The organism is Nocardioides segetis (assembly GCF_051390595.1).
Taxonomy (GTDB): Bacteria; Actinomycetota; Actinomycetes; order Propionibacteriales; family Nocardioidaceae; genus Nocardioides.
On the sequence record NZ_JBNINR010000014.1, the window covers coordinates 1 to 53,745 of the forward strand.

Here is a 53,745-nt window from a genome sequence, read left to right on the forward strand (position 1 = left end):
CACTGTCCAACCTCGTGATGCTGTGCCGACACCACCACACGTTGATCCACCAGACCCCCTGGATCGTGAAGATCGACGAGGACACCGGCCAACCCGTCTGGACCCCACCACCCCGCACCACCCGCCACCACCTCACCGGCAGACTGACCTACGCCCCCGCCCGACCCCGAGCCGCCTGAGATCTTGGGGTGTGACCCTGACGCCCGACCCCGGGCGGACTCCTAGCGTGGCCGCATGGTCGCTGCCTGCCCGCGGCACGCTCACCGTGCGGAAGGGGAAGAAGGTGGAGCGAGACCGGGCGGTCCCGCGCCGCTCCGTTCCCGCAGGCCATCTCGGGCACCGTGACCGGCACCACCAAGACGGCCGTCTACAGCGGCGGCGCGGTGCCGGTCACCCCGCGGGCTGACCGGCTCGGCACCTGAGGACAGCGGAGCGGCACCTCAGGCGGAGGTGGGGGAGGGCCGGCCGTTCCTAGCGTGGTCGGCATGACGATCCTCCTGTCCGATCCCCGCGTGCGCGCGGTCCCCGTCGTCGAGTGCGGGGAGCCGCTGGTCCGGCTCCCCATGGACCTGGCGCCGGCAGGCGTCCTGGTGCGCGCCGGTCTGGCGGACCGCCTGGTCGCGGCGGACCGACTGCTGCCGGCGGGCATCCGGCTCCGCGTGGTCGAGGGCTTCCGGCCGTTGGAGGCGCAGCGCGCGATCGTGGCGGCGTACGGCGCCGAGCTGGCCGCGCTGCACCCGGGCATCGGCGAGCAGGCGCTGGAGCGGCTGACCAGCAGGTTCGTGGCACCGGTCGACGTGGCACCGCACGTGGCCGGCGCGGCGGTCGACCTCACCCTGGTGGACGTGTGCGGCGACGAGCTCGACCTGGGCACGCCGATCGACGCGACGCCGGAGCAGAGCGACGGCCGGTGCTGGTTCGCGGCGGCCGGGATCGGTCCCGACGCCCGGGCGCACCGCACCGTGCTCGCGCGCGTGCTCCGGTCGCAGGGCCTGGTCAACTACCCGACGGAGTGGTGGCACTGGAGCCACGGGGACCGGTACTGGGCGCTGACCACCGGCGCCCCGCACGGGCTCTACGGACCGCTCGCCTCGGCAGTGGCGGCATGACCGGGACGAGTGGCCTGGCCGTGCGGCCGCGCGAGCTGGCAGCGAGCACGCCATGGCTGACGGTGGACCTGGCCGCCGTGGCGCGCAACACCCGTACTCTCGCCGACCGTGCGGCGGGCGAGCTGATGGCCGTGGTCAAGGCCGACGGCTTCGGGCACGGCGCGGTCGACGTGGCCCGGACCGCACTCGCCCACGGCGCCACCCGGCTCGGCGTGACCAGCCTCGCGGAGGCGTGGGCGCTGCGGGACGCCGGCCTCGTCGCGCCGGTGCTCAGCTGGCTCAACCCGGTCGACGCCGACTTCCCCGCGGCAGCCGTCCGGGACGTCGACGTCGCGGTCCCGAGTCTCGCCCACCTGGCGGCGGTCGCCGCCGGTCCGGGCCGCAATCGGGTCCACCTGCACATCGACACCGGCATGGCCCGCGACGGCGCCGAGCCCGAGGAGTGGGCGGCGCTGTGCCGGGCCGCGCGTAACGCGGAGGTGCGCGGACAGGTCGAGGTGGTCGGCGTGATGGGGCACCTCGGCTGCGCCGACGATCCTGCCGACGCGTGCAACGCCCGGGGCCGCACCCGCTTCGCCTGGGCCGTCGAGGTCGCCCGCGGCGCCGGCCTCCGGCCGCGCGACCGGCACCTCGCCGCGACCGCGGCGACGCTGACCGACCCGCGCGCCCACCACACCATGAGCCGGGTGGGCGCCGGCCTGGTCGGCATCGACCCCTCCGGCACCACGCCGCTGGCGCCGGCCCTGACCCTGACCGCAGCCCTGGTGCAGGTGCGCCGCGTCCGTGCCGGCACCCCCGTCGGCTACGGCCACGCCCATCGCACGTCCCGCGCCACCCGGCTCGGCCTGCTGCCGCTGGGGTACGCCGACGGGCTGCCCCGCGTCGCGTCCGGCCGCGCCGAGGTGCTCGTGCGCGGCAGCCGCCGCCCGGTGGTCGGCCGGATCTCGATGGACCAGGTCGTGGTCGACCTGGGCGCGACCGGCGCGGAGGTCGGGGAGAGCGTCACCGTCTTCGGACCCGGTGGCGCCGGTGAGCCGACGGTCGCGGAGTGGGCCACCTGGGCGGACACCATCGAGCACGAGATCGTGACCGGCATCGGGGCCCGCGTCCCTCGCGGGGCACCGGTCGAGCCGGCGACCTACCTGCGGAGCCTGGCATGAGGACCCGGGTGGCCGTGATCGGCGGCGGGGCGAACTGCGAGCACGACGTGTCGGTCGCGTCGGCCGCCTCGGTCGCCGGGGCGCTCGACCCGGCGACCTACGACGTCGTCGCGCTGACCATCGGCCGCGACGGCACCTGGCGCGACCGGGGACTGCGGCCGATCGGCCTGAGCGGCGCGGCGCAGGTCCTGCGCGGCTGCGATGTCGTCTTCCCGGTGGTGCACGGCCCGCGCGGCGAGGACGGCGCGCTCGCCGCATTGTGCGAGCTCGCCGGCCTCCCGTACGTCGGCAGCGGCATCCGGCCGGGCGCGCTGGCCATGGACAAGTGGGCGACGAAGCTCGTCGCCGAGGCGGTCGGCGTCGCGACGGCGCCCGGCGTCCTGGTCACGCCCGCCACCGCCGCGCACCTGCGCTGGAGCCACCCGGTCGTGGTGAAGCCGGTCGCCGCCGGTTCGAGCCAGGGCGTCAGCCGGGTCGACGTACCCGCGGCGCTGGCGCCGGCGCTGGAGGCGGCGTTCGCGCTCGACGACCGGGTGCTGGTGGAGGACCTGGTCGTCGGCCGGGAGGTCGACGTGGCGGTCCTGCGCCGGGCGGACGGGAGCCTGTTCGTGCCGCCGGCGCTGGAGATCGTGGCCGACGGGATCTTCGACTACGACGCGAAGTACGGCGGGCACGCCGACTTCCGGATCCCGGCGGCGCTCGCCGAGACCGATGCCAAGGCGCTGCAGGACGCGGCGACGGGGGTGTTCGAGGCACTCGGCTGTGCCGGCGTCGCCCGGGTCGACTTCTTCCTGACCGAGGCGGGACCGGTGCTCAACGAGGTGAACACCATGCCCGGCATGACCGAGCACTCCCAGGCGCCGCGCATGTTCGCCGCCGCCGGCATGACCTACCCGGACCTGCTCGACGAGCTCGTCCGCGGCGCCCACCGGTGAGGTCGCCGGGCTCGGAGCGTGTGGCCGGCCTCGACCTGCTCCGCGGGATCGCGGTCGGGCTGGTGCTGCTGCGCCACGCGGTGCCCGACGTCGCTCCGGGCGCCGGGGTCGTCGGCGTGGTCATGTTCTTCGCGCTGTCGGGCTACCTCATCACCGGCGTGCTGGAGCGACGTCCTCCGCTGCGCGACTTCTACCTGCGCCGCGCCCGGCGACTGGTGCCGCCGCTGCTGGTGCTGGTCGCCGGTGTGGTGCTGGTGACGTTGGTCGCCGATCCGCTCGGAGACCGCGACGAGCTCGGCTGGACCGTGCTGTGGGCGCTGACGTGGACCGGCAACCTGCCGTTCGGCCACGCCAGCGACGCGACCTTCCACCTGTGGACGCTGGCGACCGAGGAGCAGTTCTACCTGCTGTGGCCCGCGGCCCTGCTCCTGCTCGGCCGCGGCTGGGCGCTGCTCGTCGCCGCCGCGGTCACCGCCCTGGCCTGCCTCGCGACGACCTGGTGGCTGGCCGAGGACCCCGATCTCGCCTACTCCCTGCCCACCAGCTGGGCCGGGTGCTTCGTGATCGGCGCCGCCGTCCGGCTGTACGGCGACCGGCTGGCGCCCCGGCTGCCGTCCTGGACCGCGCCGGCCGCCCTCGCCGCGCTGGCGGTGCTGAGTGTGATTCCCTTGCGGGGACACGCGCTCACCTACCTGGCAGGAGGTCCGGCCATCGCCGCGCTGACCGGTGTGCTGATCCTCGCCTGCCGGAGCCGGGTCACCGTGACCGGGCCGCTGCGGGCGCTGGTGGCCCTGGGGACGGTGTCCTACGCGGCGTACCTGTGGAACTACCCGCTCTCCCTCTGGCTGCCGCCGCTCCCGGCCGTGCTGCTGACCCTCGTCGCGGCCGCCCTCTCGTGGCGGTACGTCGAGGCGCCGCTCCAGCGCCGATGGGCCCGCCGGCCCGCACCGGCCGAGGTCGCGGCGTGACCCGCGCGGCGCGCTGGGTGCCGGACGTGCTGGCCGGCGCCGCGGCACTCCTGGTCGGCCTGGTCGAGATCAACCGGTACTACTACGTCGAGCTGTGGCCGCCGCTCGTCGTCATCACCGGCGTCGCGGTCGCGGTCGGGCTGTCGCGGGCGCTGCCGGGCGCGGCGCTCGCGGTCGCCTGGTTCACCGGCCTGCTCCAGGTCCTCACCGGCGTCGACCCGATGGTCACGGAGGTCCTGCTCACCGTCGTCGCGTTCGGGTGCGCCCGCTGGGGCCGGCTCCCGACGGTCTGGCTCAGCGGCCTTTCCATCCCCGTCGGCGCGGTCATCGCGGTCGTGTGGCTCTCCCCGTATTCGTTCTACGAGGGACTCGAGAGCCTGGGCATCGGCGGCCTGGCGGAGGACGCCTACCGGGCAGGCGGCTACGGCGTGCGCGCGACCGCGGGCATCCTCGGCATCGCGCTGCTCGCCACCCCCTGGCTGCTCGGCCTCGCCCTGCGGTTCGCCTCGCGCTCGCAGGACTCGCGGCGCTCCCAGGTCGCCGCGGAGGCGCAGCGCGACCAGGCCGAGGAGATCGCCCGGCTGCGCGAGGAGCAGGCCCAGCTGGCCCGCGACGTGCACGACGTCGTCGGCCACTCCCTGGCGGTGATCCTCGCGCAGGCCGAGTCCGCGCAGTACCTCGAGGACGCGGACACCCAGGGCCTCAAGCTCACCATGGCCAATATCGCGACCTCGGCACGCTCGTCGCTCGACGACGTCCGCCAGGTGCTCGCCTCCACGGCGCAGCAGCCGGGGGCCGCCGCGCCGGCGGGACAGCAGGCCGATCTCGACAGCCTGATCGAGGGCGTCCGGGCCAGCGGGCACGAGGTGATCGCCACCGAGATCGGGACGCCGCAGCCGATGCCGCCCGAGCTCGCCGTCGTCGCGTTCCGCGTGCTGCAGGAGATGCTCACCAACGCGATCAAGCACGGCCCGCGCGACCAGCCGGTCCACGTCGAGCGCCACTGGCACGGCGACCTGCGCATCGAGGTCCGCAACGCCCTGCCCGAGCCGGCCCCCGAGCCGCCGTCCGAGCCGGTGCCCGCGCCGGACGCCGGGCCCGCGCTCGACCCGACCCATCCGATCGCGGTGCCGCTCCCCTCCCCGCCGCCCCCGCCGCCCCCGCCGACCCCGTCGGCGCACCCGTCTGCGGCCAACGGCGGCCAGGGACTGGAGGGCATGCGCCGGCGCCTCGAGGCGGTGGGCGGCCGGCTCGACGTACGCCGCCGTACCGACCCGCCGACGTTCACCGCGACCGCCTGGGTGCCGGTGCGGGCGCGATAATCGCGGGTGTGAGCGAGCCGATCAAGGTCCTTCTCGTCGACGACCAGGAGCTGTTCCGCGAGGGGGTGCGGGTGATCGTCGACGCCCAGGAGGGCATGGGGGTCGTGGGCGCGGCGGCCGACGGGGTCGAGGCCGTGCGGATGGTCGACGAGCTCGCGCCCGACGTGGTGCTGATGGACATCCGGATGCCGGAGATGGACGGCGTCGAGGCGACCCGCCAGATCTTCCTGCCCGACCGCACCGCCCGGCGCGAGCGGCCGGTCCGCGTGATCGTGCTGACCACGTTCAATCTCGACGACCGCGCGGCCACCGCGATCCGGTACGGCGCCAGCGGGTTCCTCCTCAAGGGCACCACGCCGGTGATGCTGCGCGACGCGATCCGCACGGTCCACTCCGGCAACGCCGTGCTCGCCCCGGCCGACCTCTCCACCCTGCTCGACAGCCAGTTCCAGGCCGCCGCGACCCCGCCGCCGGCGTACCTCGGCCTCACCGACAAGGAGCGTGAGGTCTTCGGGGCGGTCGCGAAGGGCCTGTCCAATCAGGAGATCGCCGGGCGGGTGTTCCTCAGCGAGTCGACCGTGAAGACCCACGTCGGCGCCATCTTGCGCAAGCTCGGCCTGCGCGACCGGGTGCAGATCGTGGTCTTCGCGCACGAGCACGGCCTGGTGGCCTGAGCATGCCGACCCGCGAGGAGATCGTCACCTTCCACGACGCCCCCGTCCCGCCGGGCGCCTCGCCGTGGGTCGAGGGGGCCGGCCCGAGCCCCGATGTCGCCGTGGTCCCTGCGGATCCCTCCTGGCCCGCGCGGTTCGAGGAGATCGCCGCCGCGGTGCGTGGCGCGCTCGGCTGGCGGGCGCTCGCCGTCGAGCACGTCGGCTCCACCTCGGTCCCCGGCCTGCCCGCCAAGCCGGTCATCGACGTGGACCTGGTGGTCGCGGACCCGGCCGACGAGGCGGCGTACGTGCCCGCACTGGAGGCCGTCGGGTTCGTGCTGCGGGTGCGGGAGCCGTGGTGGCACGAGCACCGGCTGCTGCGCGGTGCCGCGCCGGTCAGTCACGTGCACGTCTTCGGCCCCGACAGCCCCGAGGTCGTCCGGCACCGGATCTTCCGCGACTGGCTGCGCGGCAATCCCGACGAGCGCGAGCGGTACGCCGCCGCCAAGCTCGCCGCGTCCGCCGCCTCGACCGCGGCGGGGGAGCACGGCATGCAGTACAACGCCCGCAAGGAGCGCGTGGTGCGGGAGATCTACGCGCGTGCGTTCGCCGCGACCGGACTGACCTGATCGTCCGCGTCGTTGCCCGGGTACGACGCGCTCAGCCGACCGGGGAGGTGGTGTCCACGGATCTCGAGCAGCACCGGTCGATGGTCGCACGCGTGGGGTCCCTAGGATGGGTGCCCGTGCATCGGGTGGTCGCGGCTGGGGCGTTCGTCGTCCACATGCTGTTCGTCGGGTTCACGGTGGTGGGCGGCTTCCTCGCCTGGCTGATGCCGTGGGTGTTCGTCCCTCACCTCGCCGCGGCGATCTGGGGCGGACGGATGGCCGCGACCGACGCGGCCTGCCCGCTCTCGCGTCTCGAGGACTGGGCCCGCGAGGGTGCCGGCAAGCCGCGGATGAACGAGCGTGGGTTCATCGCCCACTACTTCGAGAACCGGGTCTATCCCTCGCGCCTCGCCCGCCGGGTCGAGGTCCTCGTGGCCACGGTCATCCTCGGCTCGTGGCTCGGTTTCGCGGTCCGCTGAGGCCGGACCCGTCGCCGCCGTCCGCGCAGTCGAGCGCGGCGAGGTAGCCGAACACCAGGGCCGGCCCGATCGTCGCGCCCGGCCCGGCGTAGGTGTGTCCCATGACGGCGGCGCTGGTGTTGCCGACGGCGTAGAGCCCCTCGATGGCACTGCCGTCGGCGCGCAGCGCGCGGGCTCGCTCGTCGGTGACCACGCCGCCCTTGGTGCCGAGGTCGGCGGGCACCATCCGGGCCGCGTAGAAGGGCGCCTTGGCCAGCGTGCCCAGGCTCGGGTTGGGCCGGTTCGTGGTGTCGCCGTAGTAGTGGTCGTAGGCGGACTCGCCCCGGTGGAAGTCCTCGTCAACGCCGGTACGGGCGAACCCGTTGAAGCGCGTCACCGTCGCCGCCAGCGACCCGGCCGGTACGCCGATCGCCGCCGCCAGCTCGTCGAGGCTCGCGGCGCGGGTGATCGCGCCGTCGGCGAGCCAGGACCTCGGGAGCGGGCGACCGCCCGTGATGCCGGCGAAGAGGTAGCGGTCGCGGTAGGTCTGGTCGAAGACCAGCCAGCAGGGGAGGTTCTCGGCCGGACCGGCCCCGGCGCCGTACCGGCCGCCGAACATGCGGTGCGTGGCCTCGACGTACGGCAGGGACTCGTTCATGAACCGCTCGCCGCGGGCGTTGACGATCAGGCTGCCGGGCAGTGAGCGCTCGGCGAGCGCGAACCACGTCCCGCGGGGGAGCGGGATCGACGGCGCCCACCAGGCGTCGTGCATGAGCGCGGTCGCCGCGCCGACGTCGACGGCGGCGCGGATGCCGTCGCCGGTGTTGGTGACGGCGCCGAGGGAGAGCTGCGGCCCGGCGGGCTGGCGCTGGTGCTCGGCGCGCATCGCGGCGGCGTGGTCGAAGCCGCCGCAGGCGAGGATCACGCCGCGCCGGGCCAGGATCCGGTCGCCGCCGGTGGTCAGTACGCCGGTCACCCGGTCGCCGTCGCGGACCAGCTCTGCCAGCGTGGTGTCGAGGCGCAGCGGGACGCCGAGGTCGCGCAGGCCGACGAGCAGGGAGGACGACAGCGCGCTGCCCAGGCCGACGAGCCGCCGTCCGCGCAGTCGGGCGAGCACGGTACGCAGACCGACGCGCAGCATGTGCAGGGGCCCGCGCCAGTGCCGCAGCCCGGTGCTCAGCCAGCGGTAGTCGGACTGCTTGACCACCACGTTCAGCGGCGCCTTCGTGTAGAAGGGCTGCATCGTGGCGGCATCCGGACCGATCCGGCGGGTGTCGAACGGCCGCGGCTCACAGGAGCGGCCGGCGGCCCGCCCGCCGGGCGCCTCGGGGAAGTAGTCGGAGTAGCCGCGCACCCACTCCAGGTCGAGCGCGGAGTGCTCCGTGAGGAAGCGCAGCGCCTCGGCGCCGCGGTCGAGGTAGGCGTCGATCCGGGCCGGGTCGACCCCCGCCTCGGGGTCGACGATCGCGTGCAGGTAGCGCCGCGCCTCGTCGAGATCGTCGGCGGGCAGGTGCCGACGGAGTACGTCGTTGCCCGGGATCCACACGCCGCCGCCGGACCGCGCCGTGGTGCCGCCCCAGGCGCCGGCCTTCTCCAGCACCACCGTCGACAGCCCGTGCGCGGCCGCGGTGATCGCCGCCGCCATGCCCGCGCCGCCGGAGCCGACCACGACCACGTCGTAGGTCTCGTCGGTCATGGCTCACTCCTTGATAGAGACTCCGAACATGGGAGTTTCTATCAAGATGTGAAGGAAGGTGCAACGGGAGCGGGTGGTCCTGTCCTCGGCCCCGCCGCACGGACCGGCGCGCGCGACGACGCCCGTCCGGGGCATTACTGGTGGGTTCTTGGCATTCTTGAGACAGGTGCTGTCGTGCGGCTCTAGGGTCCGGTGCCACGGGTCGGCGCGGAGGGCGCTTGTGGGGAGCCCGCGACAGAGTGGGCTGCTCAGATGTCTCGTCGCCTTGGTCGTCTTGTTGCTGCACCTAACCAACCTCCACGGCGACATCGTCGCCACGACGCCGGTCGACGGCTCGGCCGCAATTATCACCGACTACTCCGAAAACACCGAATACGGAAGTCCCCGTGACTCAGCATCCGCCAAGTCGCCCTACGGGTGGCTCGGATCTCGCCAGCGCTCGTCGGACGCGCTCGGGGGCCTGGTCCTTATGGGCGTACGCCTTTATAACCCTTCGACCGGACGTTTCCTATCAAACGATCCTGTACGCGGGGGAAACGCCACTGCCTATGGATCTCCGCTCGACCCAGTCAACAATGACGACACCAGTGGCGCCTGTCCGTGTTTGATCCCGGTTATCCCTGTAGTCGGCGCTGGTGTCGGCGCGGCCCTCACCTATATCGCCGGCGCCATCGTCATCGCCGGAATCGCCATCACCCTCACCGAGACGGCCAAGGCGCACGGGTTTACGGTTCCCTTCCCGGGCAATGGTACTTCCAAGAAAGGAAAAGGATACTACACCTATGTGATCAAACATCGAAAGTCGATCAAAGATACGCATTGGTATGTCTGGAAATATGGAATGACTGGAGTCGGACCAAACCGTCCGACCTCACAGATAGGCCAGTGCTCAAGGATGTCGGCCGTGGACCCATGCATATGGAACTGGGTCGTAGAGAACGTTAGCAAATGGGCGGCGAGGGCAGTCGAAGCACAACTGATCTGGGACTACCTTGTCAGATGGGGACACTGCCCTCCGGGGCATAACCCTGGATCAAGGAAGATCTGTACATGACGAATCTTAGATTGGGAAAGTCATTCGATGTCCTGTGGACAGCCATGTCACTGGTCGGATATTCGCCGGTTGGCGACGACATCCTCGATGCCGCTAATTTTGTGGTAACGCTGGGCGAAGACGCCGTAGCCCAGTTCCGCGCCGAGATCGAAACCTTGCGAGACTATGCGGATGCAGCTGGTTTGACATCGGCGATCCGAGAGGACCTCGTACGGAAAGGAAACGGGAAGGAAGTCTCGGATGACTTGGTGCAGCGCAGCATCGAATTACTGGCGTGCGCTGGGCCAAGTTACTTCGAGCGTGCCCTCGCCGTGCCTGTCAACGAGGGATGCAATGAGATCAGCCTGGTATGCGCCCTTGCTGAGGCCGCCGCCGGCCGCAGGGGAACGGTCGATCCAGCGACCTTCTCCGGGACCATGGTCCCAGTTCGAAGCAATGGACGTTCGCCATGGATTCTGGCTTCGGTCGGACTTGGCGTCGGATACAGCACCGAGTCACCTCCGTTCTCCGACGATCATTTCCTGACACGCTTCTACAAGAGTGCGGCAGTGTCTAGTCAGACTACGCTTTGGCAAGACCTGCGTAAGAACCTCGGGATTCGACACCTGGAAATCGTGCTCGAGTTCTGGCCTGGCGGCCGTGGTCCGACGGAGTCTCGCGTCATACGGCGTAGTTCCACGCGTCTTGAGGTCCAGATGAGGAGGGACATTCCGCCGCTGGAACCAGATCTCCGACTTCTAGGGGACAGCCTGGCATGGGACGTGATGAAGACGGCCTACGAGTTGCTGACGTCTCCCAACTTGGGAACCTGACGTCAGTTCGCCGGACGACGGCACTCGCTTAGTTGGTGGGGAGATCTGAGCCAGAACATGGGAGTTTCCATCAACTTGTGAGCAGCTCCGAACGGTGAGAGAGTCGAATGGTGGCCCTGACCTTGCGCGAGCGCAACCGGCTCCGGGTGCGCCGCGACATCCAGGACGCGGCCTGGACGCTGTTCGCGGAGCGGGGCTTCGCCGCGGTGACGACCGACGAGATCGCGGCGGCGGCGGGGGTCTCGACGAGCACCTACTTCCGTCACGTCTCGGCCAAGGAGGACCTGCTGCTCCAGCCGCTGCTCGTGAGCAGCGCCGAGATCGTCGCGACGTACGCCGAGCGACCCGGCGGCGAGCCCGTGGCGCCGGCGCTGGCGGCGGCGATCCGCGAGCGGAGCGCCGAGGTGCCCGACGTGGAGCTTCGGCGCTGGCGGGCGGCGATGCGGACCGCGCCCGAGCTGGCCCCGCGGGTCGTCCTCATCGCCGACGCCGACCGCGCCGCGCTGGTCGCGCTCGCCGCCGGACGGATGGGCGTGCCCGACGACGACGTGCGGGCGGGCATCGCCGTCGAGGTCGTGCTCGCGGCGGCGGAGTACGCCTACCGCCGCTGGCTGGCCGTCGAGGATCAGTCGCTGCTCGAGCTGATCGGCGCGGCGCTGGACGAGGTCGTCTCCGGCGCCTGGCGCTGAGCGGCGGGTTCCCAGACGAAGCCGTCCGGGTCGCTCGCGGGGGCGGCGCCGTCCGACAGGACGATCCGGTGCGAGCCGCTGCCCTCCATCGGCACGCCGGCGTCCTTGGCGAGCGCCTTGCGGCCGAGCAGGCCGAGGGTCACGGTACCGGTGCCGGGCTCGAACTCGACGTACTTCTTGCCGAAGCTCTTCGCGACGGCGAAGCCGCGCTCGACGTAGAAGCGCTTGCTCGCCGCCACGTCGCCCGCGCCGAGGAGCAGCACGATGCTCTCGATCTCCCGACTGACCGGCCGGGTGTTCTTCTTCGAGGAGCTGACCACCTTCCAGATCGCCCCGTCGGGCGCGCGGAGCACGCCGCCGTAGCCCCACAAGGACTTGGTGACCGGCTTGATCGTGGTGGCACCGGCGTCCAGGGCCGTCGCGACCAGGCCGTCGACGTCGGCCGGCTGGGCCATGGTGAGCGAGATGTGGAAGCCCCGGAAGCCGTCGGTCGGCGACTCGCCGGCTCGGAGGTCGAGGGGGAGGTCCGGCCCGAAGGCGCGGGCGTAGAAGTCGCGGGCGGCGGCCGGGTCGGCCACCTCGAGGGTCAGGGTGTCGATGGAGTTCATGTCCCCGACGCTAGGCGCGCCGGCACCGCGTTGCTTCTCGATTCCTGACGACCTCGCGGAAGGGCCGGCCGGCGGGTCAGACCGGCAGGCGATAGGCGGCACGGGCGTTGTCCGCGAAGAACCGCGCGGCCTCCGCGGGACGTGCCAGCTCGCCGACCAGCGGCACGATCGCGGCCAGGAGGTCCGGGTGCCGGACCCGCCGTGAGTCGATCGGCATGTTCGAGCCGAACAGCAGCCGGTCCCAGCCCCAGGCCGCCACCGCGTCCTCCAGCCACGGTCGCAGGGTCGTCCCGGTCACGGTCGGCAGCACCATGCCGAGGCCGGAGAACTTGCACCTCCAGTCGGTCTCCGCGGCCGCGCGCCGCATCGCGGCCCGCCAGGCGGCGTACCCGTCCGGGCTGAGGTCGTGCGGGGACCCGAGGTGCTCCAGCACGACCCGCAGCCCCGGCCGTCCGGCCAGCAGCGTCGCCCAGGCGGGCAGCGAGCCGGGCGTCGCGACCAGGTCGAAGACCAGCCCGCGCTCGGCCAGCCAGTCCAGGAGCGGCGCGGTGCCGGGGGCGTCGGGCTCGATCCCGGGGAAGACCCGGATCCCGCGGAGGTGGCCGTACGTCGCCTGCTCGTCCAGGTGGGCGACGAGCTCGGCGACGGGGAGCTGCGGGTCGACCGTGCCGATCGAGACGATCGGCACGGGCGCGCCGGCGCGTTCCGCGTCGAGCCAGCGGGCCTCGTCGAGATAGGCGTGCGGGGCCGAGCTCGCTGCCACGTGCACCACGCCGGCCAGGGTGAGCCCCGGATGGTGCGCCGCGAGGTCGACGTACCGGTGCCGGTCGAGCAGCCACGGGCTGGCGGTCGCCTCGGCGAAGGAGTGCAGGCGGGGGTACCAGGGGTTGGCGGCCGGATCCCAGAGGTGGGCGTGGGCGTCGACGATCGTCGGCAGGGTCATCGGGTCTCCGAGGGTTCTGGGCGGGTGCGGGTGTACGACGAGGGTCCCGGCCGCCGTGGGGCGACCGGGACCGCGACCGGGTGGGTCAGGACGCCGAGGCGCGGAACCGCCGCAGCCGCAGGCTGTTCGAGACCACGAACACCGACGAGAACGCCATCGCGGCGCCGGCCAGCATCGGGTTGAGCAGGCCGGCCGCGGCCAGCGGGAGGGCGGCCACGTTGTAGGCGAAGGCCCAGAACAGGTTGCCCTTGATGGTGCCCAGCGTCCGGCGCGAGAGCCGGATCGCGTCGACCGCGACCTGCAGGTCGCCGCGCACCAGGGTGAGGTCGCTGGCCTCGATCGCCACGTCGGTGCCGGTGCCCATGGCCAGGCCGAGATCGGCCTGGGCGAGGGCGGCGGCGTCGTTGACGCCGTCGCCGACCATGGCCACGACCTTGCCCTCGCCCTGGAGCCGCTTGACGACGTCGACCTTGTCGGCGGGCAGTACGTCGGCGATGACGTCGGCCTCGTCGATGCCGACCTCGGCGGCGACGGTCCGGGCCACGACGGCGTTGTCGCCGGTCAGCAGGACCGGGCGCAGACCGAGCTCGCGCAGCTGGGCGATGGCGGTGGCCGAGGTCGGCTTGATCGCGTCCGCGACCACGACCACGCCCCGGGCCTGCCCGTCCCAGCCGACCGCCACGGCGGTGCCGCCCGTCGCCTGGGCCTGCTCGAGCGCCTCCTGCAGCGCGGGGGTGAGGTGCTGCGACCACTCCGCGAGGAGCTGCGGCCGGCCGACCAGGACGGCGTGGCTGGTGCCGCTGTCGGCACCGTCCGTGCTGTCCACCAGCACGCCCTGGACGCCGAGGCCCTCGATGTTGGCGAAGTCCTCGACCGTCGGCAGCGTGCCGTGCTGCTCGCGCGCCGCGTCGGCGATCGCCCGGGCGATCGGGTGCTCGGAGGCGTCCTCGAGCGCGCCGGCGTACCGCAGGATCTCGGCGGCGTCCTCGCCCTCGGCGGCGATCACGTCGCGCAGGGTCATCGTGCCGGTGGTGACCGTGCCGGTCTTGTCGAGGACGACGGTGTCGACCGCGCGGGTCGACTCCAGCACCTCGGGACCCTTGATCAGGATGCCGAGCTGCGCTCCGCGGCCGGTGCCGACCATGAGGGCGGTCGGCGTGGCCAGGCCGAGGGCGCAGGGGCAGGCGATGATGAGGACGGCGACCGCGGCGGTGAAGGCCGCCGCGAGCCCGTTGCCGGTGCCGAGCCAGAAGCCGAGGGTGCCGGCCGCGAGCACGATCACGATCGGGACGAAGATGCCGGAGATCCGGTCGGCCAGGCGCTGGACCTGGGCCTTGCCGTTCTGGGCGTCCTCGACCAGCCGCGCCATCTGGGCGAGCTGGGTGTCGCCGCCGACCCGGGTGGCCCGGACGACCAGCCGGCCGCCCACGTTGACGCATGAGCCCACGACCGCGTCGCCCGTAGCGACCTCGACCGGCACGGACTCCCCGGTGAGCATCGAGGCGTCGACCGCGGAGCTGCCGCGCTCGACGACGCCGTCGGTCGCGATCTTCTCGCCCGGTCGGACGACGAAGAGGTCGCCCACCGCCAGCTGCTCGACGGGCACCGTGGTCTCGGTGACGCCGTCGGGTCCGAGGACCGCGACCTCCTTGGCGCCGAGCTCGAGCAGCGCCTTGAGCGCCGCGCCCGCCCGCCGCTTCGAGCGCTGCTCGAAGTAGCGTCCGGCGAGGATGAACGTCGTGACGCCCGCCGCGGCCTCGAGGTAGATGTTGCCGCTGCCGTCGCTGCGCTCGATGGTGAGCTCGAACGGGTGCGTCATCCCGGTGACACCGGCCGTGCCCCAGAACAGCGCGTAGAGCGACCAGCCCAGCGCGGCGAGCGTGCCGAGCGAGATCAGCGTGTCCATGGTGGACGTGCCGTGGCGCAGGTTGGTCCAGGCCGCCTTGTGGAACGGGTAGGCCCCCCACAGCACCACCGGCGCGGCGAGCGTCAGCGAGAGCCACTGCCAGTAGTCGAACTGGAGCGCCGGCACCATCGCCATCGCGATCACCGGCACCGAGAGCAGGGCCGAGATGACCAGCCGCTGCCGGAGCGGGCGGATCGGGTCGTCGGCCGCGGTGTCGCCGTCCCCGCCCGCGCCGCCCGCCGAGGCGGGCGGCCTGGGCAGCGAGGCGCCGTACCCGGCCGCCTCGACGGCGGCGACGAGATCGGCGGTCGAGACGCTGTCGGCGAAGGTGACCTTCGCCTTCTCCGTCGCGTAGTTGACCGTCGCCGTGACCCCGTCGAGCTTGTTGAGCTTGCGCTCGATGCGGTTGGCGCAGGAGGCGCAGGTCATCCCCGTGAGAGCCAGCTCGACCTGCTGCTCGGGAGCGTCGGGCGCGGCGCGGTCAGTGTGCGTGGCCACTGCTCTCTCCTTGTCCTGTGCTCGGCTCCCCGGCCGGCTTCGGGCTCGCCTCGCCGCCGGCGGTCACCGCGAACGCCGCGGTGCGGACGACGCCGTCGTGCTGGAAGTCGAGGTAGAGGTAGTAGGTCCCGGCGCTGGGGACGGACGTGTGGAACACGATGTCCGGCCCGGGCTGCGTCGTACCGTCGCCGGGCTCGCCGTCGGGGTGGACGTGCAGGTAGGCGAGGTCACCGGAGCGCAGGGCGACCAGGTGGCCGTAGGCCCCGAGGTAGGGCTGCAGGTCGGTGACCGGCTCGCCGTCCTTGCTGACGCTCAGCGTGAGCTTCGCGTGGGCCCCGGCCTCCACGTCGCCGTCGAGGGTGACCTCGTAGCCGTCGACGGTGACCGTGCGGGTCTCCTGCGCGGGCGGGGCGGCCTCGAAGGCGCCGTCCACCGCGAGGTCGGCGCCCAGCGTGAGCGCCTCACCGCCGGTGGCCTTGAAGTCCGCGAACAGCCGCCACGTCCCCGGCGTGAGGGCCAGGTCGACCGACCAGGTGCTGCCGTCCAGCGTCGGGTGGACGTGCTGGAAGCCGGTCAGGTCGCGGCGTACGGCGATCAGGTGGAGCTGCTTCTCGTGCTGCACGTCGTACGACGTCACGGGGGCCCCGTCGGGACCGCTGACGGTGAAGCTCACCGGGACCGCGGAGCCGGGCTCGGCCCGGTCCTGGGCGAGGGTGAGGGTGTATCCGTCCTGCGATGTCATGAGTCCTCCTGGGATCTCGGTCTCCGGCTCGGCGGAGTCCTGGGCGGCGTCGCCCGCGGCAGCGTCGTCAGCGGTGCCTTCGGCCGTGTCGCCGGCATGGGTGTCGTGGCTGGGGGTCTCCGCGGCGACCGGGCCGACGGCCCGGCCGACGAGGAGGGCGATGCCGAACACCACGGCGGCGACGACTCCGAAGCCGGCGAGCCGCGTCGGGGTGTTCATGCGAGCTGGTAGCCGGCCTCCTCGACGGCCGCCTTCACGGCGGACTCGTCGAGGGGGGCGGCGCTGGTGATGGTGACCGCACCGGTGGGCAGGTCGACCGCGACGTCCTCGACGCCGGTGATCTCCTGCACCTCCTCGGTGACGGAGGCGACGCAGTGGCCGCAGGTCATGCCGGTGACGGTGAAGGTCTGCGTGGTGCTCATGGCGAGCTCCTCTCTGTTGGATGGGCTGGCGCGTCTTCGGCGCCGCGGGGCAGCACGCTGCCGGGCGGTCGCCTCCCGCCGCGCTGCCAGCCTGTTCTCTTCTGGATGAAGGACGGGACGCGTCAGGAACGGACCAGTCGGGCGATGGCGTCGGAGGCCTCCTTGAGCTTGATCGCGGCCTCCTCGCCCCCTTCCTGGGCGGCATTCACGACGCAGTGCGCCATGTGCTCGTCGAGCAGTCCGAGGGCGACGGACTGGAGGGCCTTCGTCATGGCGGAGACCTGGGTGAGGATGTCGATGCAGTACTGCTCCTCCTCGACCATCCGCTGCAGCCCTCGTGCCTGGCCCTCGATGCGGCGCAGTCGCTTGAGGTAGTCGTCCTTGGTGCGGTTGGCGATGTAGCTGTGCTGGTGCGCCGCGCCGGTTCCGGTGTCTGCCATGGCCCTGTGTCCTTCGTCTGCTCGGGGTTCGACCTGATGAACAGGATACCCCCCTGCGGTATTCCGTGGTAGCGTCCCGCCTTGTCGTAAACCATACCCCCCTAGGGTATGAAGGCAAGCGAAGAGAATGGAGAGACTCAGATGTCCGTCACCACCGCGCCAGCGACCAACCGGCGCTGGCTCGGGCTCGCGGTGATCGCCGCGGCCCAGTTCATGGTCATCATGGACACCTCGATCATCGGTGTCGCGCTGCCCGAGATGCAGCGCGAGCTGGGCTTCACGCCCGAGAACCTGTCCTGGGTGTTCAACGCCTACGTCGTCGCGTTCGGCGGCCTGCTCCTGCTCGGGGGCAAGGTGTCCGACGTCTTCGGCGCACGCAACGTCTTCGTCGCGGGCTGGCTGGTGCTGGCCGCCGGATCGCTGCTCGCGGCCCTCGCCGGGAACGTCGAGGCCGAGCTCGCAGGCCGCGCGATCCAGGGAGCCGGCGCGGCACTGATCGCACCGGCTGCGCTGACGCTGCTGATGATGCTGTTCGGCAGCGAGCCGCGCGAGCTGACGAAGGCGCTCGCCCTGTACGGCGCCGCCGCGCCCGCCGGCGGAACGGCCGGCGTGTTCCTCGGCGGCGTGATCACCGAGTACCTCAGCTGGCCGTGGGTCTTCGCGATCAACGTCCCGATCGCCGTGCTGATCCTCGTGCTCGTGCCCGCCTCGATGCCGGGCGGCCGCGCCGGTGGCTCGCGCGGTGTCGACGTCGTCGGTGCCGTCCTGGTGACCGCGGGTCTCGCCGCCGTCGTCTATGCCGTGGTCCAGGCGCCCGAGGTCGGCTGGGGTGCCGCTCGCACCTGGTGGGTGCTCGCCGCGGGCGTCGTCCTGCTCGCCGTCTTCGTCGTCCAGCAGGCCCGCGGCCGCGACCCCCTGCTCCGGCTCGGCATCTTCCGCGCGCCCGACCTCGCGGCGGCCAACCTGGCCCAGCTCCTCCTCGGCGCCGCGTGGATCCCGATGTGGTTCTTCTTGAACCTCTACCTCCAGCAGGTGCTCGGCTTCACCGCGTTCCCGAGCGGCGCCGCGCTGCTGCCGATGACGCTGCTCATCATGGTCGGCATGATCGTGCTGGCGCCGAAGGTGCTGGCCCTCGTCGGCGTCCGCACCGCCACCGTCAGCGGCCTCGTCCTGCTCGCCGTCGGCATGGCCTGGCTGGCGATGATCGACCCCGACGGCAGCTACGCCGTCGACGTGCTCCCGGCCTCGCTCGTCGCGGCGCTCGGCATGTCGCTCGCGTTCATCCCGACGCTCGGCACCGCGATCTCCGCGGCGCCGCCGGAGGAGGGCGGCCTCGCCTCGGGCATCGTCAACACGAGCTACCAGATCGGCTCCGCGCTCGGTCTCGCCGTGATGACGGCGATCGCCGCGGCCGCCGGCGCCGACCGCCTCGGCGACCCGATCGCCCTGACCGAGGGCTACTCGACGGCCTTCATCGGCGCGGCCGTCGTGGCCGGTGTCGGAGCCGTGTCCGCACTCGCCCTGCGGGGGAGCCGGTCGTGACCGGACGGGACATGGTCAAGGTCGCCGCCGCCTGCGCCCTGCGCTGCGCGGCGGCGGCCCTGGCCGGGACCCTCGTGCGAGGATCGGCGCGTGGCAGCGCTCCGGGTCCGTCCGCGTCGTGCTGCTGACCTCGCCGGACTCGCCGAGCTCGACGGCCGCCCGGTCGGGAGGACCGGCCCGGCCAGCCCTCCCTAGCCCGCCAGTCCCACGAGGAACACCCCGACGCCCAGTGCCGCGCACAGTCCGAGCGTCCGTAGCGGACTCCAGCCGAGCCGGAACATGACGACGAGAGCGACGGCAGTGATCCCGAAGGCCACCGGGTCCGCGGACTCGAGCACGGGGACGTCGAGGTGCAGCCACCCGGCATCGAGCGTGCGGTTGTCGTCGAACAGGTTGTGCAGCGCGAAGAACACGGCCAGGTTGGCGATCACGCCCACGACCGCGGCGGTGATCCCCGTCAGCGCCGCCCCGAGGCCGCGGTTGTCGCGCAGCCGCTCGACGTACGGCGCCCCCAGGAGCACGAACAGGAAGCAGGGCACGAAGGTCACCCAGGTCACCAGCAGTGACGCCAGGACCGCTGCGACCCAGGGGTCGAGCGAGCCGGGGTGGCGGTAGGCGCCGACGAAGGCGACGAACTGGACCACCATGATCAGCGGGCCGGGGGTCGTCTCGGCGAGGGCCAGGCCGCGAATCATCTCGCCGGGCGCCAGCCAGTGGTAGACGCCCACCGCCTGCTGCGCGACGTAGGCCAGCACGGCGTACGCACCGCCGAAGGTCACCACCGCCGCCCCGGAGAAGAAGAGTCCCTGGTCGACGAACACCGGGGTGCCGGTGGTGCCGGCGAGCGCGGCGAAGCCGGCCACCGGGGTGAACCACGCGACGAGCCCGATCGCCAGGACCTTGCCGGAGCGGCGAACGGTCGGCAGCTCGTGGTGCAGCGCGTCGTCGCTGATCAGCGGCTCCGGTCCGTCGTCCGTGCCGTGGGACGGCGGCTCGCGGAGCGCGGGGACGCGCCGACTCAGCAGCCAGCCGAGCACCGCGGCGGCGAGGACGACGGCGGGGAACGGGACCGCGAAGAAGGTCAGCGCGACGAACGACGCGGCGGCGAGCGCGACGAGCGCGCCGTGGTGCAGAGCGCGCTTGCCCACGCGCTGCACCGCCTGGACCACGATCGCGATCACCGCCGGCGCCACGCCGGCGAAGAGCGCGGCGACGAGGTCGGTGTCGCCGTAGCCGACGTAGATGCCCGACAGCGCCAGCAGCGCGAGCATGCCGGGCAGCACGAAGAGCCCGCCGGCGATCAGCCCACCGCGGATCCCGTTGAGCAGCCAGCCGGTGTAGATCGCCAGCTGCTGGGCTTCGGGCCCCGGCAGCAGCATGCAGAAGTTGAGGGCGTGCAGGAACCTCCGCTGCCCGATCCACCGCTTCTCGTCGACCAGCTTGTGCTGCATGACGGCGATCTGGCCGGCCGGCCCGCCGAACGTCTGCAGTGAGATCTGGAACCACGCCCGGGTCGCGGCCCGGAGGGGGATCACGTCCCCGCCGGTGGGATGGGCGTCGCGGTCGGGCGAGGTCACCTCCGCAGTGAAGCACGGCCGGATGACCGCGGGGTGACGGTCGCGGAGGCGTGGACTCCGGCGGCCCCCTAGGATCCTGCCCATGGATGAGTCCCGATGTCCCTTCCGTTCACCTGTCGCGCCGCGGGCGGGTGAACGGCGATGATCGACACTCAGACGTTCGTGAACCTCGGCCTGGTCGTGGCCTTCGTGCTCGTCGGCGGCGTCTTCGCGGCCACCGAGCTGGCGCTGGTGTCGCTGCGCGAGACCCAGGTCAACCAGCTCGCGCTGCGCGGCGGCCGCGGCCAGCGGGTCGCCGCGATCGCACGCGACCCCAACCGCTTCCTCTCGGCGGTCCAGATCGGCGTCACGGTCGCCGGCTTCTTCTCCGCCGCGTACGGCGGCTCGACGCTGGCGCCCGACGTGGCGCCGTACCTCGTGGACCTCGGGCTCGGCCCGGACGCCGCGGACACGGTCGCCCTGGTGGCGATGACGCTGCTCATCGCCTATCTCTCGCTCGTGCTCGGCGAGCTGGTCCCCAAGCGGCTCGCGCTGCAGCGGGCGGCCGGCGTGGCGATGCTGACCGGGCCGGTGCTCGATCGGTTCGCGACCCTGATGCGCCCGGTGATCTGGCTGCTCTCGGTCTCCACGAACGCCCTCGTGCGCCTGCTCGGCGGTGACCCCGACGCGACGTCGGAGGAGGTCAGCAAGGAGGAGCTGCGCGAGATCGTCGCCAGCCACGAGGGTCTCGCCGCCGAGGAGCGGCAGATCCTCGGCGACGTCTTCGCGGCGACCCGCAGCAACCTCAAGGAGGTCATGCGGCCGCGTGGCGACGTCGCCTTCGTGCGGGGCAGCATGCCGCTGGCCGAGGCGGCCTCCTGGGTCGCCGACCAGCCCTACTCCCGCTTCCCGGTGATCGGTGAGGACTTCGACGACATCACCGGCTTCGTGCACGTGCGGGACCTCCTCGGCGAGCATCCCGTGGGTCGCACGGTCGACGACGTACGCCGCGAGGTCCTCCACCTGCCCGGCACCAACAAGGTGCTGCCCACGGTGGTGCTGCTCCGCAAGGAGGGCACGCACCTGGCGATCGTCGTCGACGAGTTCGGCGGCACCGACGGCATCGTGACCCTCGAGGACCTCGTCGAGGAGATCGTCGGCGAGATCCGCGACGAGTACGACCAGGAGCCCGACGGCCTCCTCGTCCGCCGCTCCGCCGGCACCGCCGGCCCGACGTTCGTCTCCGGCGGCCTGACCATCGAGGACGTCGCGGAGGAGACCGGCGTCGAGCTCCCCGACGGCGACTACGAGACCGTGGCCGGCTACCTGCTCGCCCGCCTCGGCCGGGTCGCCGAGGTCGACGACCGGATCGAGGTCGGCGACGCCGTGCTGCGGGTGGCGGCGGTCGAGGGCCGCCGGATCACCCAGGTCGAGATCGTCCCGCCGCCGATCGCGGCCGACGAGCCGGCGGACGGGTCCACCGGGTCCGCCGGTTCCACCGCGGCCGATGGGTCCGACGGGCCCGATCACGCTCGATAGCCTGGCGGCGTGTCCACCATCGATCCCGTCCCCGCGGGAGCGCGCATCCTGCACGTCGGTCCGCACAAGACCGGCACGACCGCGCTGCAGAGCATCCTGCACCAGGCGCGCGACGAGCTGGAGGCCCACGGGGTCGGCTACCTGTCCCGCGGCCGGCACGATGCGTCCGCCGCGCGGTGGGTGACGCGTCGCCTGGTGGTCGGGTCGGACGCGGCGGCGGCCGAGCGGCGCTGGGAGCGGATCGTGGGCGACCTCCGGGCGCCCGGGTCCCAGCGCCGGCTGTTCAGCAGCGAGTTCCTCTCCGACGCCACCGACGAGCAGCTGGACGAGATCGTCGATCGCGTCGGCCGCGACGACCTGTGGATCGTGATCACGCTGCGTCCCCTGGCGCGGATCCTGTCCTCGCAGTACCAGCAGGGGCTGCAGAGCGGCGGCCGGCGGGAGTACGACGAGTGGCTGCGCTCGATCTTCGATCCCGACCACCCGCGCCCGGCTCCGCGCAACTTCTGGGTGCGTCACCGCCACGACGCCCTGGCGGCGCGGTGGGCCGAGCGGGTCGGGCGGGACCGGGTCGTCGTGGTCGTCCTCGATCCGGCGGACCGGCAGTTCCTGCCGCGGGTCTTCGAGGGTCTGCTCGACCTGACGCCCGGCACCCTGACCGCCAAGGAGGCGCTCGAGAACCGGTCGCTCACCGCGGCGGAGGCGGAGGTCATCCGTCGGTTCAACGTGCAGTACCGCCGGGCCGGGTTGCGTCCCGAGTCGCACGCGCGCGTGCTGATCGACATCGGCGACCACCTCAAGAGCCGCGTCCCGGGCGGCGAGGAGGCGCGGATCGTGACTCCCGACTGGGCCGTCGCGCGGGCCAACGAGGTGGCCGCGGAGATGGCGGACACCATCCGCGACCTCGGGGTGCGGGTCCACGGCGACCTGGCGTCGCTGGCATCGGTCCCCCCGACGGGGATCGACGCCACGACGGCGCCGACGACGGTGGATCCCGACCTCGCCGCGCGGGTCGCGATCGGCGTGGCGGCCGGGCTCCAGCGAGGTGCCCGGGGCGCCGGCCCCACCCCGCCCGGCCCCACCCCGCCGGGCCCCACCCCGCCCGGCCCCGCGGGCGGCGGGCCCGCGCGGACGGTGGCCCGGCTGGCCCGCCGGGTCCGCCGGGTCCGCTGAGGGCGCGGCGCGTCAGGCCAGCCGGGACAGGCGGTGCGCCTCCTCCAGGAGCAGCCGGCCCAGTGCCGGCTGCCGGTCGGGCCGGAACCGCTGCTCCACCCCGGTGAGGGTGAGGGCCCACTCGGGGCGCCCCGCCGTGTCGAAGACCGCGGCGGCCATGCCCCAGGAGCCCTCGACGACGTGGCCGGGGTTGAGCGACCAGCCGGTACGCCGGGTCGCGGCCAGCCGCTGGCGCACCAGCGCCTCGGCGTGCTGCGGCCCCCAGGCGGCGACGGGATCCGAGCGGGCGAAGTAGGCGTCGACGTCGCGGGCGGGCAGGTGGGCCAGGATCGCCAGACCGCCCGAGACGACGGCGAGCGGGAACCGGGCGCTCTCGTAGAGGACGTAGGAGCGGATGGGGAAGTCGCCGTCCTCGCGGAGCAGGACGACGACCTCGTCGCCGCGCCGCACCGAGAAGAAGGCGCTCTCGCCGGTCTCCTTCGCCAGCCGGTGGACGCTCGCCCGGGCCTCGTTGGTGAGGTCGTAGCGGGCGGCGGCGGCCACCCCGAGGACGTAGGTCTCGGGGCCGAGGTACCAGCGACCGCTGGTCGGGTCCCGGTCGGTGAGGCCTTCGGCGGCCAGTGACTCGAGCAGCCGGTGGGTGGTCGCGCGCGGCTGTGCGGTGGACGTGGCGAGCTCGGTGGTCGTCGCGCCGGACTCGGCCGCGGAGAGCGCGCGGAGCAGGGCGGCGGCCTTCTCGAGGACTCCGGGAGCGCGGGACACCTGTCGATCCTACGTCCACTCAGTGGACGCGCGCGCCTCTCGTCATCCGCCGAGTGATCACCTGCTTGACCGCGCGGGGGAGGGAGACGGTGAACTGGGTGCATCCGGTGAGCAGACGAGCAGGAGTGCGCGATGAGGAAGCTGGCGGCGGACCCGCGGGCGGCGGTGGCCGAACGGGTCCGGGACGGGATGACGATCGCGGTCGGGGGGTTCGGCCTCTGCGGCATCCCGCGTGACCTGATCGAGGCGGTCCGCGACAGCGGTGTGCGGGACCTGACCATCGTGTCCAACAACATGGGCGTCGACGGCAAGGGCCTCGGGGTGCTCCTGGAGAACAGCCAGGTGCGCAAGGTCATCGCGTCGTACGTCGGCGAGAACAAGCTCTTCGCGCAGCAGTACCTCGAGGGCGCGCTCGAGGTGGAGTTCTGCCCGCAGGGCACGCTCGCCGAGCGGCTGCGGGCCGGCGGCTCCGGCATCGCCGGCTTCTACACCCGCACCGGCGTCGGCACCGAGGTCGCCGAGGGCAAGCCGCACGAGACCTTCGACGGCGAGACGTTCGTCCTCGAGCGCGGCATCGTCGCCGACCTCGCGCTGGTCCACGCGAACACCGCCGACGCGGAGGGCAACCTGCGCTATCGCGCGACCGCGCGCAACTTCAACCCGCTCGTCGCGATGAGCGGGCGGGTCTGCATCGCCGAGGCCGAGACCGTCATCGACGGCTTCCTCGACCCCGACGAGGTGATGACGCCCGGCATCTTCGTCGACGTCACCGTCCTCGCCAGCGACCGACCCAAGGACATCGAACAGCGCATCGTCCGCCCGCGCAGCGCCGCGGCCGCCGATGCCGGAGTGGGAGCCTGACATGCCCTGGACCCGTGAGGAGATGGCGGCCATCGCCGCCCGCGAGCTCAACGACGGCGACTACGTCAACCTCGGCATCGGCATCCCGACCCTCGTGGCCGACCACCTGCCGCCGGGCGTCAACGTCATGCTGCAGAGCGAGAACGGCCTGCTCGGCATCGGCCCGTTCCCCTACGAGGGCGAGGAGGACGCCGACCTGATCAATGCCGGCAAGCAGACGGTGACCACGGCACCGGGGGCGTCCTTCTTCGACTCCGCGACCAGCTTCGCCATGATCCGCGGCGGTCACGTCGACATCGCGATCCTGGGCGCCCTGCAGGTCGCCGCCAACGGCGACCTCGCCAACTGGATGGTCCCGGGCAAGATGGTCAAGGGCATGGGTGGCGCGATGGACCTGGTCGCCGGCACCCGTCGCGTCGTGGTCATCACCGACCACGTCGCCAAGGACGGCACCCCGAAGATCGTCGAGCAGTGCACGCTGCCGCTGACCGGTGCGGGCGTGGTCGACCGGATCATCACCGACCTCGCCGTGCTCGACGTGACCGACGAGGGCCTGGTCCTCGTCGACGTCGCACCCGGCACCGACGCCGACAAGGTCCGCGAGCTCACGGGCGCGCCGCTGCGGGATCCTGCCTGAGCACCTCCTTGATCTCGGTCTTCAGGACCTTCCCGACCTTGGAGCGGGGCAGGTCGTCCCAGACCTCGACCTGCTTGGGCGTCTTCACGCTGCCGAGCCGCTCCTTGACGAAGGCCCGCACGTCCTCCGGCGTGGCCGTCCGCCCCGGCCGCAGCTGGAGGACGGCGGTCAGCCGCTCGCCCCACTTCTCGTCCGGCAGGCCGATGACGGCGCAGTCGGCGACGGCGGGGTGCGCCATCAGCGCCTGCTCGACCTCGGTCGAGTACACGTTGAAGCCGCCGGTGATGACCATGTCCTTGGCCCGGTCGACGATGTGCAGGAAACCCTCGTCGGCCGGGTCGTCGCTCAGGTAGCCGATGTCGCCGGTGTGGTGCCAGCCGTACGCCGAGGCCTCCTGCGTCGCCTCCGGGTTCTCGAAGTAGCCCCGCATCACCAGCGAGCTGCGGACCACGATCTCCCCGCGCTCCCCGGGCGGGAGCAGCTCGCCCGACGAGGACATGATGGCGACCGTCACCAGCGGTGCGGGCCGCCCCGCCGACGACAGTCGCTCGCGGGCGATGCTCCCGTCGGGGCGGAAGTGGTCGCGGGGCGCCATCGTGGAGATCATCATCGGCGCCTCGGTCTGGCCGAACAGCTGCGCCATCACCGGCCCGATCCGGCTGAGCGCCTCCTCCAGCCTCCGCGACGACATCGGCGCGGCGCCGTACCAGAAGCACTGCAGGGACGAGAGGTCCGTCGCCTCCAGCGCCGGGTGGTCGAGCACCATGTAGATCAGCGTGGGAGGCAGGAAGGTGTGGGTCACCCGGTGCTCGGCGACCGCGGACAGGAAGCCGCCGACGTCCGGCGTCCGCATGATCACGACCGAGCCGCCCGACGCGAGGACCGGGAAGCAGAGGACGCCGGCCGCGTGGGTCAACGGCGCCAGCGCGAGGTACGTCGGCCGGGCGGGTCGCTCCGGCCACGGGTAGCTCATCAGCGTGATCGCCGTCATCGTCTCGAGGTTGGTGCCCGTCAGCATGACGCCCTTGGGGCGGCCGGTCGTGCCGCCGGTGCCGACGATCATCGCCAGGTCGTCCTGGGCCGCCCGGTCGATCGTGGTCGGGGACGCACCCGGCCGGGCCCCCGCGAGGAAGGTCTCCCAGTCCAGCGCCCAGTCGAGCTCGCCCGGCGCGGAGTCGAGGCACACCAGGGTCGTGACCGCCGGCAGGTCGCCGCGGATCTCGTCGACCAGCCCGGCGTAGGAGGCCTGGAAGATCAGCGTCGTGCAGCCGAAGAGGTCGAGCAGCTCCCGGTTCTCCGCCGCCTCGTTGCGCGGGTTGATCGGGCACCAGACCGCGCCGGCGCGGCTGATCCCGAACACGCAGGTGAACGCGACCGGGTCGTTGGCGGCGAGGATCGCCACCTTCTCCCCGGGGGCCACGCCCCGCCCCGCGAGGGCGGACGCGATCCGGTCGGCGAGGCCCTGCACCTCGGCGTAGGACCACGTCCGCCCGTCGCAGACCAGGCAGGGTGCGTCGCCCCCGAGCGACGCGCCCTTGTCCAGGTAGTCGACCAGCCGCACCGGCTCCCCCTCAGCCCTCGACGGTGAGGACCGGCTCGGCGACCAGCCCGAACGCGCGGAGCTGGCCCAGCAGCTCGCGGTGGCCGAACGCCTTGCAGCCCGAGGCGAACCCGACCCGCAGCGGCGGCTGCTGGAGCAGGGAGTACGCCGCGTACGCCTGCAGCAGCCCGGTCTGCTTGTAGTTCTGGTTGCCGTGGATCACGCAGTGCGCGCGGCCCAGCGGGCCCGAGGCGTGCACCGAGTCCAGCGACTTGTTGAGTCGGGGGTTCTCCCGCGGTGGCATCTGGTTCATCACCTGGGCCGCCGTCGCGGTCAGCGCCTCGTCGCGCTCGGACTCGCTCATGTCCTTGGTCGCCTCCAGCGCGCCCGCGACGATCTGGGGCACGCCGTTCATGAGCGCCGCGTTGAAGACGCCGCCCTGTGCCTTGCAGTTGGCGACCCGCGGGTCCTTGCGGTACCAGACGGGATGCGACGTCCCGCCCCATGGCAGGGAGAGGGCGAGCTCGTGCTGGCCCGGGACGACGAGCGGCACCAGGCCCTGCGTGGGGTCGAACTCGACGTACTGGTTCTGCTGGAGGAAGTGCGCGCGCGACGTGGCGGCGTTGACCAGGATCGTCTGGGTGGACGCGATCGTGGGCGAGCCGCCCCAGAACACGGCGATGTCGAGGGTGTCGAGGCCCGGCCTCTCCAGGCACAGCTCGGCGGCGATCTCCCCGGTCGTGTACATCTGCGCGATGCCGGGCGAGAGCAGCAGGCCGGCGGCGGCGAAGTCGGCGCCCCACCGCTCGTCGCAGGTGATCAGCCAGTCCTGCTCGCCGGTCGTGTCGAGGTAGTGGGTGCCGGCGGCGAGGCAGGCCTCGACCACCTCGGGGCCGTGCTTGCTGAACGGGCCGACGGTGTTGCAGACGACGGACGCGCCCCGGAACAGCTCGGTGAGGGCCGCGACGTCGTGGGCGACCTCGACGATCTCGTAGTCGGCGGTCTCGATGCCGGCCACGTTGGCCTCCATCGAGGCCTTGAGCTTGCCGGCGTCGCGACCGGCGGCGACGAACGGGACGCCGAACTCGCGCAGGTACTCGCAGATGAGCCGGCCGGTGTAGCCGGAGGCGCCGTAGACGACGACGGGCCTGGTGGTGGTGTCGCTCATGGTCCCTCTCCTCACATTCCCATGCCGCCGTCGACCGGGAGGCCGGCGCCGTTGACGAACCTCGACCGGTCGGAGGCGAGGAAGACCACCGCGTCCGCGATCTCCTCCTCGGTGGCGAGCCGGCCCGACGGGGTCAGCCCGACCACGCCGGCCACGGCCTCCTCCGGTGAGGGGAAGAGCCCGAGCGTGGTCATCTCGTTGGCCAGGCCCGCGCCCATCTCGTTGGGGACCAGGCCGGGGTAGATGCAGTTGACCCGGATCCCGAGACCGAGCTTGCCGCTCTCCATCGCGGCGATGCGGGTGATCCGGTCGACCGCCGACTTGGAGGCGGAGTAGGCCGACAGGGCCGGGAACGCGATGGTCGCGGCGACCGACGCGATGTTGATGACGACGCCGCCTCCGTCGGCATGGCCCGCGGCGCCGCCGGGGCCCATCGCCCGGAAGGCGTGCTTGATGCCGAGGGAGGTGCCCACGACGTTGACGTCGAGGATGCGGCGCACGACGTCGGGGTCGAGGTCGACGAAGAGGCCGGCGATCTCGATGCCCGCGTTGTTGACGACGATGTCGAGGCCGCCCGTCTCTGCGACGGCCTGGGCCACCGCGGCCTCCCACGAGGCGTCGTCGGTGACGTCGAGGTGGACGAAGGTGCCGCCGACGGCGTCGGCCACCTCCTTGCCCTTGGCGTCCTGCAGGTCGCCGACGACGACCGTGGCCCCGGCCGCGGCGAGGTGCTCGGCGAACTTCCTGCCCAGGCCCTGGGCGCCGCCGGTGACGAGCGCGGTGCGACCGGACAGCTCGGCCGGAGTGGTGTCGGAAGAGGTCATGGGATGCGGCTCCTTGGGGCGTCGGTGGGTGATGTGCGCCACACAACCCCGTTTCCTTGACGACTGTCAAGACTTCTTTGGACAAGCGTCAAGATTTCTCCTGTCGGCGGCACACAAAGCGCCGCCCAGCGGGTAGCCTCGGGCCCCATGACGACTGCCACGGCGCGTCGTACGCCCGCCGACAAGCACGACGCGCGCCGCCGCGCGCTGGCCGACTCCGCCCTGCGGACGCTCGGCGAGCTCGGCTACGCCCGCGCGAGCCTGCGCGAGATCGCGAACAACTCGGAGTTCTCCCACGGCGTCGTCCACTATTACTTCCACGACAAGCTCGACCTGATCGTCTACTGCGTCCGCCACTACAAGGCCACCTGCGTGCACCGCTACGACGGCGTGGTCGCGGAGGCGTCGACCCCCGAGGGCCTCGTCGCGGCCTTCGCCGACAAGCTCGTCGAGACGATCGTCGACGAGGCCCCGATGCACCGGCTCTGGTACGACCTGCGCTCCCAGAGCATGTTCGAGGAGAGCCTGCGCGAGGCGGTGCTGCAGATCGACCAGACGCTCGAGGACATGGTCTGGCGCGTGGTGGCGACCTACGCGGACCTCGCCGGCCGTCCGCCCGCGATGACGCCGCACGTCGCCTATGGCCTGCTCGACGGGCTTTTCCAGCAGGCACTGCTGGGCCACCTGTGCGCACGCGAGGGCGTGCTCGACGACCTGCGCGCGCAGGTGCACGCGCTGATGCCGGTGCTCCTCGGCGCCCCCGCGCTCAGCGGTCGCGACTGAGCGTCGCCTCCTCGTCGAGCGCGGTCAGCTTGGCCGGGTTGCGCATCACCAGGATCCGCCTGATCCGCCCGTCCTCGATCTCCAGGCTGACGGCGGTGAGCTCGCCCCGCGCGTCGATCCGGGCACCGGGCGCGCCGTTGAGCCACACCGCGTCGACCGTCCCACCCGGTGCGAAGGCGGCGAAGTTGGCGAGCAGGCGGGCGACCGGCTCGGGGCCGTGCAGCGGCTTGCGGATCGCCTGCGCGACGCCACCGTGGTCGGCCAGCAGGACGACGTCGGGCGCGAGCGCGTCGAGGAGGCCCTGGAGGTCGCCGGTGCGCACCGCGGCGAGGAAGCGCTCCACCACGGCCTGCTGCTCGGTCCGGTCCACGTCGACCCGGGGGCGCCGGGCAGCCACGTGGTTGCGGGCCCGCGCCGCGATCTGCCGGACGGCGGCGGGGGTCTTGTCCACCGCGGCGGCGATCTCGTCGTACGGCGTGTCGAAGACCTCGCGCAGCACGAACACCGCGCGCTCGGTCGGTCCCAGCGTCTCCAGGACGGTGAGCATCGCCATCGAGACGCTCTCGGCGAGCTCGACGTCCTCGGCGACATCGGGTGCGGTCAGCAGCGGCTCGGGCAGCCACTCGCCGACGTAGTCCTCCCGGCGCCGGGCCAGGCTGCGCAGCCGGTTGAGCGCCTGCCGGGTGACGATGCGGACGAGGTAGGCGCGCGGGTCGTGCACCTCGGCTGCGTCGACGCCTGCCCACCGCAGCCAGGTCTCCTGGACGACGTCCTCCGCGTCGGCCGCGGAGCCGAGCATCTCGTAGGCGACGGTGAAGAGCAGGTTGCGGTGGGCCACGAAGGGGTCGGTGCCGTCGGCAGGGGCCCGAGAGGTCATGACGCCGAGGGTACGGAGGCCGAGGGGCCGGGCTGCGCCAGCGGCTTCATCCCGCAGGCCGCGGCGAAGCCCTCGGACTCGATCCCGAGCGCCGTGTTGCTGCGGGTGGTCAGGTTCGCGAAGCCGATCACGCTCGTGAGCTCCAGCAGGCCCGCCGGACCGAGCGCGGCGAGCAGCGGCGCGACCATCTCGTCGGTGACCGTCGGCGGCGTCAGGCTGGCCGCCTCGGCGTACTCCAGCACTTGGCGCTCCAGCGGCGAGAAGACGTCGGAGTCCCGCCAGCGCGGGACCTCCCGGGCCTTGTCCTCGTCGAGGCCCTTGTCGCGGGCCATGAAGTAGTTGAAGTCCAGGCACCACGAGCAGCCGACGAGCGAGGCGACCGCCATGTGCGCGTAGGTCTTCAACGTCTCGTCACAGGCGTCCCACTTCTGCAGCTTCTGGCCGTAGGCCATGCTCGCCTTGAGGGCCGGCAGGTGGTGCCACATGACGCCGAGCGACGCGGGCACGCGGCCGAACATGCGCCCGGCGAACTTCTTGACCAGGGCGCCGTAGAGACCGGTGATCGGCGCTGCGGGGATCCGGGCGGTGGGGGTGGTGGTCATGTCGTCCTCCTCGTTGGGGGTGGGTTCGACATGGAGACACCGGCCGCGCGCCGGATGTGACATCGGGCCCGCGGCAATCAGGTCGCGTAGCCCAGGCCCAGCTCCGCCATCGCCTGCTCCATGCGGTCGAGCGCGACCGGCCCGACACCGTGCAGCGCGGCGAGGTCGGCGCGCCGCCAGCCGCTCGCGGCCTCGAGGGTGTGCACGTCGACCAACCGGAGCGCGCGGGTCGCGGGAGCGCCGATGGTGCGGGGCAAGGGGGTGCCCTCGCGCCGTGGAGCGCGCTCGCGCGGGCCGTCCTCGTGGTCGAGCACGGCCTCGCCGCGTGGGGAGAGGCGGTAGCCGATGGCCAGCGACTCGGTCAGCCCGCGCTCCTTGAGCTTGCGCACGTCCTTCTTGAAGTCCGGCGTCTCGCGGCCGAGCTCCGCGGCCAGGTCGGGCGCGCGGACCTCCGGGTTGCGGTCGATGATGCGTAGCGTGGCGCGGGTCCACGGCCCGATCGGGGAGGCCGCGTCCAGGCGGTCCAGGCCGGCGAGGATGCCGGGGATCTCGGCGGCGTCCGGCACCGCGGCGCGCAGCGCCTCGCGCGGATCGGGACCGCCGTAGCGCAGGCCGACGCGGAAGACCGGGCGCTCCGCCCGCGCGGCCAGGGCCTCCTTGAGGGCACCGAGCGACGCGGCGCCCGCGCGCCGGGCGTCGTCGGCGCGCAGCGCGGAGAGCGCGACCTGGTCGACGCTGACGATCTCGACCACGCCGATCGCCGTCCGCAGCCGGCTGCCGACCTTCACCCGCGGGCGGTCCCACCGGCGGAAGGCCAGGTCGACCGTTCCGTCGCGGACACCCTCGAGCTCGGCGGGTCGCATCATCACGGCCCCGAGCATAGTGGCCGTCGTACCGGACTCCTCGGTCGCGAATTCGCCGGTCCCACGACCGATCCGTCCGGTACGACGATGATCATCTAGGCGTGGGACAGCGACAGCTTGACCGCGAAGCCGAGGAAGACGGCACCGACCGCGGAGGTCGCGCCCGCGGAGAGCGCCCGGCGGCGCCGGAACGCCGCCGCCAGGCGGGTGCCGAAGAAGATGAGCGCGCTGAGATAGGCCACGCTGGCGATCTGCGCGAAGGTGCCGAGCACCAGGAAGGGCACCACCGGGTGGGCGTAGGCCGGGTCGACGAACTGCACGAAGAAGGCGACGAAGAACAAGATCGCCTTCGGGTTGAGCAGGCTGACCATCAGGGCCCGGCGGTAGGGGCGCTCGCCGCGGCCCGCGGCCGCCGGCGTCGCCGCGTCGGCGGCGTCGGCCGCCACCTCGGCGACCGTGCGCCGCGAGCGCCCCATCATGAACGCCGCCCGCAGCATGGTGAAGGCCAGCCAGCCCAGGTAGGTCGCTCCCGCGAACTTCACGATCCCGAAGGCGACCTCGTTGGTCTTGAGCAGCGAGGCGACGCCGGCGGCCGACAGCGTCATGAGCACCGCGTCGCCCGTCCACACCCCCGCCGCCGCGGCGTAGCCGTCGCGGACCCCGCGTCGCGCCGCGACCGAGAGGACGTACAGCGAGTTGGGGCCGGGCAGCAGGATGATCAGCACGAGGCCGACGAGGTACGTCGACAGGTCGGTGATGCCCAGCACGGGACGGATTCTCCCACGGGGACCCACCCCCGCTCGTCGGGTTTTCCGAGCCCCGGGGCCGGAGACCGGCTGTAACTACCTGTCCTTGTCACTACCTGATCCGTATACCGGTCAGGTAGTGACAAGGACAGGTAGTTACAGCTGTCGCAGGCATGCCCGACACCCCGCCTCCGATGACTCCGCGCACCCGCGCGGGTCAGCACCGGCATGGGCATCGTGACCGCGGACATCAGCATCACCCTCGACGGCTTCGGAGCCGCCGCCGACCAGTCGCTGGAGCACCCGTTCGGCTCGCTCGACGAGAGTCGGCTGCATCGCTGGATGTTCGAGCACGGCGACGACAACGCCGCCGAGGTCGCGGCGATCGTGGACGCGGGCGCCTTCGTCATGGGCCGCAACATGTTCGACCCCGGCCGCGGCGACTGGGACCTCGACTGGCGCTGCTGGTGGGGCGAGGATCCGCCGTACCACGCGCCCGTCTTCGTGCTCACCCACCACGCGCGCGACCCGCTGCCCATGGCGGGCGGCACCACCTTCCACTTCGTGACCGACGGCCTCGACGCGGCCCTCGAGCGGGCCCGGGCCGCCGCGGGCGGGCGCAACGTCGCGATCGCCGGCGGCGCCTCCACGATCAACGCCTGTCTCGCCGCGGGCGTCCTCGACGAGCTGCGGCTCCACGTGGCGCCGTACGTCGCCGGGCTGGCCGCCGGGTCCCGGATGTTCGACGGCGTCGGTCCGCTCGGGCTGGAGCCGGTCGCGACCCGGCACACGCCGCACGTCACGCACCTGACGTACCGGCGCTGACGTACGGTCCGCGGTACCGGCTCTGATCGGCGCGGCCGGGGGTCAGTCGACGGCGATCACCGCGAGCGGGAGGTCGCCGACCCGCTGCTCGGGCGGGAGCGCGTCGAATGCGACGCCCTCGAGCAGGTCGCCGCACAGGTGGCGACCGCTGTTGCTGGAGAGGATCCGGCCGAAGCCGTTGACCACCGCGATCCGCGGCCCCGCGGCGCGCAGGGCCGGGAGCAGCGCCTGCTCGGCGTTCTTGACCGCGATGTCGGCGCCGCCGACCCCGTAGAACCGGCCGCCGACCACGACGGGCACCGTGAAGGTGAGGGTGTACTCCTCGGTGCACAGGTAGTCGACGTAGGGCCCGGTGACGTGGCGGTGCCCGGCGTCGCGCGGGACGACGAACCACGGCAGGTGCTCGTAGTCGTAGAACCCGATCGCCTGCGGCTCGGAGTGGGTGACCAGGCGCTGCGGGCGACCGTCGGCGTCGCGGGCGAACCACTCCAGCCACCACTCGGCGTCCTGGAGCACCCGGGGCGCGGCGACGAAGCCGGCGCCCTGGACGGGCTGGCGGTCGTCGCCGAGCACGGGGAGGACCAGCGGCTCGACGGGCGCGAGGTCCGCGCGCCGGGGCGCGGGGCGTCCCGCGAGCGCGCGGGTCACGGCCTCGGCGATCCGGTCGGCGAGGCCGAAGGCGTGCTCGGCGAGCTCGAGGACGGCGGCGTGGATCGGCGCGATGTCGGCGGGGGACAGGCGGAGCTGGTGCTTCGAGGAGTTCATCGGTGGACCTCGCTGAGCTGGTAGTCGATGAGACGGGCGGTGGAGTCGGCCACCCGCTGCTCGGCCGCCTCGCGGGCGGCGTGGGGATCGCGCTCGGCGATCGCGGCGACGACGGCCCGGCAGCTGCGGACCATCTGGGCGTGGCTGTCGTCGTCGCCGAAGGCGAGCCACAGCAGGGTCCCGAACTCGGCCTGGAGGCTGACCTCCTCGTGGTAGAGCCGGGGGGACTGGGCGGCCGCGGCCACCTCGATGTGGAACTGCGCGTCGGCACGCCGGCGGGCGTCGGGCTTCTCCGCGTGCTCGAGGGCGTCGGCGACCCGTTGCAGCCGGTCGACGTCGTCGGGACTGGACCGCCGTGCGGCCAGGGCGGCGCTGGCACCGCAGATGGCGGCGTACACGTCGCCGAGGTCGCGCAGCTCGCCGAGGCTGAACCCGTCGAGCCGGCGCCGGGCGAGGTGGCTCACGCCGTTCTCGGGCGTGCGCACGAAGCTGCCGCCGCCGCGGCCGCGGCGGGTCTCGATCAGTCCTTCGGAGCGCAGCACGGACAGTGCCTCGCGCACGGTGACGGTGGAGACCCCGAAGATGCCCGCCAGGTCGAGCTCGCCGGGGAGCTGTTCGGCGTCGGGGAGCAGGCCGAGCGCGATCGCGTCCGTGAGCCGGCGCACGACCAGCTCCGAACGACTCAGCGACTCCAGCGGCGAGAACACCGCCGCGGATGCGCGTCCGTAGAACGGCACGGCCACCGTCTCTCCTCCTCCACTCCCCGGCGGACCACGGCGGCCGCCTCGTCGGAGCAATCTTGCCGGACCTCTTGTGCTTTGAACTGTGAAGTCATATGTTAACGCCAATCTGAACGTGACGAAAGGCACATCGATGTCCCTCTCGACCAGTGCTCCCGCCGAGGAGACCGCCGTCGACCGCACGCCGGCGATCGCCCTGCGCGGCCTGCGCAAGACCTTCGGCGACGTGGTCGCGGTCGACGCCGTCGATCTCGACATCGCCGACGGCGAGTTCTTCTCGATGCTCGGGCCGTCCGGCTCGGGCAAGACGACCGTGCTGCGGCTGATCGCCGGCTTCGAGCAGGCCAGCGCGGGCACGGTCCGGCTCGGTGGTGTCGACGTCACCCGCTCCGCGCCCTTCGAGCGCGACGTCCACACCGTCTTCCAGGACTACGCGCTCTTCCCCCACATGAGCGTGCTCGACAACGTGGCCTACGGCCTGCGCGTGCGCGGCCTCGGCAAGCGGGAGCGCCGCGACCGGGCCCAGCAGGCGCTCGAGACCGTCCGGCTCGGCCACCTCGGTGCCCGGCGCCCGGCCCAGCTCTCCGGCGGGCAGCGCCAGCGCGTCGCCCTGGCGCGCGCGATCGTGCTGCAGCCGCGGGTGCTGCTGCTCGACGAGCCGCTCGGCGCCCTCGACCTCAAGCTGCGCGAGCAGATGCAGGTCGAGCTCAAGCAGCTCCAGCGCGAGCTCGGCATCACCTTCGTCTTCGTCACCCACGACCAGGAGGAGGCGCTCACCCTCAGCGACCGGATCGCGGTCTTCGACGCCGGGCGGATCCAGCAGCTCGGCACGCCGCGCGAGATCTACGAGAACCCCGCCTCGGCGTACGTCGCCGGGTTCGTCGGCACCACGAACCTCTTCGACAGCGCCACCTCCCAGCGGATCCTCGGGGTCGCCGGCGAGCACGCCGTGCGGCCCGAGCGACTGCGCCTGTCGCCCGCCGGCGACCGCGAGGGCGCCCGGCCCGACGAGATCCGGCTCGACGCGGTCGTCGTCGAGACGATCTACCTCGGCACCGGCAACCGGGTCCACCTGCGCACCACCGACGGCGTCGAGCTGGTTGCGCTCGAGCAGTCCACCGGCTCCCTCGACGCCGACGAGCACCGCGGCGAGGACGTCACGGTGCGCTTCGCCCGCGCCGACGTCGTACCGCTCTCGGCCGGCTCCTGACCCCGATCCCCCACCCATGCTCCCTCCCATCTGCAACCCCGAAGAGAAAGCGGAGAACCCGATGAAGAACACCCACCGGCGGGGCCGCGTGACCGCGGCCTGCCTGACCCTGCTCTCGGTCTCCGTGCTGAGCGCCTGCGGCAGTGGCGACGACGACAAGAAGACCGAGGCGGTCGAGAAGGTCGGCAAGACCGAGGGCCAGGTGTCGATCCTGGCGTGGCCCGGCTACGTCGAGGACGGCAGCAACGACCCGGCCGTCGACTGGGTCTCGGCCTTCGAGAAGGACACCGGCTGCGAGGTGACCAGCAAGGTCTACGGCACCTCCGACGAGGCGCTCAACCTCGCCAAGTCCGGTGAGTACGACGTGATCGCCGCGTCCGGCGACCTGTCGCTACGGCTCATCGCGTCCGACGAGGCGCAGGAGATCAACACCGACCTCGTGCCCAACTACGAGAACGTCTACGACTTCCTCAAGGACACCGAGTGGAACTCGGTGGACGGCAAGAACTACGGCGTCCCGCACGGCTACGGCGCCAACCTCTTGATGTTCAACAAGAAGAACTTCGCCGAGCCGCCGACGTCGTGGGGTGCGGTGTTCGACAAGGAGCAGCTCGAGCGCAACAAGGGCAAGGTGACGGCGTACGACTCGCCGATCTACATCGCCGACGCCGCGCTGTACCTCATGAAGACCCAGCCCGACCTGGGCATCGAGAACCCGTACGCGCTCGACCAGGACCAGCTCGACGCGGCCGTGGCCCTGCTCAAGGAGCAGCGTCAGTACGTCGGCGAGTACTGGTCGGACTACCTCAAGGAGGTCCAGGCGTTCGAGACCGGCGACTCGGTCGTCGGCACCACCTGGCAGGTGATCAAGAACAGCATCGAGAACCCGGACGTCGACGTCACGCTGCCCACCGAGGGCGCGACCGCGTGGAACGACACCTGGATGCTGTCGTCGCAGGCCAAGAACCCCAACTGCGCCTACAAGTGGATGGACTACATCCTGTCCCCCGAGGCCAACGCGCAGGCGACCGAGTACTTCGGTGAGGCGCCCAACAGCCCCGAGGCCTGCGCGAAGACGACCGACCCCCAGCACTGCGAGACGTTCCACGCCGGTGACGAGGAGTACGCGAAGCAGCTGTGGTTCTGGCGCACCCCGATCGAGAAGTGCCTCGACGGACGGACCGACGTGCAGTGCACGAACTACGCCCAGTGGACCGAGGCGTGGACGGAGATCAAGGGCTGACCATGGCCGCCACGTCGACGTCGCCCAGCGACACCCGGCCCGGCCGGGCCGCCGACCCCGCGCCGCGGGGACCGGTGGTCCGGCCGGGGTCCCGGCTGCTGCACCGGATGGTGTGGCTGCGCCTGTCCCTCCTGCTCTCCGCGCCGCTCGCCTGGATGCTGCTGGTCTACGTCGTCGCGCTGGCGGCCCTGCTGGTCACCTCGCTGTGGTCGGTCGACAGCCTCAGCAGCGAGATCGACCGCTCGTGGACGCTGGACAACTTCCGCACCCTCCTCGAGAACGAGGTGTACCGCACGGTGGCGCTGCGCACCGTCGGCGTCGCCGCCGCGGTGACGGTCATCGACGTGGCGATCGCGCTGCCGATCGCGTTCTACATGGCGAAGGTGGCCTCGCCGCGGGCCCGCCGGATCCTGGTGGTCGCGGTGCTCACCCCGCTGTGGGCCAGCTACCTGGTCAAGGTCTTCTCGTGGCGGGTGGTGCTCTCCGAGGGCGGCCTGGCCGAGTGGTCCGGACTCGGCTCGCCCGGCTACGGGCTCACCGCCGTGGTGATCACGCAGGCCTACATCTGGCTGCCCTACGTCATCCTGCCGATCTTCGCCGCGCTGGAGCGGGTGCCCGACTCGCTGCTCGAGGCGGCGGGCGACCTCGGTGCCCCGACCGGCATGGTGCTGCGCTCGATCGTCATGCCGCTGCTCGTCCCCGGCATCGTCGCCGGCGCGATCTTCAGCTTCTCGCTGACGATGGGCGACTACATCACGGTCAACATCGTCGGCGGCGCCAGCCAGATGCTCGGCAACCTGATCTTCATCAACGCCGGCGCGGCCAACAACCTGCCGCTCGCCGCGGCCATCGCGATGATCCCGATCGTGGTGATGCTCGTGCTGCTGACCGCGATCCGCCGTACGGGCGCACTGGAGAACATGTGATGATCCTCAGTCCTCTCTCCCGCAGGGTCCTGGCCGGCCTCACCTTCGGCGTGCTCGCGCTGATCTACCTCCCCCTGCTGGTGGTCGTCGCCAACTCGGTGAACCCGAGCCAGTCGATGACCTGGCCGCCCCGCGGCGTCACGTTCGAGTGGTGGGAGCGGGCCGCGCACAGCTCCGGCGTGCGCGAGGCCCTGGTCACCAGCCTCCAGGTGGCGGCGATCGCGACCCTGCTCGCCCTCGTGCTCGGCACCCTGCTGGCGCTGGCCCTGCAGCGGTACTCGTTCTTCGGCAAGAGCTCGGTCAACCTGCTGGTCATCCTCCCGATCGCGCTGCCCGGCGTCGTGACCGGCATCGCGCTCAACAACGGGTTCAAGGGCATCCTCGGCGTGGACCTGTCGCTGTGGACGATCGTGGTCGCCCACGCCACGTTCTGCATCGTCACCGTGTTCAACAACGTCCAGGCCCGGCTGCGCCGGATGGGCACCAGCCTCGAGGAGGCCTCGGCGGACCTCGGCGCCGGGGTGCTCACGACCTTCCGGCTCGTCACGCTCCCGCAGCTGCGCTCGGCCCTCCTCGCCGGTGGCATGCTGGCCTTCGCACTGAGCTTCGACGAGATCATCGTGACCACGTTCACCGCCGGCAACGGCGCCACCACTTTGCCCATCTGGATCCTCAACAACATGTTCCGTCCCAACCAGGCCCCGGTGGTCAATGTCGTCGCCGTGGTGCTGATCGTGTTCTCGATCCTCCCCGTCTGGCTCGCGCAGCGGCTGTCCTCGGACGTCGAGGCCGCCCGCTGACCCGCTGACCCGGCCGCTGAACCGCCCACCGACCGCCCACCGAACCGTGCCGAAGGAGTCCCACCCCATGACCGAGTACGCCGTCCGCAACCCCGCGACCGGAGAGCTGGTCGAGTCCTTCCCGACCGCCACCGACGCCGACATCGCCGCAGCGCTCGACGCGGCCTCGGCGGCGTACGGCTCCTGGGGGCGCACGTCGAGCGTCGCCGACCGCGCCGCCCTGATCCGCCGGGTCGCCGAGCTGCACCGCGAGCGCAGTGCCGAGCTGTCCGCCGCGATGGTGGAGGAGATGGGCAAGCCCCTGGCCGACGCCGAGGGCGAGGTCGACTTCTCGGCCTCGATCTACGAGTTCTACGCCGACAACGCCGAGCGCTTCCTCGCCGACGAGCCGATCGAGCTCGGCGAGGGTGAGGGCACCGCGGTGATCCGGCGGACGCCGGTCGGCGTCCTGCTCGGGATCATGCCGTGGAACTTCCCCGTCTACCAGATCGCCCGGTTCGCGGGTCCCAACCTGGTCACCGGCAACACGATCCTGCTCAAGCACGCGCCGCAGTGCCCGCGCTCCGCCGCGCTGCAGGAGCGGATCTTCCGCGACGCCGGCTTCCCCGAGGGCGCCTACGTCAACATCTACGCCACCAACGAGCAGGTCGCCGACATCATCGCCGACCCGCGCGTCCAGGGCGTCTCGCTGACCGGCTCCGAGCGCGCCGGCGCGGCCGTCGCCGAGATCGCCGGCCGCAACCTGAAGAAGGTCGTGCTCGAGCTCGGCGGCTCCGACCCGTTCGTCGTGCTGTCCTCCGACGACCTCGACGCCACCGTCGAGGCTGCCGTCTTCGCCCGGATGGACAACGCCGGCCAGGTCTGCAACGGAGGCAAGCGGTTCATCGTCGTCGACGACCTGTACGACGACTTCGTGTCCCGCTTCACCGAGAAGCTGCTCGCCGCGTCCGGCGGCTCCCCGCTGTCCTCCGTCGCCGCGGCAGAGAACCTGGAGAAGCAGGTCGGCGAGGCGGTCGCGGGCGGCGCGACCCTGGCCACGGCGGGGGAGCGCGACGGGGCGTTCTACCCCAGCGGCGTCCTGTCCGGCATCACGACCGACAACCCGGCGTACCGCCAGGAGCTGTTCGGCCCGGTCGCGATGGTCTTCCGGGCGAGCGACGAGGACGACGCGGTGCGGATCGCCAACGACACGCCGTACGGCCTCGGCTCGTACGTCTTCTCGACCGACGCCGCCCAGGCGCAGCGCGTCGCCGACCGGATCGAGGCCGGCATGGTCTTCGTCAACGGCGTCGGCCTCGACGCGGCCGAGCTGCCGTTCGGCGGCATCAAGCGATCGGGCTTCGGCCGCGAGCTGAGCCGCTACGGCATGGAGGAGTTCGTCAACAAGAAGCTGATCCGCACCGTCGCCTGATCGCCCTCGCCGGTCGCGACCTCGAGACCTCAGGCTCCGTCGCGCACCCGGCGAACGGGCTCCTCATCGGGACGGTCGACAGCCCATTCGCCGGGTACGTCGCGGTAGCGGGCCGCGAGCAGGTCGACCAGACCCGGCACGTCCTCGAGGGCGAGCTGGAAGGTGCCGGTGCACAGGTTGTCGCGCCACAGGGACAGCACGACGACGTCGGCCTCGGAGTGCCAGCTGACCCGCAGCGCGCGACCGTCGCCGCGGGGGTCCAGGTAGGCCGCGCCCGCGCTCGGAAGAGGTGGATGCACCCGGCGCATCGCCCCATGATGCGCCCCGATGTGCCGACCTGTCACCGATTCATCGCAAGCGGCTCGCTCTCAGCCCTCCTGGGGCGGGCACAGGCAGAACGGGTGGCCGTCCGGGTCGAGCAGGACCCGCCACGACCCGCCGGCGTCGGCGGCCGGCTGCGTCTGCGCGACGGTCGCGCCGAGCGAGATCGCGTGCTCGGTGGCCGCCTCGAGGTCCGGCACCCGGAAGTCGAGGTGGAACTGCTGCGGGTGGTCCTGTCCCGGCCACTGCGGCCGCGCGTAGTCCGCCACCGTCTGGAAGTTGAAGGTCGCGCCGAGAACGGACGCCGAGGCGTAGCCGTACTCCGGGTAGTCGCCGGTCACCTCCCCGCCGGTCAGGTCGGCGTAGAAGCGGGCCAGCGCGGCGGCGTCCGCCGTGTCGATGGTGAAGGCGATGAGCTCGGTGATGGGAGAGGTCATGCCTCCCACCTTCTCCCGGCCCGCGACCCCCGTCTTGAAGATTCCCGACGGCCGAGCGTGTCTCCGACGCGATGATGAGGGGCAGCAAGCTGCCGTCGCGCGTCTCCCGCCACGCTTCCGGCAGAATCCGACACATGCGCTGGCTGCCGGACGGACCGCTCGACGTGGTCGAGCCCGCCCAGCTGCACGACGCCCGCGGGTTCAGTCCCTCGCTGCGGCGCTACGCCCCGCCGCCGGCGCTCGCGGACGCGGTACGCCGCTTCTGGGTGCCGGTCTGGTCCCTGCCGCCGGGGGAGACCTCCGTGCAGCGGGTGCTGCAGTACCCCGTGTGCCAGGTCGTCGTCGGCCCCGACGGCGCACAGCTGGTGGGGCCGCACTCCGGGCTGACCACCGAGGAGCTGAGCGGCTCCGGGTGGGTCGTCGGCGTGATGATGCAGCCGGCCGCCGGCGTGCTGCTGGCGGGCGGGCCGGTGGCGGGGCTGACCAACGAGCGACGCGACCTGGCCACCGTCGCGGGCCTCGACGCGGCCGGCCTGGTCCGCGCGGTCACCGCGGTCCTCGGCGACGACCCCGCCGGGATCGACCGCCAGCGACAGGCGTGCGCGCTCGTGGCCGAGGCGCTCGGCGTCCTGGTGCCCGTGGACGAGGAGGGGCGGCTGGTCAACGCCGTCGTCGAGTACGTCGAGGGCGACCGCGAGGTGCAGCGGGTCGCCCAGGTCTGTGCCAAGTTCGGCCTCGGCGAGCGGGCCCTGCAGCGGCTGACCCGACGCCGGATCGGGCTCTCCCCGAAGTGGCTGATCCAGCGCCGACGTCTGCACGACGCCGCCGAGCTGCTGCGGGCCGGCGCCACCGTCGACCTCGCCCGCGTGGCCGCGGAGCTCGGGTACGCCGACCAGGCGCACTTCACCCGCGACTTCCGCGCCGCCACCGGACTGACGCCGGGGGAGTTCAGCGCGGAGCCGGCGCCGGGGCGTCCGGGCTGAGGCGCAGCTCGAGCCGCGGCAGGACCCGCCCGGGGATCGATCCCGAGGGCGTCGCGCCCACCCGGACCGCGCCCTGCGCCAGGTAGAACGCCTCGGCGTTCGGGTCGGCGTCGATGGTGATCAGGCGGAAGCCCGACGCCCGGGCCTCGGCGAGCAGGTCCGCGATCAGGGCCCGGCCGATGCCTCGGCCGATCGCGTCGGGATCGACGAACATCATGCCGAGCTCCCCGACCGGAGGCCGGCCCTCGAGGGTGCGGAAGCCGACGATCCGACCGTCGGGCAGTTCGGCGACGACGGTACGCCGCGCGGCGAGCTGGTCGTCGCGCAGCGTGAGCTCCTCGCGGCACGCGTCGAGGAAGGCGGCGTCGTAGCCCCAGTGGCCCTTCGAGCGCAGGGCCAGTGCCGAGAGTCGCGCCGCCTCGCCGGGGCGGGCCGGGCGGAGCCGGGGTGCGGCGCTCATCCGAGCTCCCGCAGGTAGCAGAGCATCCGGAAGTCCTCGCCGGGCTGGATGTTCGAGAAGCCGTGCCGCTCGTAGAACCGGCGGGTGTCGGTGTCGATCTCGTCGACGTTGATGTGCACCTCGATCCCGCCGCGCCGCTCGACCTCGGCGACCGCCGTCGTGAGCAGGGCGGTGCCGATGCCGCGGTCACGCAGCATGGGCACGACATAGAGCTCCTCGAGCTGGGCGAGCGGGCCGTCGCCGTACGGCGTGGGACGGAGGGTGAGGTAGCCGAACCCGGTCGCCGCTCCGGTGGCGGGGTCGGCGGCCAGGACGACGAAGACGTCGGGCCGGGCCAGCAGGGAGGTGAACCGGTCGCCGAAGTCGGCCGCGCTCGGCGTCGGTGACTCGAACTCGGTGTTGAAGTCGAAGAGCAGGCCGCCGATGACATAGGCGTCGGCGGGGGTGGCGAGCCGGACGGCCGGCCGCGCGGGCAGATCGGTCATGCGAACCATGCCTTCGTGAGCGAGCCGACGACGCCGGCCAGGCGCTCGGCGGTGAACCGTCCGGGGTCCGCGAGGACCAGCCGGCCGAAGTGGTCGAGCAGCGCGAGGATGCCCTGGGAGAGCACCTCGGTGTCCGCGGCGTCGCCGAGCACGCCCGCGACGAGCTGCTCGATGACCGCGCGGACCCGTTCCCGGTCGCCCTCGATCCGCTCCCGCACGACCGCGGGGACCGTGGCGGGGGAGGCCAGGATCGCGCGCCAGGTCACCGGGTCGGCGAGCACCATCGCATGCAGCGCCGGGACCGCGCGCCCGACCACCGCGACCGGGTCGTCGCCCGCGGCGTCGAGGGGCAGGGCGGCGAACAGCTGGGCCAGGGCGCGCTCCTGCTGGCGGTCGAGCAGGGCGGTCAGCAGCGGGCCGAGCCCGTCGAAGGCGCTGTAGACGACGGGCCGGGTGACTCCGGCCTCCCGGGCGATCGCGTCGATCGAGACGCCGTCGTAGCCGTCGCGGTCGATGATCGTCAGCGCCGCGTCCAGCAGCTGCTCGCGACGCGCGGCCATCGGCACGCGCGGGGCGTACGGACGTCGCTTGCGGGCCGGCTCGGACATGGCCTCCACTCTAGGGTTCCATTTACTACAGATGTGTAGCATTCTGGTTCCCATGGTGCTCACGACGAAGGCGCGGCGCAGGCGCGAGGTGACCCCCGCCGCGGATCACGGGTTCTTCGGTCCCGACTCGGTGGCGTGGAAGGTCTGGGGCTATCCGACCTCGCTGACGGTCGGGTTCAGCCGCGCGGTCGTGGTGGAGGAGCTCGACCCGAACCTCGTGGCCTCGGTCGACCGCACCCAGGACATCTACCGGCGGCCGAAGACCCGCTACGACCGCACGATCCACTACTTCGCCCTGGTCGTCTTCGGTGACAGCCGGACCACGGCCCGGGCTGCGGACGTGCTGGTCAAGGTCCACAGCAAGGCGATCGGCACCGAGCCCTATGCCGGCGGCCGGTACGACGCCAACGACCCGGACTCGCAGCTGTGGATCCTCGTGACCGGCTGGCACTCCGTGCTCAAGGCCTACGAGCGGTACGGGCCGGGCCGGCTGTCGGAGGCCGAGGAGGCGCGGTACTGGGCCGAGTGCGCCCGAGCCGCCGAGCTGCAGACCTGCTCGCCCGACGACGTCCCGCGCTCGCGGGCAGAGCTGCACGCCTACTACGCCCGGATGCGTCCCCTACTGTCCGGCTCGCCCATCGCCCGCCGGGCGATGGCGCACCTGATGGACGTCAGCCAGCTCGCCGACGACGTGCCGCTCGTGGCCCGCCCGGCCCGTTGGGTGGTCGGCCGGTTCTTCCGCGCGGGCGTCATCGCGACGCTCCCGCACTGGATGCGCGAGATGGGCGACCTCACCCAGCCGCGGGTGATGGACCTCCTCGCGCGCCCGGTGCTCCGGGCGACCTTCGCCGCCCTCGCGACGAGCACGCGCCTGCAGCTGCGGATCCTCGGCGTGCTCTCGCCCAGCACGGTCCCGGTGGTCGCGCCGGTCCTGCTCGGCGTGCCGCCGGAGAGCCCGGAGGTGCTGACGCCCCGGGCGGCGCAGCGGCGCTACGGCTACGACCGGCCGGCCGAGGCCCACCTGGCCTGGCGCGCGCGACAGCACGACAAGGTGTTCGGCCGGGGCGAGGCGCCCAGTGACGCCGGGCTGCTCGAGTCGGAGCCGGTGCTCGGTCGCCTCGGCTGAGCGCCCCCTGGCACAGTGACCCTCCCGCCGTCGTACCGAAGGAGAGCTCCGTGGGTCTCAATCCCGTCGCCGACGTCCTCAAGCGCACCGACAAGGTGCTCAAGAGCGCCGAGGCCGCACTGGCCAGCGTCGACACGACCCTGGTCGACGTCGACGGCAAGCTGACCACCGTGGACGCCACGCTCGCGGAGACCCGCGACGTGCTGGGGCAGGTGCAGACCCTGCTCGGCGACCTCAACGACAAGCTCGCGCTGCTCGACGAGGTGCCCGCGCTCAAGGAGAGGCTCGACGCGGTCCTCGACGCCGTCCGGCGGGACTGACCGGCGGGATCGGCGGGGCGGGCTCAGGCCTCCAGGGGCACCGCCTCCTCCACGCGCAGCCCGAGGGCCCGCACCAGGGCGACTGCCTGGTCGAGGTCGACCACGGCGTTGCCGAGCGAGGCGGCGACCGGGTCGACGGCGGACAGGTCTGAGCCGCGGAGGTCGGCGCCCGCCAGGTCGGCCTGGTGCAGCCAGGCCCCGCCGAGGTCGACGTGATGGAGCGTCGCCTTGGTGAGCCGGGCGCCGGTGAGATCCGCCTCGCGGAGGTCGGCGCGGCGGATCGTCGCCTGCCGCAGATCGGCGCCGGGCAGGCCCACGAACTGCCAGTTGCCGCCGACGATCTCGATCGGCCCGAACCGGCAGCGGTCGAACATCGACCCGACCAGCTTGCAGCCCTCGAAGCGGGCGCCGAAGAAGGCCGACCTGGTGAAGGTGCAGTTGAGGAACCCGCTGTCGACGTACCGCCCGCCGTTGAGGTCGCAGCCCCGGAACGAGCACTCGTCGAAGGTGGTGCCCCGGGCGACCACGTCGGTCAGGTCGACGTCGACGAACGCCACCCGCCGGAAGGTGCGCCCCGAGAGGTCCTCGCCGTCCCAGCGCTCGGCGACCACCTCGTCGTCGGTGGGCGGGGGCGGGGTGCCGTGTCGTCGCTCAGCCATGGGAGGAGTCTGCGCCCCGGGTCCGACGGTTGACAGCGGCGCCTCCTCGGGTTCTAAATTGGAACTGTGACTATTTTAGAGGAGAAGTGGCGTCCCCGGATCGTCACCGACGGCCCCACGGTCGACCGCGCGGCCGCGCACGACGCGGCCGTGGACCTGCTCACCGCGCTCGGCCTCGACCTCACCGTCGAGCATCTCGCCGACACGCCCCGGCGGATGGTCGACGCCCTGGTCGAGCTCACCTCGCCGCCGGAGTTCGAGCTGACGACGTTCCCCAACGACGACGAGTACGACGAGCTCGTGCTCGTCGAGGACATCCCGGTCCAGTCGCTGTGCGAGCACCACATGCTGCCCTTCGTCGGGGTGGCGCACGTGGGCTACCTCCCCGGAGCGCGGATCCTGGGCCTGTCGAAGTTCGCCCGCATGGTCGACCACCACGCGCGCCGGCCGCAGACCCAGGAGCGGCTGACCAAGCGGATCGCCGACCATCTCCGGCGCGAGCTCCAGCCCCGCGGCGTCGGGGTGGTCATCGACGCCCAGCACACCTGCATGAGCCTGCGCGGGGCCCGGGCGACCGGGTCGCGCACCCTCACGTCGGCACTGTTCGGGCAGCTGCGCGACGACGCCCGCAGCCGCGCCGAGTTCCTCGACCTGACCCGGGGCCGGCGATGAACGTCGTCGTGGTGGGCGGCGGCCTGGCGGCCGCCAGCGCGGTCGCCGAGCTGCGCGAGCAGGGCCACAGCGGCGATATCGTCGTCGTGGCCGAGGAGCCGCACCCGCCGTACGAGCGTCCCCCGCTCTCCAAGGGCCTCCTCCTCGGGTCGACGGAGCCGGACGCGGCGCTCGTCCACCCGCGCGCGTGGTACGACGAGCAGCAGGTCGAGGTGCGTGCCGGGACCGTCGCGACCGGGCTCGACCTCGACCGGCGGCGGGTGCTGCTCGGGTCCGAGGCGCTTCCCTACGACCGGCTGCTGCTCGCGACCGGAGCCACCCCGCGCCACCTGCCCCTGGGCGACGCGTCGGGCGCGCCCGTGCTCCACCTGCGCACGCTCGACGACGCGCTGGCGCTGCGCGAGCGGCTGACCGAGGGTGCCCGGGTCGCGATCATCGGCGCCGGCTGGATCGGGCTCGAGGTCGCGTCCGCCGCCCGGCAGCGCGGCGCCGAGGTGACCGTGCTCGAGGCGGCCGCCCTGCCGCTCCAGCGGGTGCTCGGCGACGAGCTCGCGACCGTCTTCGCCGACCTGCACCGCGAGCAGGGCGTCGACCTGCGGCTCGGCGTCCGGGTCGCCGGCATCGACCACGCCGACGGCAGGGTCGTGGTCCACGTCGACGGCTCCGAGCCGGTCGTCGCCGACCTGCTCCTCGTCGCCGTCGGCGTCGCACCCACCGACCGGCTGGCCGCGCAGGCCGGGCTGGCCGTCGACGACGGGATCCTCGTCGACGCCCGGCTGCGCACACCCGACCCGCACGTGCTCGCCGCCGGCGACGTCGCGAACCACGACCATCCCGGCCTCGGGATCCGGGTCCGGGTCGAGCACTGGGACACCGCCATCCACCACGGCCGCCACGCCGCCCGGGTCATGCTCGGCGGCGACGAGCCCTACACGCGGCTGCCGTACTTCTTCACCGACCAGTACGACCTCGGGATGGAGTACGTCGGCCATGTCGATGCCCGCGGCTACGACGGCCTCGTGGTCCGCGGCGACCTGTCCGCGCGCCGAGCGAGCGTGCTGTGGCTGCGCGGCGACCGTGTCCTGGCGGGCATGCATCTCAACGACTGGGACGCGATCGACCCACTGCGCGCGGTGGTCGGCGGGCCCGTCACCGACGCCGTCCGCGACCCCTCGGTGCCGCTCGCCGACCTCGCCTGACACTGGTCTGACCAGTTCGCGTTTGGGCACAGACCGCATGCCCAGGCCCCGAAATTGCGCGGATTGGTCCCAAACCGCAGCACTTTTCGCGCCGGTCCCGCGGCCCGGGCGCCCAGGAATCAGCCGGAGTGATGCCGTACGTGCAGCGCCCGGACCCGCTCGGCGTACTCCTCGACCGGCCCGTCGACCGGCACCCCGGGAGCGACGTCGGTGATCCGCAGCGGGGTGACCGGGGAGGCGGGCAGGCCGAGCTCGGCGTACCAGCGCACGAGCTGGGGCGTGGAGGTCGCGAACACGATCCGGCCCAGGCCGGCCCAGGCGTGCGCGGCGGAGCACATCGCGCAGTGCTCGCCCGACGTGTAGACGGTCAGCGACGCCCGCTCGGCGAGCGGCACGTTCTCGGCGGCCCACAGGGCGATCGCGAGCTCGGGGTGCCGGGTGCCGTTGCCGGCGTTGACGTGGTTGTGGTCCTCCAGGAGCACCGAGCCGTCGGCGGCGACCAGCACCGACCCGAACGGCTCGTCGCCGGCGGCGACGGCCGCCTCGGCCAGCTCGACGCAGCGCTCCAGGTGGCGCAGGTCCTCGGCGGAGACGGACATGACAGGGGCCTCCTCAGGCTCGATGGTCAGGCACGGATGATGCGGCGCTCGATCGCGGCCGCGACGGCGCCGGCCCGGGTGTCGACCCCGAGCTTGGTGTAGATGTGCGACAGGTGCGACTTCACGGTGGCCTCGGAGACGAAGAGCTCGCGCGCCATCTCCTTGTTGCCCAGCCCGCGGGAGAGGAGCTCGAGCACCTCGACCTCGCGCTCGGTGATGGTGACCGCGCCGGGCGTCGTACGCCGGACCAGGGTCGCGGCCACGGACGGCGCGAGCACCGTCTCGCCGCGGGCGGTGGCGCGGATGCCCGCGAACAGCTCGTCGGGCGGTGCGTCCTTGAGCAGGTAGCCGCGGGCGCCGGCCTCCAGCGCCCGCAGGATGTCGGACTCGGTGTCGTAGGTCGTCAGCACCAGCACCTCGGGCGGCGCCGCCAGGGCCCGCAGCGCGGCGGTCACCTCCGCGCCCCCGGCCTCGCCGTCGCCCAGGCTCAGGTCCATCAGCACGACGTCGGGCCGGTCCTCGGTGACGACGGCCACCGCGCGCTCGAGGCCGTCGGCCTCGCCGACGACCGACAGGTCCTCCTGCCCGTCGACCAGGGCGCGCAGCCCGGCCCGGATCACCGGGTGGTCGTCGACCAGCACGATGCGGATCATCGCTCCTCCTTCTCGTCCCGCAGCGGGAAGCGGACCGACACGGTCGTGCCCTCGCCGGGAGCGCTCTCGACGTCGGCGCGACCCCCGAGGACCGCCGCCCGGTCGCGGACGCCGGCCAGGCCGCGGCCACGGGTGCCGGAGGGCCGTACCCGCGCGGGCTCGAAGCCGCGACCGTCGTCGCGCACGTCCAGGACCACCTCGTCGAGGTGGTAGGTCAGGGTCAGCGCGACCCGGGTGGCTCCGGCGTGCTCGCGCACGTTGGCCAGCGCGCCCCGGGCGGTGCGGACCAGGGCCGCCGCCACCTCCGGGGGTACGACGACCGGGTCGCCGTCGACGCGGACCTCCACCCGGGTGCCGGGAGCGGCCTGTGCCCACTGCTCGGCGGCGCGGCGCAGCGCCTCGGGCAGCGCGACACCGGTGTCGTCGCCGGCGAGCTCGGCCGGTGCGAGGTCGCGGACCACGCGGCGGACCTCGTCGAGACCGTCGCGGGCGGTCGCCGCGGCGGTGCGGACGTGCTCCCGTGCCGCCGCCGGCTGCACGGACCAGGCCTGCTCGGCGGCCTGGAGCAGCAGGTTGATGCTGGAGAGTCCCTGCCCGACGGAGTCGTGGATCTCCCGCGAGAGGCGGGTCCGCTCGGCCAGCGCTCCGGTGCGGTGCTGCTCCTCGGCGAGCTCGGCCTGCGCCTCGACGAGCCGGTCGAGCAGGTCCTGGCGGGCCCGTGACTCCAGGTCGAGCGCGCGGTAGGCGAGCACGGTGACCAGTCCGACGCCGATCGGTCCGGCCACCTGCACCGGGTCGAAGCCGTCGGTGATCCGCTGCCAGGCCGCGGTCAGCAGCACGGTCATCACCACGACCGTGCCGACCGCCCAGGGGAACGGCAGCACGCGCAGCACCGCGAACGCCACCGGCACCGCGCACCAGGCGAACGAGGGGGCGACGGCGGTCAGTGCTCCCCACAGCACGACCATGCCGGTCACCCACACCGTCGGCCACCAGCTGCGGTCGGCCAGGAGACCGCGGGTCGCGTAGGCGAGGCCGAGCACGACGGCACCGGCCAGGACGGCGACCCCGGCCGCGTCGAGCGCGTGGTGGTCGACGTACCGCACCGCGCAGGTCACGAGCAGGACGACGAGGACGACGAGCAGCCAGCGGTCGAGCCCGCCCGCGGGCGCGAGGATGCCGTGCTCGCCGGGCCGGCGGCGGCCGGACGGGAGGGAGGGGAGCGACGGCAGGGACATGGTGGGCCCACCCTAGGGAGCGAGGACCGACCCCGGCATCAACCATTCGGCTATCGAGGGGTAGCCGGCTGCCCGACGTCCCGTCGTCGCCGGCGCGGCACGGTGGAGGACATCCAGCCGATCGACACAGCCAATCGACACAGCCAGGAGAGATCCATGAACCGCACGACCATCGCCAGCACCCTGCTCGCCGCCACCGCCGTGAGCACCCTGGGTGCCGCGTTCGGCGCCACCCCTGCCGTCGCCGACCAGGACCGCGACCACGGCCGCGCGGCGAGCTACCTGCTCACCGGCGACCCGGTCGACGCGGCCAACCCGGCGGGCTCGAAGTTCGAGGGCATCGCCGCCGACGAGAAGCGCGGCCGCTTCTACGTCAGCGAGGTCACCGGCGGCGAGGTGCACCGCGGCACGGTCGGCACCGCCCGGACGCGGGAATGGCTCGCGGGCCACGGCACCGACGGCCGGTTCACCGCGCGCGGCATGACCGTCGACGACAAGGGCCGCCTCTTCGTCGCCGGTGGGCCCAACGGCATCAGCAACGGCGGCCCCAACGGCATCGACCCCGCGGGCACGGACAACCCGTCCCGCCCCGACCTGTGGGTCTACTCGAAGTCGGGGCGGCTCCTCGCCGCCCTGCAGGTCCCCGGCAAGCCCGTCTTCCTCAACGACGTCGCGATCGGCCCCGACGGAGCGGCGTACTTCACCAACTCCAAGGACGCCGAGATCTACCGGGTCGCCCCGGGCAAGAAGGGGTGGACCGCGAAGCTGTGGGCCGACGCCACCGACAAGATCGCCGGTGCCCCGGGCTTCAACCTCGGCGGCATCGTCGTCAGCGCGGACCGGAAGGCGCTGGTCGTGGCGCAGGGCAACACCGGCAAGCTGTGGCGCTTCGCATTGGCGACCGGCAAGGTCCGTCAGGTGCGCACAGGCGGCGCCGACCTCACCGACGCCGACGGCCTGGTCCTGCAGGGCAACCGCCTCACCGTGGTCCGCAACTTCAAGAAGCAGATCGCGACCCTGCGCCTGTCCGCCGACGGCCGCAAGGCGAAGCTCATCCGTCAGCGTGCCTCCGCGCCCGACCGCGTGCTGACCACCGCCAAGGAGATCCGCGGCCAGATCCTGTACGTCGACAGCAAGTTCGACGAGCAGGTCGCCTCGGGTCCCTACGAGGTCATCGCGGACCCGACCCGATGAGGGGCCGGCTCGCCGTCCTCGGGGCGACCGCCCTCCCGCTCGCGCTCGTCCTGGGCGCGTGCGGGGGCGGCGACCCCGCCGACCGGTCGGGGACGTCCACCGGCGCGGTCCGGCCGGCGAGCCCCGTCGCACGTTCCGACGCCCCGGCGTCGGCGGATCAGGCACCGGCGGCGCCGGACTCCCCCGCCCTCCCGCAGGCCGAGCTCGACCGGCGCCTGCGCGCTGCCGCCTGGGCGAACGACGTCACGGCCGCGCGTCGCCTGGTGAAGCAGGGCGCCGACGTCAACGCCAAGGACGACACCGAGCAGTCGGCGTACCTCGTCGCGACCAGCGAGGGTCACCTCGAGCTGCTGCGCCTGACGCTGCGCAACGGCGCGCAGGTCGACGACAAGGACAGCTGGAACGGCACCGGGCTGATCCGCGCCGCCGAGCGGGGCCACGGGCTGGTGGTCGGGGAGCTGCTGCGCGCCGGGATCGACCGCGACCACGTCAACCGGATCGGCTACCAGGCCATCCACGAGGCCGTCTGGCTCGGCGAGGACACCCGCGCCTACGCCACGACGGTGCGGGCGCTCGCCGCCGGCGGCGTCCGGCTCGACACGGTCTCGCCCTCGGCGGGGCTGACCCCGTTGCAGATGGCCCGCGAGCGCGGCTTCGTGGGCCTGGAGAGGATCGTGAGGAACGTGACCACCGCCGAGCCGCCCGCCGACGCCGACGCCGCGTTGCTGCGTGCCGCCCGCACCGGCGACGCGGACGCCGTCGCGGTGGCCCTCCGTGCCGGTGCGGACATCGAGGCCCGCGACGGCAACGAGCGCACCGCGCTGCTCCTCGCCGCGACCTACGACCGGGTCGCGGTCGCCGAGCTCCTCGTCGCGATGGGCGCGGACCCGGACGCGCTCGACGATCGTCACGACACCCCGTGGCTGGTCACCGGTGTGACCGGCAGCGTCGCGATGCTGGAGGCGCTGCTCCCGGCGGACCCCGACCTGACGATCGAGAACAGGTACGGCGGACTCTCGCCGATTCCCGCGGGCGAACGCGGCCACGTCGACTACATTCGCCGCGTCGTGCGGACCGAGGTGGACATCGACCACGTCAACGACCTCGGCTGGACCGCCCTGCTGGAGGCGATCATCCTGGGCAACGGCAGCGCGCCCTACCAGGAGATCGTCCGCATCCTGCTCGAGGCCGGTGCCGATCCGGCCATCGCCGACCGGGAGGGCGTGACACCGCTGAGGCACGCCGAGCAGCGCGGGTACGACGCCATCGCGGCCCTGCTGCGGCGCTGACCCGCGGGCGGTGGGCCCCCTGCCCGAGCCCCTGCCGGAGCCCCTGCGCGGTTCGGGAGGCGGTTCGGGAGGGCGTGTCGCGCGGGCTGGAGGGGCGCATGGGGCAGCGGCTTCGGTCGCGGCCTCGGTGACGACCGCTCGTCGCTGCGCGACGGCGGCTACGGTTACTGAGTGCCCTTCTCCTGCACCGGTCCCGTCATCGAATGGCGCGGACCAGCGCCCTTCGTCTTCCTCGCGGTGCCGGACGAGGAGAGCGAGGACATCAAGGAGGCGGCGCGAGGGCTGGAGTACTGGGGCCAGGTGGCCGTCGACGTCCGGATCGGGGACACCGGCTTCCGCACCGCGCTGTTCCCGAAGGACGGGCGCTACCTGGTGCCGCTGCGGGTCGCCGTACGACGGGCCGAGGGGATCGAGGTCGGCCAGGAGCTGACGGCCGAGCTCGACCTGGCCTCTCGCGCCGCCGCCGGAGGCTGACGTGCCGGTCACCCTGGCCCATCCGGCGGCCGTCCTGCCGCTCCGGGGACTGGGGCTGCCGCTCTCTGCCCTGGTGATCGGCTCGATGGCCCCGGACCTGCCTGTCCTCGGACGGACGTGGGGACTCTACGAGCTCACCCACAGCGTGCTCGGCATCGTCACCATCGACCTGCTCGTCACGCTGGTGCTGCTGGCGTTCTGGGACGGCTGGGGTCGCGACGCGCTGGTCGACACCGCCCCCGCGTCCGTCCGGGACCGGCTCCCGGCGCGGGTCCGGGTGGGGCACCGTGCCTGGCTGCTCGCGCCGATCGCGGCGATCCTCGGTTCGACGACGCACGTGGTGTGGGACGCGTTCACCCACGAGGGCCGCTGGGGGGTGCGGCACGTGGCATGGCTTCAGGAGACGCACGGACCGCTGCCGGGACAGCAGTGGGCGCAGTTCGCCTCGGGGGTCGTCGGCCTGCTGGTGACCGTCCTGGCGATCGCCGGGTACGTCGCCCGCTCGCCCCGACGCCCACCGCGACCGCGACGGCTGCCCGCGGCGACGCTGCCGGCCGGGTTCGGCGCCGCGACCGCGGTCTCGCTGACCGTCGGCCTCCTGCACCTCGATGC

At 72.8% G+C, this 53,745-nt stretch carries 60 protein-coding genes (1 of these 60 only partly in view); 33 read left to right on the top strand and 27 right to left on the bottom strand.

Annotated features, from left to right (window positions below):
- Positions 1–485: 485 nt before the first annotated feature.
- From ACPZVR_RS19760 to ACPZVR_RS19795, 8 genes are all read left to right on the top strand, one after another.
- Positions 486–1,109 carry a M15 family metallopeptidase gene (locus ACPZVR_RS19760; protein WP_436701390.1) on the top strand — a complete coding sequence of 208 codons (624 nt, stop codon included), beginning with the start codon at positions 486–488 and terminating at the stop codon, positions 1,107–1,109.
- Positions 1,106–2,269, top strand: a complete 1,164-nt coding sequence (gene alr / locus ACPZVR_RS19765) for an alanine racemase (protein WP_436701391.1) — start codon at positions 1,106–1,108, stop codon at positions 2,267–2,269. The genes ACPZVR_RS19760 and alr overlap by 4 nt, the downstream gene beginning before the upstream one ends.
- Entirely contained in the window at positions 2,266–3,204 is a 939-nt protein-coding gene (locus ACPZVR_RS19770; protein WP_436701392.1) for a D-alanine--D-alanine ligase family protein, read from the top strand. The genes alr and ACPZVR_RS19770 overlap by 4 nt, the downstream gene beginning before the upstream one ends.
- 20 nt (positions 3,205–3,224) lie before the next feature.
- Positions 3,225–4,172: an acyltransferase family protein gene (locus ACPZVR_RS19775; protein ID WP_436701393.1), complete on the top strand. Its 948-nt coding sequence runs from the start codon at positions 3,225–3,227 to the stop codon at positions 4,170–4,172.
- Positions 4,169–5,494 (top strand): sensor histidine kinase, encoded by a 1,326-nt coding sequence (locus tag ACPZVR_RS19780; protein WP_436701394.1) that lies wholly within the window; start codon positions 4,169–4,171, stop codon positions 5,492–5,494. Before ACPZVR_RS19775 ends, ACPZVR_RS19780 begins: the two co-directional genes overlap by 4 nt.
- Positions 5,495–5,502: 8 nt before the next feature.
- Positions 5,503–6,168: a response regulator gene (locus ACPZVR_RS19785; protein WP_436701395.1), complete on the top strand. Its 666-nt coding sequence runs from the start codon at positions 5,503–5,505 to the stop codon at positions 6,166–6,168.
- A gap of 2 nt (positions 6,169–6,170) precedes the next feature.
- The gene (locus ACPZVR_RS19790; protein WP_436701396.1) at positions 6,171–6,776 is read left to right on the top strand and encodes a GrpB family protein; all 606 of its coding nucleotides are present in this window, start codon (positions 6,171–6,173) and stop codon (positions 6,774–6,776) included.
- Between the two features lie 116 nt (positions 6,777–6,892).
- Positions 6,893–7,234, top strand: a complete 342-nt coding sequence (locus ACPZVR_RS19795) for a DUF2784 domain-containing protein (RefSeq protein ID WP_436701397.1) — start codon at positions 6,893–6,895, stop codon at positions 7,232–7,234.
- Here ACPZVR_RS19795 and kstD read toward each other — a convergent pair.
- Complete coding sequence (kstD, locus tag ACPZVR_RS19800; protein WP_436701398.1) at positions 7,197–8,909, bottom strand: 3-oxosteroid 1-dehydrogenase; 1,713 nt, start codon at positions 8,907–8,909, stop codon at positions 7,197–7,199. The two genes, ACPZVR_RS19795 and kstD, sit on opposite strands and share 38 nt — an antisense overlap.
- A 220-nt stretch (positions 8,910–9,129) precedes the next feature.
- On the opposite strand from kstD, the gene ACPZVR_RS19805 reads away from it, so the two are divergent.
- The 3 genes from ACPZVR_RS19805 (at position 9,130) to ACPZVR_RS19815 (ending at position 11,464) form a co-directional block, all read left to right on the top strand.
- Positions 9,130–9,963: an RHS repeat-associated core domain-containing protein gene (locus ACPZVR_RS19805; RefSeq protein ID WP_436701399.1), complete on the top strand. Its 834-nt coding sequence runs from the start codon at positions 9,130–9,132 to the stop codon at positions 9,961–9,963.
- Positions 9,960–10,775, top strand: coding sequence for a hypothetical protein (locus ACPZVR_RS19810; RefSeq protein WP_436701400.1), 816 nt, complete (start codon positions 9,960–9,962; stop codon positions 10,773–10,775). Before ACPZVR_RS19805 ends, ACPZVR_RS19810 begins: the two co-directional genes overlap by 4 nt.
- A 110-nt stretch (positions 10,776–10,885) precedes the next feature.
- Positions 10,886–11,464, top strand: coding sequence for a TetR/AcrR family transcriptional regulator (locus ACPZVR_RS19815; protein ID WP_436701401.1), 579 nt, complete (start codon positions 10,886–10,888; stop codon positions 11,462–11,464).
- Here ACPZVR_RS19815 and ACPZVR_RS19820 read toward each other — a convergent pair.
- From ACPZVR_RS19820 to ACPZVR_RS19845, 6 genes are all read right to left on the bottom strand, one after another.
- Positions 11,401–12,072, bottom strand: coding sequence for a glyoxalase (locus ACPZVR_RS19820; protein WP_436701402.1), 672 nt, complete (start codon positions 12,070–12,072; stop codon positions 11,401–11,403). The two genes, ACPZVR_RS19815 and ACPZVR_RS19820, sit on opposite strands and share 64 nt — an antisense overlap.
- A gap of 76 nt (positions 12,073–12,148) precedes the next feature.
- Positions 12,149–13,015 (bottom strand): amidohydrolase family protein, encoded by an 867-nt coding sequence (locus ACPZVR_RS19825; protein WP_436701403.1) that lies wholly within the window; start codon positions 13,013–13,015, stop codon positions 12,149–12,151.
- 85 nt (positions 13,016–13,100) lie between these two features.
- Positions 13,101–15,350, bottom strand: coding sequence for a heavy metal translocating P-type ATPase (locus ACPZVR_RS19830; RefSeq protein WP_436701512.1), 2,250 nt, complete (start codon positions 15,348–15,350; stop codon positions 13,101–13,103).
- Between the two features lie 52 nt (positions 15,351–15,402).
- Entirely contained in the window at positions 15,403–16,380 is a 978-nt protein-coding gene (locus tag ACPZVR_RS19835; protein ID WP_436701404.1) for a DUF8832 domain-containing protein, read from the bottom strand.
- A complete protein-coding gene (locus ACPZVR_RS19840; RefSeq protein ID WP_436701405.1) occupies positions 16,377–16,583 on the bottom strand; it encodes a heavy-metal-associated domain-containing protein in 207 nt (68 codons plus the stop codon). The genes ACPZVR_RS19835 and ACPZVR_RS19840 overlap by 4 nt, the downstream gene beginning before the upstream one ends.
- 122 nt (positions 16,584–16,705) lie before the next feature.
- Positions 16,706–17,023, bottom strand: a complete 318-nt coding sequence (locus ACPZVR_RS19845; protein WP_436701406.1) for a metal-sensitive transcriptional regulator — start codon at positions 17,021–17,023, stop codon at positions 16,706–16,708.
- A 141-nt stretch (positions 17,024–17,164) separates the two neighbouring features.
- Here ACPZVR_RS19845 and ACPZVR_RS19850 point away from each other — a divergent pair, with 141 nt between their 5' ends.
- Positions 17,165–18,565 (top strand): MFS transporter, encoded by a 1,401-nt coding sequence (locus ACPZVR_RS19850; RefSeq protein ID WP_436701407.1) that lies wholly within the window; start codon positions 17,165–17,167, stop codon positions 18,563–18,565.
- Entirely contained in the window at positions 18,562–18,693 is a 132-nt protein-coding gene (locus tag ACPZVR_RS19855; RefSeq protein ID WP_436701408.1) for a hypothetical protein, read from the top strand. The genes ACPZVR_RS19850 and ACPZVR_RS19855 overlap by 4 nt, the downstream gene beginning before the upstream one ends.
- Before the next feature lie 63 nt (positions 18,694–18,756).
- On the opposite strand, the gene chrA is transcribed toward ACPZVR_RS19855, so the two are convergent.
- The gene (chrA, locus tag ACPZVR_RS19860) at positions 18,757–20,142 is read right to left on the bottom strand and encodes a chromate efflux transporter (RefSeq protein ID WP_436701409.1); all 1,386 of its coding nucleotides are present in this window, start codon (positions 20,140–20,142) and stop codon (positions 18,757–18,759) included.
- 141 nt (positions 20,143–20,283) lie between these two features.
- Between chrA and ACPZVR_RS19865 the strand changes: the two genes are divergently transcribed.
- Together ACPZVR_RS19865 and ACPZVR_RS19870 are read left to right on the top strand one after the other, a co-directional pair.
- On the top strand, positions 20,284–21,660 hold the full coding sequence (locus tag ACPZVR_RS19865) for a hemolysin family protein (protein ID WP_436701410.1): 1,377 nt from the start codon (positions 20,284–20,286) through the stop codon (positions 21,658–21,660).
- Between the two features lie 9 nt (positions 21,661–21,669).
- Positions 21,670–22,833 (top strand): hypothetical protein, encoded by a 1,164-nt coding sequence (locus ACPZVR_RS19870; RefSeq protein ID WP_436701411.1) that lies wholly within the window; start codon positions 21,670–21,672, stop codon positions 22,831–22,833.
- 12 nt (positions 22,834–22,845) lie between these two features.
- Here ACPZVR_RS19870 and ACPZVR_RS19875 read toward each other — a convergent pair whose 3' ends face one another.
- Entirely contained in the window at positions 22,846–23,595 is a 750-nt protein-coding gene (locus ACPZVR_RS19875; protein WP_436701412.1) for an IclR family transcriptional regulator, read from the bottom strand.
- A 132-nt stretch (positions 23,596–23,727) separates the two neighbouring features.
- Here ACPZVR_RS19875 and ACPZVR_RS19880 point away from each other — a divergent pair, with 132 nt between their 5' ends.
- Together ACPZVR_RS19880 and ACPZVR_RS19885 are read left to right on the top strand one after the other, a co-directional pair.
- Positions 23,728–24,456 (top strand): CoA transferase subunit A, encoded by a 729-nt coding sequence (locus ACPZVR_RS19880; RefSeq protein WP_436701413.1) that lies wholly within the window; start codon positions 23,728–23,730, stop codon positions 24,454–24,456.
- 1 nt (position 24,457) lies between these two features.
- Positions 24,458–25,093 (top strand): CoA transferase subunit B, encoded by a 636-nt coding sequence (locus tag ACPZVR_RS19885; RefSeq protein ID WP_436701414.1) that lies wholly within the window; start codon positions 24,458–24,460, stop codon positions 25,091–25,093.
- On the opposite strand, the gene ACPZVR_RS19890 is transcribed toward ACPZVR_RS19885, so the two are convergent.
- The 3 genes from ACPZVR_RS19890 to ACPZVR_RS19900 are packed head-to-tail and all read right to left on the bottom strand — an operon-like array spanning position 25,062 to position 28,625.
- Positions 25,062–26,654 (bottom strand): acyl-CoA synthetase, encoded by a 1,593-nt coding sequence (locus tag ACPZVR_RS19890; protein ID WP_436701415.1) that lies wholly within the window; start codon positions 26,652–26,654, stop codon positions 25,062–25,064. The genes ACPZVR_RS19885 and ACPZVR_RS19890 overlap by 32 nt on opposite strands.
- 10 nt (positions 26,655–26,664) lie before the next feature.
- Entirely contained in the window at positions 26,665–27,801 is a 1,137-nt protein-coding gene (locus ACPZVR_RS19895) for a DUF5938 domain-containing protein (protein ID WP_436701416.1), read from the bottom strand.
- An 11-nt stretch (positions 27,802–27,812) separates the two neighbouring features.
- Positions 27,813–28,625, bottom strand: a complete 813-nt coding sequence (locus ACPZVR_RS19900) for an SDR family NAD(P)-dependent oxidoreductase (RefSeq protein WP_436701417.1) — start codon at positions 28,623–28,625, stop codon at positions 27,813–27,815.
- Positions 28,626–28,772: 147 nt separating this feature from the next.
- On the opposite strand from ACPZVR_RS19900, the gene ACPZVR_RS19905 reads away from it, so the two are divergent.
- Positions 28,773–29,408 carry a TetR/AcrR family transcriptional regulator gene (locus ACPZVR_RS19905; RefSeq protein ID WP_436701418.1) on the top strand — a complete coding sequence of 212 codons (636 nt, stop codon included), beginning with the start codon at positions 28,773–28,775 and terminating at the stop codon, positions 29,406–29,408.
- Here the strand turns inward: ACPZVR_RS19905 and ACPZVR_RS19910 are convergent.
- The 4 genes from ACPZVR_RS19910 to leuE all read right to left on the bottom strand — a co-directional run bounded on the left by ACPZVR_RS19910 (position 29,392) and on the right by leuE (position 32,517).
- On the bottom strand, positions 29,392–30,285 hold the full coding sequence (locus tag ACPZVR_RS19910) for an RNA polymerase sigma-70 factor (RefSeq protein ID WP_436701419.1): 894 nt from the start codon (positions 30,283–30,285) through the stop codon (positions 29,392–29,394). The genes ACPZVR_RS19905 and ACPZVR_RS19910 overlap by 17 nt on opposite strands.
- Positions 30,282–30,887: a carboxymuconolactone decarboxylase family protein gene (locus ACPZVR_RS19915; RefSeq protein WP_436701420.1), complete on the bottom strand. Its 606-nt coding sequence runs from the start codon at positions 30,885–30,887 to the stop codon at positions 30,282–30,284. Before ACPZVR_RS19915 ends, ACPZVR_RS19910 begins: the two co-directional genes overlap by 4 nt.
- 77 nt (positions 30,888–30,964) lie before the next feature.
- A complete protein-coding gene (locus ACPZVR_RS19920) occupies positions 30,965–31,756 on the bottom strand; it encodes a helix-hairpin-helix domain-containing protein (RefSeq protein WP_436701421.1) in 792 nt (263 codons plus the stop codon).
- Between the two features lie 89 nt (positions 31,757–31,845).
- Positions 31,846–32,517 carry a leucine efflux protein LeuE gene (leuE, locus tag ACPZVR_RS19925; protein ID WP_436701422.1) on the bottom strand — a complete coding sequence of 224 codons (672 nt, stop codon included), beginning with the start codon at positions 32,515–32,517 and terminating at the stop codon, positions 31,846–31,848.
- A gap of 207 nt (positions 32,518–32,724) precedes the next feature.
- Here leuE and ACPZVR_RS19930 point away from each other — a divergent pair, with 207 nt between their 5' ends.
- Positions 32,725–33,321 (top strand): dihydrofolate reductase family protein, encoded by a 597-nt coding sequence (locus ACPZVR_RS19930; RefSeq protein WP_436701423.1) that lies wholly within the window; start codon positions 32,725–32,727, stop codon positions 33,319–33,321.
- Positions 33,322–33,363: 42 nt separating this feature from the next.
- Here the strand turns inward: ACPZVR_RS19930 and ACPZVR_RS19935 are convergent, their stop codons facing one another.
- Positions 33,364–34,086, bottom strand: coding sequence for a cache domain-containing protein (locus ACPZVR_RS19935; protein WP_436701424.1), 723 nt, complete (start codon positions 34,084–34,086; stop codon positions 33,364–33,366).
- Entirely contained in the window at positions 34,083–34,829 is a 747-nt protein-coding gene (locus ACPZVR_RS19940; protein ID WP_436701425.1) for a FadR/GntR family transcriptional regulator, read from the bottom strand. Before ACPZVR_RS19940 ends, ACPZVR_RS19935 begins: the two co-directional genes overlap by 4 nt.
- Before the next feature lie 130 nt (positions 34,830–34,959).
- On the opposite strand from ACPZVR_RS19940, the gene ACPZVR_RS19945 reads away from it, so the two are divergent.
- The 5 genes from ACPZVR_RS19945 to ACPZVR_RS19965 all read left to right on the top strand — a co-directional run bounded on the left by ACPZVR_RS19945 (position 34,960) and on the right by ACPZVR_RS19965 (position 40,416).
- Entirely contained in the window at positions 34,960–36,036 is a 1,077-nt protein-coding gene (locus tag ACPZVR_RS19945; RefSeq protein ID WP_436701426.1) for an ABC transporter ATP-binding protein, read from the top strand.
- 61 nt (positions 36,037–36,097) lie between these two features.
- Positions 36,098–37,279 (top strand): extracellular solute-binding protein, encoded by a 1,182-nt coding sequence (locus tag ACPZVR_RS19950; RefSeq protein WP_436701427.1) that lies wholly within the window; start codon positions 36,098–36,100, stop codon positions 37,277–37,279.
- Positions 37,280–37,281: 2 nt separating this feature from the next.
- The gene (locus ACPZVR_RS19955; protein ID WP_436701428.1) at positions 37,282–38,205 is read left to right on the top strand and encodes an ABC transporter permease; all 924 of its coding nucleotides are present in this window, start codon (positions 37,282–37,284) and stop codon (positions 38,203–38,205) included.
- Positions 38,205–39,005, top strand: coding sequence for an ABC transporter permease (locus tag ACPZVR_RS19960; protein ID WP_436701429.1), 801 nt, complete (start codon positions 38,205–38,207; stop codon positions 39,003–39,005). Before ACPZVR_RS19955 ends, ACPZVR_RS19960 begins: the two co-directional genes overlap by 1 nt.
- 67 nt (positions 39,006–39,072) lie before the next feature.
- Entirely contained in the window at positions 39,073–40,416 is a 1,344-nt protein-coding gene (locus ACPZVR_RS19965; protein ID WP_436701430.1) for an NAD-dependent succinate-semialdehyde dehydrogenase, read from the top strand.
- A 29-nt stretch (positions 40,417–40,445) separates the two neighbouring features.
- On the opposite strand, the gene ACPZVR_RS19970 is transcribed toward ACPZVR_RS19965, so the two are convergent.
- Both ACPZVR_RS19970 and ACPZVR_RS19975 read right to left on the bottom strand, forming a co-directional pair.
- Positions 40,446–40,724, bottom strand: a complete 279-nt coding sequence (locus ACPZVR_RS19970; protein ID WP_436701431.1) for a hypothetical protein — start codon at positions 40,722–40,724, stop codon at positions 40,446–40,448.
- Between the two features lie 60 nt (positions 40,725–40,784).
- A complete protein-coding gene (locus ACPZVR_RS19975; RefSeq protein WP_436701432.1) occupies positions 40,785–41,174 on the bottom strand; it encodes a VOC family protein in 390 nt (129 codons plus the stop codon).
- A 134-nt stretch (positions 41,175–41,308) separates the two neighbouring features.
- On the opposite strand from ACPZVR_RS19975, the gene ACPZVR_RS19980 reads away from it, so the two are divergent.
- Positions 41,309–42,157 (top strand): helix-turn-helix domain-containing protein, encoded by an 849-nt coding sequence (locus tag ACPZVR_RS19980; RefSeq protein WP_436701433.1) that lies wholly within the window; start codon positions 41,309–41,311, stop codon positions 42,155–42,157.
- Here the strand turns inward: ACPZVR_RS19980 and ACPZVR_RS19985 are convergent.
- From ACPZVR_RS19985 to ACPZVR_RS19995, 3 genes are read right to left on the bottom strand one after another with little or no spacing between them, the layout of a single operon-like run.
- A complete protein-coding gene (locus ACPZVR_RS19985; protein WP_436701434.1) occupies positions 42,123–42,617 on the bottom strand; it encodes a GNAT family N-acetyltransferase in 495 nt (164 codons plus the stop codon). The genes ACPZVR_RS19980 and ACPZVR_RS19985 overlap by 35 nt on opposite strands.
- A complete protein-coding gene (locus ACPZVR_RS19990) occupies positions 42,614–43,093 on the bottom strand; it encodes a GNAT family N-acetyltransferase (RefSeq protein ID WP_436701513.1) in 480 nt (159 codons plus the stop codon). The genes ACPZVR_RS19985 and ACPZVR_RS19990 overlap by 4 nt, the downstream gene beginning before the upstream one ends.
- A gap of 5 nt (positions 43,094–43,098) precedes the next feature.
- Complete coding sequence (locus ACPZVR_RS19995; protein ID WP_436701435.1) at positions 43,099–43,710, bottom strand: TetR/AcrR family transcriptional regulator; 612 nt, start codon at positions 43,708–43,710, stop codon at positions 43,099–43,101.
- Positions 43,711–43,762: 52 nt separating this feature from the next.
- On the opposite strand from ACPZVR_RS19995, the gene ACPZVR_RS20000 reads away from it, so the two are divergent.
- Positions 43,763–44,836 carry an oxygenase MpaB family protein gene (locus ACPZVR_RS20000; RefSeq protein WP_436701436.1) on the top strand — a complete coding sequence of 358 codons (1,074 nt, stop codon included), beginning with the start codon at positions 43,763–43,765 and terminating at the stop codon, positions 44,834–44,836.
- Between the two features lie 50 nt (positions 44,837–44,886).
- Positions 44,887–45,156, top strand: a complete 270-nt coding sequence (locus ACPZVR_RS20005; RefSeq protein ID WP_436701437.1) for a hypothetical protein — start codon at positions 44,887–44,889, stop codon at positions 45,154–45,156.
- 23 nt (positions 45,157–45,179) lie between these two features.
- Here the strand turns inward: ACPZVR_RS20005 and ACPZVR_RS20010 are convergent, their stop codons facing one another.
- Positions 45,180–45,815, bottom strand: coding sequence for a pentapeptide repeat-containing protein (locus ACPZVR_RS20010; RefSeq protein WP_436701438.1), 636 nt, complete (start codon positions 45,813–45,815; stop codon positions 45,180–45,182).
- A gap of 66 nt (positions 45,816–45,881) precedes the next feature.
- On the opposite strand from ACPZVR_RS20010, the gene folE reads away from it, so the two are divergent.
- Together folE and ACPZVR_RS20020 are read left to right on the top strand one after the other, a co-directional pair.
- Positions 45,882–46,487, top strand: coding sequence for a GTP cyclohydrolase I (folE, locus tag ACPZVR_RS20015; RefSeq protein WP_436701439.1), 606 nt, complete (start codon positions 45,882–45,884; stop codon positions 46,485–46,487).
- Positions 46,484–47,686, top strand: coding sequence for an NAD(P)/FAD-dependent oxidoreductase (locus tag ACPZVR_RS20020; RefSeq protein WP_436701440.1), 1,203 nt, complete (start codon positions 46,484–46,486; stop codon positions 47,684–47,686). The genes folE and ACPZVR_RS20020 overlap by 4 nt, the downstream gene beginning before the upstream one ends.
- 119 nt (positions 47,687–47,805) lie before the next feature.
- Here the strand turns inward: ACPZVR_RS20020 and ACPZVR_RS20025 are convergent, their stop codons facing one another.
- The 3 genes from ACPZVR_RS20025 to ACPZVR_RS20035 are packed head-to-tail and all read right to left on the bottom strand — an operon-like array spanning position 47,806 to position 50,176.
- Positions 47,806–48,285, bottom strand: a complete 480-nt coding sequence (locus ACPZVR_RS20025) for a nucleoside deaminase (protein WP_436701441.1) — start codon at positions 48,283–48,285, stop codon at positions 47,806–47,808.
- A 26-nt stretch (positions 48,286–48,311) separates the two neighbouring features.
- The gene (locus ACPZVR_RS20030) at positions 48,312–48,938 is read right to left on the bottom strand and encodes a response regulator (RefSeq protein ID WP_436701442.1); all 627 of its coding nucleotides are present in this window, start codon (positions 48,936–48,938) and stop codon (positions 48,312–48,314) included.
- Positions 48,935–50,176, bottom strand: coding sequence for a sensor histidine kinase (locus tag ACPZVR_RS20035; RefSeq protein ID WP_436701443.1), 1,242 nt, complete (start codon positions 50,174–50,176; stop codon positions 48,935–48,937). The genes ACPZVR_RS20030 and ACPZVR_RS20035 overlap by 4 nt, the downstream gene beginning before the upstream one ends.
- 156 nt (positions 50,177–50,332) lie before the next feature.
- Between ACPZVR_RS20035 and ACPZVR_RS20040 the strand changes: the two genes are divergently transcribed.
- The 4 genes from ACPZVR_RS20040 to ACPZVR_RS20055 form a co-directional block, all read left to right on the top strand.
- Positions 50,333–51,370 (top strand): SMP-30/gluconolactonase/LRE family protein, encoded by a 1,038-nt coding sequence (locus ACPZVR_RS20040; protein ID WP_436701444.1) that lies wholly within the window; start codon positions 50,333–50,335, stop codon positions 51,368–51,370.
- Positions 51,367–52,659, top strand: a complete 1,293-nt coding sequence (locus ACPZVR_RS20045) for an ankyrin repeat domain-containing protein (RefSeq protein ID WP_436701445.1) — start codon at positions 51,367–51,369, stop codon at positions 52,657–52,659. Before ACPZVR_RS20040 ends, ACPZVR_RS20045 begins: the two co-directional genes overlap by 4 nt.
- 171 nt (positions 52,660–52,830) lie before the next feature.
- A complete protein-coding gene (locus tag ACPZVR_RS20050) occupies positions 52,831–53,133 on the top strand; it encodes a DUF1905 domain-containing protein (RefSeq protein WP_436701446.1) in 303 nt (100 codons plus the stop codon).
- A 1-nt stretch (position 53,134) separates the two neighbouring features.
- A protein-coding gene (locus ACPZVR_RS20055) for a DUF4184 family protein (protein ID WP_436701447.1) crosses the window boundary here: on the top strand, positions 53,135–53,745 show its 5' portion. Its footprint extends 145 nt past the window's final position; only the first 611 of its 756 coding nucleotides appear in the window; it begins with the start codon at positions 53,135–53,137; the stop codon falls past the right edge of the window.

Coding starts and splice junctions, on each gene's coding strand:
- ACPZVR_RS19760 (WP_436701390.1), top strand. CDS start 486: ATGACGATCCTCCTGTCCGATCCCCGCGTGCGCGCGGTCCCCGTCGTC.
- ACPZVR_RS20020 (WP_436701440.1), top strand. CDS start 46,484: ATGAACGTCGTCGTGGTGGGCGGCGGCCTGGCGGCCGCCAGCGCGGTC.
- ACPZVR_RS19885 (WP_436701414.1), top strand. CDS start 24,458: ATGCCCTGGACCCGTGAGGAGATGGCGGCCATCGCCGCCCGCGAGCTC.
- ACPZVR_RS19905 (WP_436701418.1), top strand. CDS start 28,773: ATGACGACTGCCACGGCGCGTCGTACGCCCGCCGACAAGCACGACGCG.
- ACPZVR_RS19820 (WP_436701402.1), bottom strand. CDS start 12,072: ATGAACTCCATCGACACCCTGACCCTCGAGGTGGCCGACCCGGCCGCC.
- ACPZVR_RS19845 (WP_436701406.1), bottom strand. CDS start 17,023: ATGGCAGACACCGGAACCGGCGCGGCGCACCAGCACAGCTACATCGCC.
- ACPZVR_RS19900 (WP_436701417.1), bottom strand. CDS start 28,625: ATGACCTCTTCCGACACCACTCCGGCCGAGCTGTCCGGTCGCACCGCG.
- ACPZVR_RS20010 (WP_436701438.1), bottom strand. CDS start 45,815: ATGGCTGAGCGACGACACGGCACCCCGCCCCCGCCCACCGACGACGAG.
- ACPZVR_RS19840 (WP_436701405.1), bottom strand. CDS start 16,583: ATGAGCACCACGCAGACCTTCACCGTCACCGGCATGACCTGCGGCCAC.
- ACPZVR_RS20045 (WP_436701445.1), top strand. CDS start 51,367: ATGAGGGGCCGGCTCGCCGTCCTCGGGGCGACCGCCCTCCCGCTCGCG.
- ACPZVR_RS19930 (WP_436701423.1), top strand. CDS start 32,725: ATGGGCATCGTGACCGCGGACATCAGCATCACCCTCGACGGCTTCGGA.
- ACPZVR_RS20040 (WP_436701444.1), top strand. CDS start 50,333: ATGAACCGCACGACCATCGCCAGCACCCTGCTCGCCGCCACCGCCGTG.
- ACPZVR_RS19955 (WP_436701428.1), top strand. CDS start 37,282: ATGGCCGCCACGTCGACGTCGCCCAGCGACACCCGGCCCGGCCGGGCC.
- ACPZVR_RS19895 (WP_436701416.1), bottom strand. CDS start 27,801: ATGAGCGACACCACCACCAGGCCCGTCGTCGTCTACGGCGCCTCCGGC.
- ACPZVR_RS19810 (WP_436701400.1), top strand. CDS start 9,960: ATGACGAATCTTAGATTGGGAAAGTCATTCGATGTCCTGTGGACAGCC.
- ACPZVR_RS19995 (WP_436701435.1), bottom strand. CDS start 43,710: ATGTCCGAGCCGGCCCGCAAGCGACGTCCGTACGCCCCGCGCGTGCCG.
- ACPZVR_RS19835 (WP_436701404.1), bottom strand. CDS start 16,380: ATGAACACCCCGACGCGGCTCGCCGGCTTCGGAGTCGTCGCCGCCGTG.
- ACPZVR_RS19850 (WP_436701407.1), top strand. CDS start 17,165: ATGTCCGTCACCACCGCGCCAGCGACCAACCGGCGCTGGCTCGGGCTC.
- ACPZVR_RS19830 (WP_436701512.1), bottom strand. CDS start 15,350: ATGACCTGCGCCTCCTGCGCCAACCGCATCGAGCGCAAGCTCAACAAG.
- ACPZVR_RS19880 (WP_436701413.1), top strand. CDS start 23,728: ATGAGGAAGCTGGCGGCGGACCCGCGGGCGGCGGTGGCCGAACGGGTC.
- ACPZVR_RS20025 (WP_436701441.1), bottom strand. CDS start 48,285: ATGTCCGTCTCCGCCGAGGACCTGCGCCACCTGGAGCGCTGCGTCGAG.
- ACPZVR_RS20000 (WP_436701436.1), top strand. CDS start 43,763: ATGGTGCTCACGACGAAGGCGCGGCGCAGGCGCGAGGTGACCCCCGCC.
- ACPZVR_RS19945 (WP_436701426.1), top strand. CDS start 34,960: ATGTCCCTCTCGACCAGTGCTCCCGCCGAGGAGACCGCCGTCGACCGC.
- alr (WP_436701391.1), top strand. CDS start 1,106: ATGACCGGGACGAGTGGCCTGGCCGTGCGGCCGCGCGAGCTGGCAGCG.
- ACPZVR_RS19975 (WP_436701432.1), bottom strand. CDS start 41,174: ATGACCTCTCCCATCACCGAGCTCATCGCCTTCACCATCGACACGGCG.
- ACPZVR_RS19985 (WP_436701434.1), bottom strand. CDS start 42,617: ATGAGCGCCGCACCCCGGCTCCGCCCGGCCCGCCCCGGCGAGGCGGCG.
- ACPZVR_RS19960 (WP_436701429.1), top strand. CDS start 38,205: ATGATCCTCAGTCCTCTCTCCCGCAGGGTCCTGGCCGGCCTCACCTTC.
- ACPZVR_RS19915 (WP_436701420.1), bottom strand. CDS start 30,887: ATGACCACCACCCCCACCGCCCGGATCCCCGCAGCGCCGATCACCGGT.
- ACPZVR_RS20030 (WP_436701442.1), bottom strand. CDS start 48,938: ATGATCCGCATCGTGCTGGTCGACGACCACCCGGTGATCCGGGCCGGG.
- ACPZVR_RS19790 (WP_436701396.1), top strand. CDS start 6,171: ATGCCGACCCGCGAGGAGATCGTCACCTTCCACGACGCCCCCGTCCCG.
- kstD (WP_436701398.1), bottom strand. CDS start 8,909: ATGACCGACGAGACCTACGACGTGGTCGTGGTCGGCTCCGGCGGCGCG.
- ACPZVR_RS19965 (WP_436701430.1), top strand. CDS start 39,073: ATGACCGAGTACGCCGTCCGCAACCCCGCGACCGGAGAGCTGGTCGAG.
- ACPZVR_RS19980 (WP_436701433.1), top strand. CDS start 41,309: ATGCGCTGGCTGCCGGACGGACCGCTCGACGTGGTCGAGCCCGCCCAG.
- ACPZVR_RS19950 (WP_436701427.1), top strand. CDS start 36,098: ATGAAGAACACCCACCGGCGGGGCCGCGTGACCGCGGCCTGCCTGACC.
- ACPZVR_RS19825 (WP_436701403.1), bottom strand. CDS start 13,015: ATGACCCTGCCGACGATCGTCGACGCCCACGCCCACCTCTGGGATCCG.
- ACPZVR_RS20035 (WP_436701443.1), bottom strand. CDS start 50,176: ATGTCCCTGCCGTCGCTCCCCTCCCTCCCGTCCGGCCGCCGCCGGCCC.
- ACPZVR_RS19910 (WP_436701419.1), bottom strand. CDS start 30,285: ATGACCTCTCGGGCCCCTGCCGACGGCACCGACCCCTTCGTGGCCCAC.
- ACPZVR_RS19970 (WP_436701431.1), bottom strand. CDS start 40,724: ATGCGCCGGGTGCATCCACCTCTTCCGAGCGCGGGCGCGGCCTACCTG.
- ACPZVR_RS19770 (WP_436701392.1), top strand. CDS start 2,266: ATGAGGACCCGGGTGGCCGTGATCGGCGGCGGGGCGAACTGCGAGCAC.
- ACPZVR_RS19935 (WP_436701424.1), bottom strand. CDS start 34,086: ATGAACTCCTCGAAGCACCAGCTCCGCCTGTCCCCCGCCGACATCGCG.
- ACPZVR_RS19865 (WP_436701410.1), top strand. CDS start 20,284: ATGATCGACACTCAGACGTTCGTGAACCTCGGCCTGGTCGTGGCCTTC.